General features: G+C 67.8%; 35 protein-coding genes and 2 pseudogenes (1 of these 37 running past the window's edge). 13 read left to right on the plus strand and 24 right to left on the minus strand.

What is annotated here, in order from left to right; all coding sequences use genetic code 11:
* Positions 1 to 366 carry the beginning of an alpha/beta hydrolase family protein gene (locus IEY60_RS28045; protein ID WP_229740186.1) on the minus strand. It extends 636 nt beyond the left edge of the window, so only the first 366 of its 1,002 coding nucleotides appear in the window; its start codon is at positions 364 to 366; its stop codon lies off the left edge, out of view.
* A 339-nt stretch (positions 367 to 705) separates the two neighbouring features.
* Here IEY60_RS28045 and IEY60_RS28050 point away from each other — a divergent pair, with 339 nt between their 5' ends.
* Together IEY60_RS28050 and IEY60_RS28055 are read left to right on the plus strand one after the other, a co-directional pair.
* Entirely contained in the window at positions 706 to 1,266 is a 561-nt protein-coding gene (locus IEY60_RS28050; RefSeq protein ID WP_189033497.1) for a GNAT family N-acetyltransferase, read from the plus strand.
* Between the two features lie 257 nt (positions 1,267 to 1,523).
* Positions 1,524 to 1,822, plus strand: a pseudogene (locus IEY60_RS28055) (TetR/AcrR family transcriptional regulator); the annotation flags it as partial.
* 767 nt (positions 1,823 to 2,589) lie between these two features.
* Here the strand turns inward: IEY60_RS28055 and IEY60_RS28060 are convergent.
* Positions 2,590 to 3,150 (minus strand): hypothetical protein, encoded by a 561-nt coding sequence (locus tag IEY60_RS28060; RefSeq protein ID WP_189033498.1) that lies wholly within the window; start codon positions 3,148 to 3,150, stop codon positions 2,590 to 2,592.
* Positions 3,151 to 3,446: 296 nt separating this feature from the next.
* Between IEY60_RS28060 and IEY60_RS28065 the strand changes: the two genes are divergently transcribed.
* The 3 genes from IEY60_RS28065 to IEY60_RS28075 are packed head-to-tail and all read left to right on the plus strand — an operon-like array spanning position 3,447 to position 5,538.
* Positions 3,447 to 4,811: an LGFP repeat-containing protein gene (locus IEY60_RS28065; protein WP_229740187.1), complete on the plus strand. Its 1,365-nt coding sequence runs from the start codon at positions 3,447 to 3,449 to the stop codon at positions 4,809 to 4,811.
* 56 nt (positions 4,812 to 4,867) lie between these two features.
* Complete coding sequence (locus tag IEY60_RS28070; protein WP_189033499.1) at positions 4,868 to 5,233, plus strand: hypothetical protein; 366 nt, start codon at positions 4,868 to 4,870, stop codon at positions 5,231 to 5,233.
* 47 nt (positions 5,234 to 5,280) lie between these two features.
* Positions 5,281 to 5,538, plus strand: a complete 258-nt coding sequence (locus IEY60_RS28075) for a transposase (RefSeq protein WP_189033500.1) — start codon at positions 5,281 to 5,283, stop codon at positions 5,536 to 5,538.
* 7 nt (positions 5,539 to 5,545) lie between these two features.
* On the opposite strand, the gene IEY60_RS28080 is transcribed toward IEY60_RS28075, so the two are convergent.
* From IEY60_RS28080 to IEY60_RS28110, 7 genes are all read right to left on the minus strand, one after another.
* Complete coding sequence (locus IEY60_RS28080; RefSeq protein ID WP_189033501.1) at positions 5,546 to 6,601, minus strand: tetratricopeptide repeat protein; 1,056 nt, start codon at positions 6,599 to 6,601, stop codon at positions 5,546 to 5,548.
* 12 nt (positions 6,602 to 6,613) lie between these two features.
* A complete protein-coding gene (locus IEY60_RS28085; RefSeq protein WP_189033502.1) occupies positions 6,614 to 7,255 on the minus strand; it encodes a hypothetical protein in 642 nt (213 codons plus the stop codon).
* Between the two features lie 518 nt (positions 7,256 to 7,773).
* A complete protein-coding gene (locus IEY60_RS28090; RefSeq protein ID WP_189033503.1) occupies positions 7,774 to 8,664 on the minus strand; it encodes an ADP-ribosylglycohydrolase family protein in 891 nt (296 codons plus the stop codon).
* A gap of 141 nt (positions 8,665 to 8,805) precedes the next feature.
* A complete protein-coding gene (locus IEY60_RS28095; RefSeq protein WP_189033504.1) occupies positions 8,806 to 9,105 on the minus strand; it encodes a hypothetical protein in 300 nt (99 codons plus the stop codon).
* Between the two features lie 6 nt (positions 9,106 to 9,111).
* Positions 9,112 to 10,482, minus strand: coding sequence for an ADP-ribosyltransferase family protein (locus IEY60_RS28100; RefSeq protein WP_189033505.1), 1,371 nt, complete (start codon positions 10,480 to 10,482; stop codon positions 9,112 to 9,114).
* Positions 10,483 to 10,601: 119 nt separating this feature from the next.
* Positions 10,602 to 10,922 (minus strand): WXG100 family type VII secretion target, encoded by a 321-nt coding sequence (locus IEY60_RS28105; protein ID WP_189033506.1) that lies wholly within the window; start codon positions 10,920 to 10,922, stop codon positions 10,602 to 10,604.
* Positions 10,923 to 10,960: 38 nt separating this feature from the next.
* The gene (locus tag IEY60_RS28110; RefSeq protein ID WP_189033507.1) at positions 10,961 to 11,287 is read right to left on the minus strand and encodes a WXG100 family type VII secretion target; all 327 of its coding nucleotides are present in this window, start codon (positions 11,285 to 11,287) and stop codon (positions 10,961 to 10,963) included.
* 888 nt (positions 11,288 to 12,175) lie between these two features.
* On the opposite strand from IEY60_RS28110, the gene IEY60_RS28115 reads away from it, so the two are divergent.
* Positions 12,176 to 12,832: a hypothetical protein gene (locus IEY60_RS28115; protein ID WP_229740188.1), complete on the plus strand. Its 657-nt coding sequence runs from the start codon at positions 12,176 to 12,178 to the stop codon at positions 12,830 to 12,832.
* A 206-nt stretch (positions 12,833 to 13,038) separates the two neighbouring features.
* Positions 13,039 to 14,100 (plus strand): transposase family protein, encoded by a 1,062-nt coding sequence (locus IEY60_RS36590; protein ID WP_189033508.1) that lies wholly within the window; start codon positions 13,039 to 13,041, stop codon positions 14,098 to 14,100.
* On the opposite strand, the gene IEY60_RS28125 is transcribed toward IEY60_RS36590, so the two are convergent.
* The 3 genes from IEY60_RS28125 to IEY60_RS28135 form a co-directional block, all read right to left on the minus strand.
* On the minus strand, positions 14,043 to 14,261 hold the full coding sequence (locus IEY60_RS28125) for a hypothetical protein (protein WP_189033547.1): 219 nt from the start codon (positions 14,259 to 14,261) through the stop codon (positions 14,043 to 14,045). The genes IEY60_RS36590 and IEY60_RS28125 overlap by 58 nt on opposite strands.
* Positions 14,262 to 14,443: 182 nt before the next feature.
* Positions 14,444 to 14,797 (minus strand): hypothetical protein, encoded by a 354-nt coding sequence (locus IEY60_RS28130; RefSeq protein WP_189033509.1) that lies wholly within the window; start codon positions 14,795 to 14,797, stop codon positions 14,444 to 14,446.
* A gap of 21 nt (positions 14,798 to 14,818) precedes the next feature.
* Entirely contained in the window at positions 14,819 to 15,316 is a 498-nt protein-coding gene (locus tag IEY60_RS28135; RefSeq protein ID WP_189033510.1) for a TetR/AcrR family transcriptional regulator, read from the minus strand.
* A 182-nt stretch (positions 15,317 to 15,498) separates the two neighbouring features.
* Here IEY60_RS28135 and IEY60_RS28140 point away from each other — a divergent pair, with 182 nt between their 5' ends.
* Complete coding sequence (locus IEY60_RS28140) at positions 15,499 to 15,861, plus strand: VOC family protein (protein WP_189033511.1); 363 nt, start codon at positions 15,499 to 15,501, stop codon at positions 15,859 to 15,861.
* An 89-nt stretch (positions 15,862 to 15,950) separates the two neighbouring features.
* On the opposite strand, the gene IEY60_RS28145 is transcribed toward IEY60_RS28140, so the two are convergent.
* From IEY60_RS28145 to eccA, 9 genes and pseudogenes are all read right to left on the minus strand, one after another.
* Complete coding sequence (locus IEY60_RS28145) at positions 15,951 to 16,982, minus strand: AMP-binding protein (RefSeq protein WP_189033512.1); 1,032 nt, start codon at positions 16,980 to 16,982, stop codon at positions 15,951 to 15,953.
* Positions 16,982 to 18,214 carry a thiolase family protein gene (locus IEY60_RS28150; RefSeq protein WP_189033513.1) on the minus strand — a complete coding sequence of 411 codons (1,233 nt, stop codon included), beginning with the start codon at positions 18,212 to 18,214 and terminating at the stop codon, positions 16,982 to 16,984. Before IEY60_RS28150 ends, IEY60_RS28145 begins: the two co-directional genes overlap by 1 nt.
* Positions 18,215 to 18,222: 8 nt before the next feature.
* Positions 18,223 to 19,158 (minus strand): MBL fold metallo-hydrolase, encoded by a 936-nt coding sequence (locus tag IEY60_RS28155; RefSeq protein WP_189033514.1) that lies wholly within the window; start codon positions 19,156 to 19,158, stop codon positions 18,223 to 18,225.
* A gap of 26 nt (positions 19,159 to 19,184) precedes the next feature.
* Positions 19,185 to 20,165, minus strand: a complete 981-nt coding sequence (locus IEY60_RS28160) for a fumarylacetoacetate hydrolase family protein (RefSeq protein WP_189033515.1) — start codon at positions 20,163 to 20,165, stop codon at positions 19,185 to 19,187.
* A gap of 90 nt (positions 20,166 to 20,255) precedes the next feature.
* Positions 20,256 to 20,564, minus strand: a complete 309-nt coding sequence (locus tag IEY60_RS36000) for a cyclase family protein (RefSeq protein WP_229740189.1) — start codon at positions 20,562 to 20,564, stop codon at positions 20,256 to 20,258.
* Between the two features lie 129 nt (positions 20,565 to 20,693).
* Positions 20,694 to 21,623 carry a LysR family transcriptional regulator gene (locus IEY60_RS28170; RefSeq protein WP_229740190.1) on the minus strand — a complete coding sequence of 310 codons (930 nt, stop codon included), beginning with the start codon at positions 21,621 to 21,623 and terminating at the stop codon, positions 20,694 to 20,696.
* A gap of 198 nt (positions 21,624 to 21,821) precedes the next feature.
* A pseudogene (locus IEY60_RS28175) lies at positions 21,822 to 23,070 on the minus strand (IS3 family transposase); the annotation flags it as partial.
* Between the two features lie 364 nt (positions 23,071 to 23,434).
* Positions 23,435 to 24,268 carry a glutamate ABC transporter substrate-binding protein gene (locus IEY60_RS28180; RefSeq protein ID WP_189033516.1) on the minus strand — a complete coding sequence of 278 codons (834 nt, stop codon included), beginning with the start codon at positions 24,266 to 24,268 and terminating at the stop codon, positions 23,435 to 23,437.
* A 28-nt stretch (positions 24,269 to 24,296) separates the two neighbouring features.
* Positions 24,297 to 26,114, minus strand: coding sequence for a type VII secretion AAA-ATPase EccA (gene eccA, locus IEY60_RS28185; RefSeq protein ID WP_189033517.1), 1,818 nt, complete (start codon positions 26,112 to 26,114; stop codon positions 24,297 to 24,299).
* 200 nt (positions 26,115 to 26,314) lie between these two features.
* Here eccA and eccD point away from each other — a divergent pair, with 200 nt between their 5' ends.
* The 5 genes from eccD to IEY60_RS28210 are packed head-to-tail and all read left to right on the plus strand — an operon-like array spanning position 26,315 to position 34,659.
* Complete coding sequence (gene eccD, locus IEY60_RS28190; RefSeq protein ID WP_189033545.1) at positions 26,315 to 27,769, plus strand: type VII secretion integral membrane protein EccD; 1,455 nt, start codon at positions 26,315 to 26,317, stop codon at positions 27,767 to 27,769.
* Positions 27,762 to 29,159 (plus strand): type VII secretion-associated serine protease mycosin, encoded by a 1,398-nt coding sequence (gene mycP, locus IEY60_RS28195; protein WP_229740191.1) that lies wholly within the window; start codon positions 27,762 to 27,764, stop codon positions 29,157 to 29,159. Before eccD ends, mycP begins: the two co-directional genes overlap by 8 nt.
* 15 nt (positions 29,160 to 29,174) lie before the next feature.
* Complete coding sequence (gene eccCa, locus IEY60_RS28200) at positions 29,175 to 33,227, plus strand: type VII secretion protein EccCa (RefSeq protein WP_189033518.1); 4,053 nt, start codon at positions 29,175 to 29,177, stop codon at positions 33,225 to 33,227.
* A gap of 14 nt (positions 33,228 to 33,241) precedes the next feature.
* On the plus strand, positions 33,242 to 33,562 hold the full coding sequence (locus tag IEY60_RS28205) for a hypothetical protein (RefSeq protein WP_189033519.1): 321 nt from the start codon (positions 33,242 to 33,244) through the stop codon (positions 33,560 to 33,562).
* Positions 33,559 to 34,659: a hypothetical protein gene (locus tag IEY60_RS28210; protein ID WP_189033520.1), complete on the plus strand. Its 1,101-nt coding sequence runs from the start codon at positions 33,559 to 33,561 to the stop codon at positions 34,657 to 34,659. The genes IEY60_RS28205 and IEY60_RS28210 overlap by 4 nt, the downstream gene beginning before the upstream one ends.
* A 22-nt stretch (positions 34,660 to 34,681) precedes the next feature.
* Here IEY60_RS28210 and IEY60_RS28215 read toward each other — a convergent pair whose 3' ends face one another.
* The 3 genes from IEY60_RS28215 to IEY60_RS28225 all read right to left on the minus strand — a co-directional run bounded on the left by IEY60_RS28215 (position 34,682) and on the right by IEY60_RS28225 (position 56,936).
* Positions 34,682 to 35,065: a hypothetical protein gene (locus IEY60_RS28215; protein ID WP_189033521.1), complete on the minus strand. Its 384-nt coding sequence runs from the start codon at positions 35,063 to 35,065 to the stop codon at positions 34,682 to 34,684.
* Between the two features lie 90 nt (positions 35,066 to 35,155).
* Positions 35,156 to 37,360 carry a WXG100-like domain-containing protein gene (locus tag IEY60_RS28220; protein ID WP_189033522.1) on the minus strand — a complete coding sequence of 735 codons (2,205 nt, stop codon included), beginning with the start codon at positions 37,358 to 37,360 and terminating at the stop codon, positions 35,156 to 35,158.
* Between the two features lie 4 nt (positions 37,361 to 37,364).
* The gene (locus IEY60_RS28225) at positions 37,365 to 56,936 is read right to left on the minus strand and encodes a C2 family cysteine protease (protein ID WP_229740192.1); all 19,572 of its coding nucleotides are present in this window, start codon (positions 56,934 to 56,936) and stop codon (positions 37,365 to 37,367) included.
* Between the last annotated feature and the right edge of the window lie 91 nt (positions 56,937 to 57,027).

Raw genomic sequence — 57,027 nt, forward strand, 5'->3', positions numbered from 1 at the left:
CGCCCACGCAATCGCCGCCTCGGCCTCGGCCGCTCGATCGTGCATGCTCTGATCGAGCCAGTTCCCCGGCGCCCCATCGATTCCCGGCTTGTTCCAGGACAACGACGCGTACCCGGCTTTGGCGAACGACTCCCAGATCGGTTCGTAGAACGAGTCTCGGGTGGCATCGGCAGGCCCGTCCCCATGCACGAATACAACCAGACCGTAAGGCCCTTTCCCGTGCTCGGGCAGTGCCAAGGTCGCCTTCAGAGGCTGGGCCAACCCGGAAATCGTCAATTCCTCCTGCCGGATGGCGAAGTCGTTCGCGTAGATCACCCACCCGCCCACACCCACCACCAACGCCAGCACACAGCCGACCGCGATCAACGAACGACGTAACCCCCGACGGGGTCTGCCTGCAGCGCCCCTGGCCGAAGACCCGGCGGGGGAAGACAATGTATCACTTGACCTATTCATATAGCTAACGTATCAGAAGCGATAGTTTTACAGTCGTACGTATCTGGTCGGCGATCGAGGGTGGTTCAGCTGACCGATGGGGCATCCGGGTGCGACTTGGGAAGCTGGCACTCGCTTCGCCGCAGTTCCGAGACATGTGCGCGAAGCATGCTCGACACAGGGCGGGCTCGACAGTGCGCAGCCGACGCCGAGAGGATAGTCACATATAACTATCGTGCCTCGACCGTTCGTTATAGATATGGTCGAATGATGTCAGCATTCCAGAGCACTCAGTTGTCACAGAACAACTCCCGATCAGCAGCAGCTGCATGCACACCGCAGCGCCCGCTGGCCGAAGGAGGACAAAAGATCACCCTGCGCCGTATCACCGCACGCACCGTCGCCGACATATGCGACCTGAGCGAAACCCTCACAACCGAACAGCGGGCGATGGTCGCCGACAACGCGATCTCGATCGCCGACGCGCACTTTTCCGAAAGCGCCTGGTTCCGCGCTATCTACGTCGGCGAGGACCCGGCCGGATTCATCATGCTGCACAACGGCTACGACTACGAGGACGGGCTCGAATGCCATGGCGTGTTCCTCTGGCGCCTGATGGTGGCAGGACCGTACCAGGGCTCAGGAGTCGGCCGCGGAGCGATTGAAATGATCGTCGAGAGTCTCAAAGCCCGTGGAATCAGCGAACTCTATGCCGGCTGTGGCCAAGGCCCCTCCAGTCCGGCGCCGTTCTACGAGAAGCTCGGCTTCGTGCCCACCGGTGTCTTCTACGGCGACGACGACGATGAAATCGAAATCGTACTCCGCTGGTAGTCCGCCCTGAGCTCCATCGATGACCCGATCTCACTGGCGCGCGGCATGGACGTTGCCGACCTTCGGTCAGTCGAGCATCCAAGGAGTTGACCACCTTCAGCCGACCCACAGTCACTCATCGGCAAGGGCATACGCCGGCCGCGTTCGGATCGCCCGACACGCCAGCTGATGACCGTCAGATTTCGCTGATGGAAGCAGGCCTCGCCCGTGGCTTCTTCGGCAAAGTTCACCGAGCGGGTTTCCGGAAGGATCAGCCAATGCCGTCACCGACTACCGTCGAGCTGCTGTCGGGGACCCCCAGCAGCGCCCGAAACGCGGCCCCAAGCCCGCGCTCACGCTGGAGGGGATCGTCGCCGAGGCCATCGCGGTCGCCGACGCCGAAGGCCTGGCCAAGCTCTCCATGCAGCGCCTGGCCGAACGCCTCGGTTTCACCAACATGTCGCTGTACCGGTACGTGCCGGGCAAGGAGCAGCTGACCGCGCTCATGTTCGACACCGCCGTCGGTGCGCCCTCGAAACCCGCTACGCCGGTGCGGGAGTCGGCCGAGCCGTGGCGAGAAAGCCGCACCGACACCGAATCGCCGCTGCGCGTGACGAATGCGGTCGACGCGCTGGATCTGCCCAAGCCCATCCGAGTCGGAAAGGAATTCCGTTGGGACATCGACGCACTCGAAACATCCCTGGCAAACCTGGACGACCAACTACAGGAGCACGACGATGAGACGGGGTAGAGCGCCGCGGCCTCTCGAGGTGCTGGACCAGACGCAGCGACTTCGAAGGGTCGTACCTTGTCGTCGATGACCGTCGTGCCGGAGGTGACGACGGTGCTCCATTCGATCCGTACTCGCCACTTCACGTGCTCATTGGTGCGTACCCCACACGATGAAGACTTCGTAGTCCTGGTGCTGATCTGATAGGGGAACTTGATCGGCTCGGCGCGCTCGCTCGGGAGTCGTTCAGCACCGTCGGAGGTTTCGAGGGGCGGGGTAGGTGAATGCGATCGCCGAGACCTCCTGATCCCCAGGCGAAGTTGTCGCCGCGGGCTGCGCGCCAGCGCGGGGAGCACTGAGACCTCGAGCACTTGCTCGACGCTGAGCTGGGCTCATCCCGCTCGCGCGGGGAGCACTCTTCCACCAGTACCCGCCGAACCTGGGCTTCGGGCTCATCCCCGCTCGCGCGGGGAGCACACTGACTCACCTGCAGGTTTGCACGCCAAACACCCGATTTACATTCACTTTCCACCGACCACCACCAGCCTCCAACATAGTTCAGCCCTTCCTCCACCCCTCTGTAGATCCCGCAGCCGCCAGCCACCTACATCTCGTCAGGTTTCACTGGTCTGTCGGATGCTGCGAGGGCTCAGAACGTCCATCGCCCGCAGACGAAGGCCAAGCCTTTGAGCCAGGACCCAGCGGATCCTGGCGTGAGAGTGCTTTGGAATTGCACACCAGTGAAGCTTCCATGATCCTCTTCGCGACATCGAGCGGCAAAGTTGCCTAGCCGACTCGGTGTTGATCGTGATCCGGTCGACGTGGTCCACCTGCGCCAGCTGCCCGCGTTCGGTCAGAACTGCATGGCTGTAGCGCAGCTTCGACGACACGGCCCAGCAGCGCATCGCCACGACGGCGGTGTAGGTGCCGGGCTTCTCGCCGATCGAGCTGACGATGGCCTTGCCCCGGTCGAACAGCTTGCGGGGCCGCCCCAGGATCAGCTGAAGAGCGGCCAGTGGAGCGAACTTCTCGGCGGCCTCTCGGATGAGGTCCTCGGCTTGTCGTGCGCCGGCGGCTCTCTCGGCGGCCGCGGCGTTCTCGGCCTGATCCTGCCGGGTCATGCGTTGGCGGTTCTTGTCGATCGCGTCGTCGAGACTCCCCGTGTCCGACAGCATATCCGGGCTCGGCAGCGGGCTGTATCGCGGGAATGGGTGTGCGGGGACAGTAGCCGATGAAGTCGAAACATGTTGCGTCTGTTCATCGAACTCGACTCGGCCTCGTAACGATCAGCAGCGCGGGCGGTTTCGGCACGCGACGCCTAGGCATGGCATGAATTCGAATGTATGTTCGAATGAGCGGCCTCGACGAGGGAGGCCGCCCTCCTTGGTTCATCACCGGGGAGACGCAGCGTGATGAAGGAGTAAGCAAGCTATGGCATGTCAGACCTTCCCACCGTCACCGTTCCAGGTCTGTGGCGCGATTCTCGACAAGTACCTACAGACCCGGGGGACCGAACGGATTCCTGCTGTTCCCGAAGTCCGATGAGCTCACCAACCCCGACGGGTTCGGCCGGCGCTCGGAGTTCCTCGGCGGCAACATCTACTGGTCGCCGAATACCGGCGCGCATCCGGTCGCGCACGAATTCCTCACCAAGTGGGGCGAATACGGCTACGAGGGAGGCTTCATCGGCTACCCGCTGACCGATGAGATCGTCCTATCGGACGGCATCGGCCGTCGCCAGGAGTTCCAGGGCGCCTGGATCTACTGGCACGCCATGACAGGAGCCCACAACATCCAGGGCGCGATCCGTGACAAATGGCTCGAATCCGGCGGCGAACGCGGCCCACTCGGCTACCCCAGCACCGACGAAGTCGTCGCCCCCGACGGCAACGGGCGGTTCAACCGGTTCGAACGCGGCATGGTCTACTGGTCGCCCTCGACCGGCGCGCACGCTGTGAGTGGCCGCATTCTGGCGCTGTGGTCGGCCGCGGGCTACGAGAGCAGCCACTACGGATACCCGACCAGCGACGCCACCCCCGGTGCCGAGCCGGGTTCGCTGATCCAACAGTTCGAGCACGGCTCGATCTATGTGCTCAACGACTACCTGCGCGCACTGCTCGTCCCGGCGCAGGGATTCGCCGGCTACGACACCGGCCTGCACCCGGCCTACTGCCCCGACCCGCTGAACTCGCCCCCGACGTGCCCGGTGGACCTGTCCGACTACAACACCGTCGGCGACCCGGACGGCACGCTGATCCCGGCGAATCTACAGAAGGCGGGAGTGGTCTCGGCCTATTTCGCCGCCAACGGCCGCCCGACGGCGCACGCGTTGTGGGAGCACTACTACGACCACGACGAAGCGGGCCAGGACTACGCGCTCGGAACGACGCTGCTCGATTCCTGGACCGCTGAGGACCGCACCGACTACGCGGGGCTGCGACCACCGGCGGAATGGGTCAACGCGAACAAGGAGGAGGCGATCACCGCGGCGATCAACGAGACCGCCCGCACCGGTCAGCCGGCCAAGGTCATCATCTCGACTCCGTGGCATGTGACCGCGGGGATCAGCAACGATCAGGTGCAGTCGATCGGCCGCTACAGCCTGTGCTCGACCACTGCGGTGATCGCCCAGCCCGCCAATCCGGGTCAGAACCCGATCGAGTTGCGTCAGCAGACCCATATCTACGACGTCTACGACTATGCCGCCGGTGACGACTACGGCAATCCCGCCCAGCAGGCGGTCCTGGTCGGCGTCGAAGGCGAGAAGCTCGGCGTCGCCAAACCGTTCCTGGTGTTGGGTTCGTCGTCGGTGCATTCCTGGTCCGGTATCCGCTGAGGATCCGTGCATTGCCCGCCGCGCGCCGACGGCGGGCAATGCCGCACAATGAGCTCATGTCCACCATCGCCCCATCGACCCAGACACGACGCCACAGTGCTGGCTGGGGTGTCGGCGCCGGACTGTTTTTCTCGGTGGTGGTGTTCGTCCCGGCGGTCTTCGTGGTCCGGCAGTGGCTCGACCTTGCCGAGGTTTCGGCCACCCCGTCGCATCTGCGTGCTCGGCCGGTCGAGGTGCCCGCCTCGTACTGGGTCACCTGGTTCGTGGCAGTGGTGGTGTTGCTCGCGCCGGCCGTGGCCTTGGCGGGGTGGTTTGTCATGCGACGGGTCGCGGTGGGGTACGTGGTCACCGCTGGGTTGGTAGCTGTAGCTCTGGCGGCGTTGACGATCGGGTTCGAGCTGGGCGGATTCGCGCCTTCCTGACCCAGAGCGGCTTGGTGCCGCGCACGGGCCCGGACAGAGAACGTGTTGTGCGTGCTGGTCAGGCACCAGCCGCGGGTCGAGTTGGTGTTTCTGCCGACTATTCGTCCTGGTTGAACCGGATTGAGTGCGAGTTTGCGGCGTTGCGTTACTTCGCGCTCAACGGCACCGACCACCGCACCCACGCAACACAGGATGCCGCGATCGGCGACTACATCCGCTGGCGCAATCACCACGCCCGACCGATCCGAGACTTCGCTGTCGGCTCGAAGATCCAGGGGCCGGACTATCTAACCAACGTTGCCTGACGCGGCACTAGCTCGGACTGCTGAACCACTGTGGTACCGGACCTCCAGTCAGCCGCTCAAGTTCCTCCGCCACCGTCTGCCGGTCAAGCACCAATGCTTGTCGCATCGCGTGTGCGGCAGAATCATACAGATCGTGACGCCCGTACTCATGGGCGATACGCATGGTCTGAAGTAGCGGTTCAACGCCGCCAATTAGATTGCCGACCAACGTTGCGAATATTCCATAGTTTAACAAGCTCTCTGCCAAATCTTGATCGAATTTCTTGTGATCTAATTCGGCGAGCCGAACGTATGACTCGATAGCCCGGCCGGTCAGCGCGACCGCTTCATTCCAATGACCCTCGGTCGCCAGTTGGACTCCCCTATTGTGCAGTGTGGCGGCCTGTCGCGGCACCTTGTCGACGTACAGTTGGCAGCTGGTGTCGTGAGGGTAGCGCTCGGTGATGGCCCTCCACCCATCCAAGACCTCGGTCGGCATTTCGGCGGCAGAGCAGTATTTCATGTAGTCGTGCAGGTAGACACGGTAATTCGGCTCGATGGCGATAACCCGCGCCATCAGGTCTGCCGCTAATTCCGGGCGACCCATGGAGTTGAGGACTGATGCGCAGTTGAACAGTGCGACGGTGTGGTCCGGCTGCGTCTCGAGAACCCGCGAGAACATGTCGACGGCCTCAGACCATTCACCTGCCACCATGAGTCGCTCCGCAGATATGAGGTCCTGACTCGGCGCGGGTTCATACGGGCCTATGTAGTCCTGCACGTACGCGACCCCTCCCGGCAGATCGACCTCCATGAGACTGGGCACCACCCCTTGCCCCTCCATTAAGTCGTCGAGAGCCTTGACAGCCAGTTCACGACCCAACTCCCGCCGGCCCGAGTCGGCGTCACGATAGATCGCGAGCACATGCAGGTGCAGACCCGATCTGACGTTGCGCAGCACATGGACGAACTTTGAATAACCCGCGCCGAGCTGGGGACCAATCCGATAGAGACAGCCGCGGATAGTTGTCCCCTTCCCCTCGTACTCCTCGGGATCGTGCTCGCGCACATCAAGCATCTCCACGACACACCGCGCCTACAGCGCCGCTCCGGGCGACAAATCAGCGCCCGACAGCTGGAGGTAGAGCGGAGTTCCGACGACGTCCGTTCCTTGTACACCAAGTAGCGCGAAGACGGTGGACATCCTCATTTGCAGCTGGCCGCCGAAGAAGCGGTAGTTGCCCGAATGCAGCAGGAAGGTTCCGTCCGGCTCAGGCCCTTCGCTAAAGAAGCGCAGCGAGCAATCCAAGAGCAGGTTGCGGCTGCCAAACGACGACCGAAGTGTCACAATGTCCGCCGACGTGGGGTTCTCAACCGGTCTTTCAATCCGGAAGAGGCCATCGTAAAAGTAGTAAGTCCCGCTCTGTCCCGAAGAGATCGCTTCTCTGATATCGGGCACGTCGCCGTGGTCCACAGCAATGGTCAACAATACGTCCCTGAGCTTCTCGACATAGGCAATCTTCACCTTGCGTTCCCGTTGGATCACGTTCTTCCGCCCGTAAGTTAGGCCACCGTTGAACAGGCTCACAATATGGCCGAGGGACAAACCCATGCGGAGATCTCGAACACCCGACTGTTCGGAGATCACCTGCTCGGTAACATCGCTACTGCGCACCGGATCGAACTGCCCGTGCAGGCTGTCTACCTTGGTTCGCGAGATGTAGCAGATGTAGTCCACGCATCCTCCGGTCACCGATGACGGCCTGCTGATCCTTACGTGCTCGTATGACTCAACCAGATTCTGCGCGGTTGGCCCAGCTACTTCAAGTACGTCGCGGTCATAGGAACGGTTCACATTTGATGTCATTCCTCGAACGCGGTGAACGATGCCGCGGGGCCACCGACCCTCGCCCAAGAGGTGCCGGTCCCCGAGTGCGCACCGCACCTGCCACCCTGTGTCCTGACTGTTTGAGCGCGCCAACGTTCACGAGACAGACCCCGCCGTTCTACCAGATTGCGGTCAGGTCGTATGTTTCCAGGATCGTTTGCAGGGCCCGGGTTGATGACGGGGCAGGAGTTCACCGTAGGCGCGCCCTCTTCGGAGCTGGCGGCCTAGACGGTTTCTGCCCGGCGACGTGCCGGTTCCAGGTCTCGCGTGGCTCGTTGCTGGCCGGTTCCCGATAGAGAGGTATAGCCGGGACCCAGGACGAGCTGGGGGCGCCCCGATCGCGACTGCGTAGCCGTGGGCGACCGGCGCTACCGGTCGCTCACACCGAGCCAGGCGGGTAGTGGTTCCCGGGCGGCGAGCCAGGCCCGCGGTATCCCAGTGGGGGTGCCGACGCCGGTGTAGGCTGCGACGATTCCTCCGGCGATGGCGCAGGTGGTGTCGATGTCACCGTCGGCTTCAATGCACGTGGCGATAGCTGCTTGATAGTCGTTCAGTTGTGTTGCGGCCACCCACAATGCGAACGGCACCGTGTCTTGGGCTCGTACCCGGGATCCGTTACCCAGTTCGTGTACGACCTCGGCTAGGGGGGCGCTGAGCATGGCACGAGCGTGACCGATGCCGCGCGTTGTGTCGCTGGTTTCGAGATGGTCCAGCACGATGGTGAGGAATTGTGTGGGCGTGGGTTGGACTCGTGCTCGGCGCCCGTAAGCGGCCTGTCCGGCGGCAACTGCCACCGCGACCGCGCCGATCACTCCCTCGGGGTGCGCATGGGTGATCTGTGCTGACCGGACGGCTTCGGTGATAGCTCTGTGGGGATTGTCGGCGTAGTAGGCCCCCAGTGGTGCGACCCGCATTGCGGCACCGTTTCCGCAGGAGCCCTGGCCTCCGAACGCCGCTGCCGCGGTATCTCGCCAGTGGCTCCCCCCGCGGATGCGTCGAAGCGAGGTGACAGTGGCATGCCCGTAATCGCGTTCGGGCGAGAACCGGCGCGCGAAGCCCGCGGCCAGCCGGTCCTGATCGATTTGCCGGTGACGGTGAAGTTCGGCGACCACACTGCAGGCCATCTCGGTGTCGTCGGTCCAGTCCCACGGTCCCGGCGGCGGCGTACCCGACCGAAGATTGGCAAGCGAGCGGCCCATGATGAAGAACTGTGCGCCTAGCGCATCGCCCACCGACAGTCCGTCGAGCGAATCGCGCATCAGGGTTCCGCGACCGATGCCACGGGCTGATCGGCGCCTCCATCTGTTCACAGTCGCGACGACCTTCCCGATCCGGGTGCACAGGCCGACCTGAACTGCACCGCTGTGGACCCTGACCGCAGAGGTCGGGAGACGCTGTTGTCAGTGGTTGATAGGATTGCCGATGGGGTCGAATACTCGCCGCCCGTCGGGGTCGAGCCAGTATCCGTCGCTGTCGCGACGGTAGACCAGCGCACCGTTCTCGTCGCGCCACTCCCGTCCATCGTGGGAAACCTTCCAACCTTCCTGGTCGGTGCCGGACAGGCCGTCGTCTTTGACATGGGTGACGTTCCGTGGGGCCGTGGGGTCCAAAGCGCGGCGGCGCACCTGGGCACGCGCTTCCTCGAACGCGGCCAGCTGCCGCGCTGCACGTTCGTACTCTTCGTCGTGGGCGGTCGTCATGACCGGTTACCTCTCAACCATCTGGATCACGACCCGCCCCGTCGCAGGGTCGTAGAACTTGTTGTGCACCATGAATTGACTGTTCGACGGGAACAGTACTTCATCGTCGGTGCCGAACGGCATGCCCGTGTCGGGGTCGGAGTAGGTACGTCCGTTCTTGGACACAATCTGCATCTCCACGTTTCGGTTTCCGGCGAAAACGTCGGAGACACCGTCAGGTTTGTTCGACGTGGACATGAACCCGGAGTCCGCCCACGGCTGACCCGGTTCGAGTTCGGCGAGACGTTCCGGGGTCATGTTGACGTGCCGCACAACGGGGCCTTCGTGTTTGGGTAGCTTTTCCAGCGCCTCGTTGAGGTTGTCGATCTGGCGTTGTTGTTCCGGGGTCGGAGTCTCACCGCGGCGCAATATCCCGCTGAGGTCGGTGCCGTACTGATCGGACGGCCCACGCGCCAGGATCTCGCGATCGTTCGGGTCCAGCACATCGGGGGCGAGTCCGTGCCGACGTGGCGGACCATTGTTGGCGCGCATGTCGAGGATGCGCTGCATCTCCTGCTTGTGCGTGGACCAGTCGGGCACCTTGTTGAATCTGCGTGCCAACCCAGTGTTTTTGAACACCGAGATCAGGGGGCGGATCTTCGGGCCATACCTTGCCACGATGTGGGCCACACGACCCGCAAGGATTGCCGCACCGCCGACGGCGGCGACACCGAATGTCACGAACGACGCGGCGATGGAGATGGTCGCGGTGACTGTTATCTCCAACGCGATGTCTTTGGCCATGTCCTGAAGGAACTGTTCGATGGCCTCGCGCATGGTCACCAACGCGCTGCGATGTTCCTCGGTGCTCGCGCCGACCTCGGCGAACCCGGACACGACATCATCTGCGGCCGCTTTGATCGCCCGGATGTCTTCGTCGATGGAGTCGTACTCCTCGGCGGTGATCTCAGCGAACAGGCCAGCAATCCGATGGAGCTCGGCAACGAACCCGGACACCGCCTCATTGGTTGAGAGGTTCTTCCACAGGTTGGCGGCGTTGGCGAGTTTTCCGCTATCGCCATCGGGCACGGTGATACCGACCTCAGAGGCCAGACCGATCGCCTCTGACAACCCGCTGCCGGGCCCACCGGCCGAGGGCAGCGGCACCCGGCACACAGCCATCAGTTCGGTCGGCATCTGCGGGCGCGGTGGAAGAGAGGCACCGAACTCCGTGGTGGCGAAGTAGTCACCGAGTTCATGGTTGTAGCCCAGCTCCATGAGCACTCGACCGTAGGCGTCGGCGGCCGTGGCGACTTGGCGGACCGAGTCGATCAGCTCATTGGCTTTGGTGTCGTACTCCGCGGCCCATGTGGTGGCCTCCTCGTAGGAGCCGCACATGCTGCCGCAGTCGGCCAGCGCAGCCCACTGGGCGTCGATGGCAGTCCACCACGATTCGGCCGCAGCGCACAGTGCCTTTCCTGCGGTGTAGTAGGTGTCGGTATCGACATCGACGAGAGTCACGCCTGGGTCCCGCCAGGGCTCTGGCCGCCGGCGCGGCCGAGCAGGGTCCTGTTCGCAACGATGGTCGCGGTGTAGGAGTCGTGGGCGGCGCGGGCCGCAGCCCGCATCTTTTCGATTCCATCTGCTGCAGTGCGCGCTGAGGTGAGCCACTGGACGTGCGCGGTGTCGTAGGCATCCGAAGCCGCCCCGCTCCAGTCCGCCCGCATCGTGTTCACACGCTCATCGATCTCGTCCAACGACTCTTCGAGGAAGGTCTTCAACGCATTGATCTGGGCCACAGCGTCATCCAGATCGGTCAGGTTTACCCGGTAACGCAAGCTCTCTCCTATCGGTGTGGCAGGTGTGTGAGCAGAGGTCACAGATTGAGCGTGAACTCTGCCGGCAGATCCCCGGCCCACTCACGGTCCTGTTCGGACAGAGTCACACCGGTCACCCCCAACGCCTCGGCCATATCGGTCAATGCCTCCAGAACACCGGCCACGCCCGCGCATACCTCGCTCCACCCGGTCCGAAACGACTCGGAGGCCGGGCCCTGCCACTGCTCCAAGAGCGCTTCCACGTCGGCATCAGCGGCGCGAACGCCGGTCAGCAGCGATTGTGCGGTCTGCTGGATGTAGAGGCCCGCATTCTGAACGTGCTCAGGTGTGATCGAGAATGTCCCGCTCGGATCCTGGGACGTCACCTACTTCTCCCTCCTGTTCAGCGGCCCGGTGCAGTGACCGTAGCTGAACCCGCACACGCGAGTCGCACCGGAATCCACCCACTGCGCCACCTGGCAGCGCGAGAACACCACCAGCTATCGCTGCGAGTCACATGTGTCGGGCGGACTCGCACGCGCGGGCGTTCGGAAACCCGTTCGGAAACAGATAACCTCAGACGCGGTGGTCGAACACGGTTCCCGAACGGGCGGAAGGGTTTCATAGCACCGGTCGGATCCGGCCGCCGTTCTCCGCGATCAACCGTTCCGCGGCCGCCGAAATCGCCTGGACCGCAACACACGGCACCGGCGTGATCGTCTACTCGCCGCTGCAGATCCCGCAGCCACCAACCAACTACATCTCGTCAGGTTCACTGGTCTGTCGGGACTGCTGCACGAGTAGGTGACATCTGATCTGTGGTGCCGACAGGCACTGCTGGAAGGATGTACCCGTGCCCTACAGCAGACGCGCCGCGAAGCGTCAGGACCCTCCAACCGGTGACATCAGTTTCACCGATACCAACGGATCTCGACTGCGCTGCACGATGTCACCGTTGACCGATGATCGACGTCGAATTTCGGTTCTGCCCAACTTTCCGTGATCAGGTCTGGAGCCGCGGCCCCAGTGCGAATTGCCCACCGCCGCAGCCCAATGGCTGCGAGCGAAGGTCCTTGCCACGTAATCGATCCGAGCCAGATTTCGGACAGTCGACCAACGAGCGCCCAGCGGCATGTCCGTACGTTTAGGCTTACGGTCATGGAAGCCGGTCGCGGCGATCACGTCCAGGAAGCAGTGATAGCCCTTCGGTGACACGCCTGCTCGGTCCGATATCGGGATGACAGGCGCCAACAGGCCAGGCAGACTGTGCGCCCGTGGACGAACCGGGTGAACGTGACTGGCAGGTGCTACTACTGGGTGGCGCGTCCGGTTCCGGTAAGAGCCAGCTCAGTTACCCGCTGGCCCGGCATTACCGCGTGCCGCTGGTCGAGGTGGACGACCTGGTTCTCGCGGTGCAGGCGATGACCACGCCGGCCCAGCAGCCGATGCTGCACTACTGGGACACCCATCCCGATCCCGCCAGCATTCCGGTTCCACGGGTCGTGGAGTTGCAGATCGCGGTTGCCGAGGCTTTACGGCCAGCGTTGGAGGCCGTGATCGGCAACCATCTGGAATCCGACACCCCGGTGATCATCGAGGGTGATTACCTACTCCCCGCACTGGCCGCACAGGCCTCGTTCGCCGGACAGGAGGTCGCCGGGCGAGTCCGCGCGGTGTTCCTGCACGAGCCCGACCCTGATCAGCTGGCCGTGAACTATCTGAGTCGGGAACCGGACGAGGGGCAGCAGCGCATCCGGGCGGAAGTCAGTGCCCGCTATGGTGATTGGCTGGCCGCGACCGCCGAAGCGCACGGGATTCCAGTGATCGCCCCGCGACCGTGGACCACTGCGCTGAGTCGGCTGAGCGCAATGGTCGACCATCCGACGGCTGCCCTCAGGCCGGGGGGCCGTCCACATCGAAGGACATCCTGAAATCGGCATTATCGTGCGCCGCCGGAAGGGCACGAGCGGATCCAAATGCGGACCGCTGCTTGAGGTTTGATCATGGTTCGGGTGCTCTGATCTTGGTTTGGTGGCCGTTCTGTTCCCGCACCTGGCAGGTGTGGCCGTTGAGGAAGTCGCAGAGACCAGCGGGGTGGCGTATCCGGGCATCCGCGCAGGCAGCGACTGCGGCCTGGGTGTGCTACGGGCACGCCGCGACCAGGGTGCACAGCCGGTACGGACGCTACCTGGCGCACGTGCCGTTGGGCGGACGTCGACCGGTGCTCCGGTTACGGGTGAGGCGCTGGTTCTGCGATAAACCATCCTGCGGGGTAGAGACTTTTGCGGAGCAGATCGAGGGACTGACGGTGCGGCACGGGCGCCGAACGCCACTGCTGCGAGCGATGCTGGAGGATATCGCGGTCGCGTTGGCAGGTCGGGCAGGTACGCGACTGGCCACCGCGCTGCATGCCTCGGCAAGCCGGTCTACTGTGCTGCGGCTGCTTGCTGCGTTGCCCGATCCCGCAGCGCAAACCCCTCGGGTGTTGGGAGTGGACGACTTCGCGTTGCTACGCGGCCCGAACTACGGCACCGTGCTGCGCACAGTGCAGCGCTACACCCACGCCGCAACCTGGCAGGAGCTGGTCGATGGCAAATGGAAAGGTCCGCGTCCCAGCAAACTCGACCCGTTCAAACCCTACCTAGTCAGCGCTGGGAATCCGGCTGTTCCAACGCCTTACAGCTCCACCGTGAGATCGCAGAACTCGGCTACCCCGGCAGCTACGCACTGGTGCGCGCCTACCTGGAACAGCGCCGCACCAGGCCGGGCCCCATCGCAGCACCGCCACCGACCGTCCGACGTGGGCATATTCAGCTCATCCCAACCCTGCCCAACGGTCTGGCCAGCGGTCAGGACCATGCCCTTTTTGATCTCGTCGCGTACTACCGCAGGAACTCCGAGGCGCTGGGCAATCGTGTGCGCGAGGTTGGTCTTGCCGCTCCCCGCCGGTCCACTCACCACTACCAGCGCTGGTAGCTGCGAATCATCGGCCCCTGAGACGCCCTCCCCCATGGGATGGTTCCCTTCCTCATCGTCCCTCGTCGTCATCGGCGGCGGCCAGCCCCATCCGAACGGGTCAGCGCCGCTCATGATCTCCCACGCCCAACTGGCTGATTCACGCAGGCCATGGTCGCACTCTCGCTACTGGGATGTACCGGCAACAATCAGCCGCCGAACCACAACAGGAGAACGGGTATAGAACCAGAGCTTGTCCTGGAACGCGGCTTCGGCGACCGCGCTGACTCCGCTGCGGGCGAGCACGATCAGCAAGTCGAAGAACGCGTCGAGGACGGGGATGTTGAGGTCGTCGACTCGACATCGGCCACGGTGCGTCCGTAGACGCGGCGATGCTTCACACACCCGCACCGGGCGTCGCAGGCCGGTGACCGCGTCGCCCGGATCGTGGCCACATGCAGGCGTCCGGGTGGCCCCGGTTCGTTTCGCTACGCGGCTGACTCACCGAATCTACTCGCCGCGGTGGTCGGGCCATGCGCACCCGAGCCGCTCGTGGTGGCCACCTCGGCGTGAACTTGGGCAGATCTTCAGTGCGCACAAGCCTTTTCGATCAGCGCGACCACTTCGGCGGGGTTGTCGACCTCGACGACCAGCCGTGCGTAGCGCTCGTCGGCCAGCTCTATGACCACGGCCTTGTCCGGGTCGCGGAGATCCCAGAACACTCGTTCCCCGTCGATGTGGAAGGTCCCCGCGGTGATGACACGGGGCAGGTACGTGCCGGGCGCGCGGATACCCTTGCGTTCCTTGATGATTCCCGGATCGATGGTCGCGCCGCGGACGTTCGCCAACGGGATGACCAGGCGGCTCTTCAATGCCCACAGCTTGTCCAGGCCTTCGATGCGGACCATCAGATCCATGCCGTCGATGCTGACCTCGGCCATGTCGTACTCCTTCGTTCGTGCTTACTGATCGGCCTGTGTGCGTTTGGTGAACTCGCCCGCGATGCGGGCTACATCCTCACCGGCGCGGGCGCGAATGCGAAGTCCTAGTAGCGTCGCTGTCGACAACGTTCCGTCACCCAGGGCCGCGGTGACCGCATCGACTTCAGCGAATGCGCCCGCGACCTCGGCGGCGACTTCCGGGTCGGCCGCGCCCTGCTCGATTGCCGCCATCAACAGCAGGTCGAGACTGCCGATCCCCTCGGAAATCACTGCGGTGTAGAGGATTTCCAGGGGATCACCGGAGGCGGCGATCGCGTACAGGTTCCGTTTCCGCGTGGCTCGCAGCGCCCGCAGATACAGCCCGCGCTTGCTACCGAACGTGCGATACAGGCTGTGGCGGTGCACGCCGAGATGCCCTACGAGGTCGTCGATCGACACCGCGTCGAACCCGCGCCGGGCGAACAGTTCCGCCGCGGACTCCACGACAGCAGCCTCATCGAATGTCCTCGGTCGCGCCATGCCGCCACACTACCAAGTTTGGGAACATTCAGTCAAGAACGATCGTTTCCAAACTTGAGTGCGCTTGATACCACCGCTCACCCCAAATAAGGAGTGGAGCCGGGCCACGACAGTGCGGTTGGATGACAGCCTGCGGCGGGCCGCCGCGTGGTCCGCGAAACTGGATGACTGAGGAGTGGACGATGCCGATCGCCGTGCTGCGAGGCGTGACTCTGGACTGCGCCGATCCCCGGGCTCTGGCCCGGTTTTACCGAGAGCTGACAGGCATGCGGCTCGGCTGTGAAGCTGACGAGTTCGTCGCCCTGACCGATGGTTCCGGTTGCGACCTGGGCTTCCAACGGGTCACCGGATACCGGGCCCCGCGGTGGCCCGGTCAGGACGCGCCGCAGCAGTTGCACCTGGACCTCAGGGTCGAGGACCTCGACACGGCCGAGAAGTTGGCGCTGGGGTTCGGCGCGGTCAGGCCGGACCACCAGCCGGACGGCAACCGGTGGCGAGTGCTGCTGGATCCGGCCGGTCACCCGTTCTGCCTGGCCGTCGGCTGACAGCAGGAGGATCTCGCCACCGCAACCCGTCGAGTGGTGTCGAAATTCGCGGATACCAACACCTTCCGCGCTGGGACCGGTGTCGAAATTCACCGATCAACGGTGTCGTGGTTCACGGATGGAACCAGCCGCAGCACCCGCGCCCAAATCCAGCATGTTGTCCTCTGCCAATGAAGTTGGCCCTTGCCATGCAACATGGCCCATGTGAAGCTTCTCGCCACTACAGTTGGCCCATCGTAGGTGAGATCTGTTGACTGGAGCGGTGATTGGAGTCGGTGCGGCTGCTGGCCTCGGTGGCTCCCGAGGTCGCGGGGTTCGACCTGGAGTACTGTCCGCCGAGCGGGTCCCGGACGCGTGATTCGTTGATGAGTAGCTGGTCGGTGCCGTTCGAGCGGTGCCTCGACGACTGACGCGGGATCCGCTCGCGGAATGATCACCACGGTGCCGCCGCGCGCCGTGGTCGGGAGGGTGATGATGCCCGCCGAGTGCGTGAGGGGCGCCGCCGCCAGATTGACGATCGACTCGGCGTGGCCGTATTCGAACGCCATCAGCAGATGCGCGCACGTGTTGGCAAGCGTGCGATGCGTGTTCATGACGCCCTTCGGCAGCCCCGTGGTGCCGCCGGTGGGAGAGATCATCACGACGTCGTCCATTGAGTACGGGACGTCCGGTCGGGTGACCGGCCGGCCATGGATCCACGTGGCGAGCGACGGGTACGAGCCGCCCTGATCGGAGTCGATGCAGACCATCAGGGCCAGGTCGGGCACCGTCGCGCACAGTTCCTCGGCCTCGGCACGCATCGAACTGTGGAAGAAGAGGGCTTCGCAGTCGAACTGCCGGATCAGCCCCGCCAACGTGCTGGTCGGCTCGCCCGGGTGCAGCGGCACCCAGGCCCGGCCGGCACGCCATATGCCGAGGACGCACATCCACGCCACGGGATCGTTCGGGGAGAGCACGGCCGCGTGTCCTGTCGACGTCACTTCGGTGTCGAGGAGCGCCGATGCGATCTGGCAGGTGAGTTCGCCCGCCTCCTGATAGGTCCACGAGCGCTCGCCCATGACGAACGCCGTGCCAGAGGCATTCTGGTCCCACCCGCGGTCGAAGAAGTCGATGATCGCCATCAGACCGCCTCGAGTACGGTCACCACTGCGACGGCTTCCTCACCTGTCGAGAACGGGCTGAACCCGCCGCCGTTCTCGGCGAGCGCGATCCGTGCGCCCTCCACCTGACGGCCGCCTGCCTCGCCACGCAACTGCGTGACCAGCTCGAAGATCTGACCAAGACCGGTCGCGGCGAGGGGATGCCCCTTCGATTCGAGGCCGCCGGAGGTGTTGATCGGGATGCGTCCCCCGATCGAGGTGACTCCCGACTCGGCGGCCGCGCCGCCGCCTCCCAACTCGACGAACCCGAGGAGCTCGCTGATGAACAGTTCGCCGAAGGCGGTCGCGTCGTGGACCTCGGCAACGGAAAAGTCGCTCGGCGAGATGCCCGCGTGCTCGTAGGCACGCTCGCCTGCAAGCTTCGTGACGTGCTTCGAGTAGTCGGTCATCTCGCGCTCCACACTGGTGCCGACGACGGACGCGAGCACGCGGACCTGCCGCTTCGACCCCACCCGCGCGGCCACCTCTGCGTTGCAGACGATCACGGCTGAGGCGCCGTCGGTGAGGGGCGAGCACATCGGAACGGTCAGCGGGAAACTCAGCGCGCGTGCCGCGAGGATCTCGTCGACGCTCATGTCCTTGCGGAAGTGCGAGAGCGGATTGTCGACCGAATGCCGGTGGTTATTCGCCGACACCGCCGCGAGCTGGCGCTGCGTGGTGCCGAACCGGTCCATGTGGGCTCGGGCCATCGCCGCGTAGATGTCCATGAAGATGCTGCGCTGCCCCGCCTCACTGGCGTCGATGGCGCCGCCGAGTTCGTCGAGCGTCCGCTGCAGTGCGGCGGGGTCGGAGAGATCGTAGGCTCCGTCGAAGACGCTCATCGTCTTCGCGCGGTCACCGGTGTTCATCTTCTCCGCGCCGACCGCCAGCGCGACGGCCGACTCCCCGGCCCGCACGCTCGTGACCGCCAGACTCAGCGCCGACGACCCGCTCGCGCACGCGTTCTCGACGTTGAAGACGGGGATCCGCTCGAGTCCCACTCCACGCAGCGCGATCTCGCCGGCGATCATGGCCTGGCCCTCCAGCGGACCCTGTGTGGTGTTGCCGAAGTAGGCGCTGTCGACGTCGGCGGGATCGATCCCGGCGTCGGCGAGCGCCTCACGTACCGCCCGAGTGGTCAGGCTCGGGACGGTCTCGGACGGATGCACTCCGAACGGGGTCATGCCGACCCCGATGATGAAGACGTCGTTCATGTTTCGAGTCATTCCTGCGTGCTCACGGGTCCGAGGGACGCCGAGGGGGAATCGGTGGGATGGCGGTGCACGGACTCCACCATCCGTTCGGCGCCGACCACCTGGAGGATGTCTCCCGCGGCCTCGAGCAGTCCGGCCGGCATGTCGCCGCGACCGACGAACGAATGGCTCGCGAGGATCGCCGGGATGTCGAAGATCGGGCTCTCGGCGATGATGTCCTTCGCGCTCAGGCCTGCGCCGGCGCGTTCCCGGACCTTGTCGAGGGTCGCCAGCAGCATGGTGCGCCACGTGTGCAGGTCGTCGCGTCGCATCGGATCCATGTGCCCCTGGACGTACCAGTCGACGTCGAGCGTCTCGAGCAGCGCGAGAGTGGTGAGCCAGGCGACGGGATCACCGGACTGGATGGCCGGCGTCATGCCGAGGTCGGCGATGAAGGCCACCCGGTCGTCGACTGCGTGCACCACCGTCGAGCCCATGGTGTGGCCGGGCGCCTCGAAGATGACGAACCGCTTGCCGCCGAGCTCGAGGTTGAGGCGGCCGCGGTAGGTGAGCGTCGGGTAGGCCATCGTGTAGTTCTCGACGATCGCCGGATCGACGTCACGGTACTCGCCCCAGGTGCGTAGCGCCTCGCGGGCCATCTCGTCGGTGTCCATCACACCGCGCGTCGTCTCCGAGGAGATCAGGACCTCGGGCTCGAGGTAAGGCGCGGAGATGGTGTGGTCGGAGTGGTGTTCGCAGTACACCTGGTAGCGCAGCGGGCCCTTGCTGTCGATGAACTCCTTCCACGGTGCGCAGATGTTGACGGACATCGGGCCGTCGATGGCGATGCAGCCTTCGTCCGTGACGATCAGGCCGCTGTACGGGTACGTGCCGAAAACGTAGACGTCGTCGGAGAGCTGAAGGAGACGAGGGTCGCCGTCGAGGGCGAGGCGGGACGTGGTCATGGTGTGTGCTCGCTTCTTCGGTGGGATCAGAGTTCGGGGACGACGTAGTGCGAGAGGACGCCGATGCGCTCGATCTCCAGTTCGACGAACGCCGGCCGCGGCAGGCGCTTGCCGAGTTCGAAACTGGAGCCGTCCGGGACCGTTCCGGTGCCCCACACCTCGCCTGCGACGATCTCGTGGCCCCTGCTGAGCGAGACGACAGCGTCGTCGAAGCCATGGAGCATCTCCGACGTCGAGCCCTGGCCCCACACCCGTCCGTTGACGCGGACGGTCATCTCGAGATCTCGAAAGTCCGGGATCTCGTCCTTGGTGACGACGCACGGTCCGAAGCTGTTGCCGTTCAGGAAGTCCTTCGAGTCGCCGTGGACCGAGCCGCTGCCCGCGATGTTGCGGGCCTGGACGTCGCGCAGGGTCCAGTCGTTGTAGACGGCGTAGCCGAAGATGTGGTCGCCGGCGACGCTCGGGTCGATGTCGCTGCCGGACCTGCCGATCACCGCGCACAGCTCGAGTTCGTAGTCCAGCCAGTCACTTCGGCCCGGCCAGGTCAGGACGCTGCCGGGCGCGGAGACGGTCTCGGCGTCGCGTTCGGCCGCCGACGGCGGAGCGGTGGGCTCGTAGAGCGGCGACACGAGAGGGTCGACCGCCGCCATGATCTCGGCGACAGTTCGCGGGTCGTCGGTGTTCGCGGCGATCCACTGCGCCGTCTTCGCCACGCTCGGACGGAGGTGGTTGACGATCAGCGAGACGTCGCGCAGGCGGCGGGGACGGAAGGGGGCCAGGAGGCTGACGGTGCGCTTCTCGACGAGGTGTGCCTCGTCGAGCGTGGTGTAGGCGGCCCACGCCTTGTCGAGTGCGGCCTGCCCGCCGTCGATCAGCGACAGCATGGAGGCGAAGTCGGGATCATCAGGGAAGCGACCCGTCAGGTCTGTGTAGCTGTGGTTGTCGCGGTTGTCGATGCCGAGCCGCGGGGTGGGGTCGCCGGGGGTACGGAAGGTGACGAATTTCATCGGTTCATCTCTCGAAAGTGGTTCGGTGTAAGTACGATTCGATCGAAACGGCGGCGGGTACCGTGGGCGCCGTCGACCGAGGAATGCGACCTACTCGTCGAAGATCGCGACGGCCCGGGTGAAACCGGCAGATGCTCCGCGGATCTTGTACGGGAAGCAACTGATGGTGAATCCCGTCGGCGGAAGCGACTCGAGGCTGTGCAACCTCTCGAGATGGCAGTACCCGATGTCGCGGCCCACCTTGCGGCCCTCCCAGATTCGGCTCGAATCGTGGTCTTCGGCGAAACTGGCGGCGGCGTAGGCGACCGCGACGCGGACGTGGCCGGCGGAGGGCTCGGGGGCGTCGGCGAGTCGGTAGTTCTCGACGGACCCGAACTCGTCGAGCTGGATTGCGCGCATGAAGCGACTCCCTGATCTTCGTTGGCCGAATGCTTCCGTCCGCGCTGGTCAGATGCGCGAACGCCGATCAACCTCGAAGCTAGTGCGCCGCATCACGCAGGTGTTATCGATTCATATCGATAGTCAGTATCACTGCTGTTGATGGTTGAGTGCCTCGGCGGCATCGCGCATGCGCTGTCGCAGCCACCGATGCGAAGGGTTGTCGTCATGGCGGGCCGACCAGAACATCGTCTCCGTCAACGGGGCGAACGTCATCGGTGGCTCGACGAGCCGAATGCGAGCCTGCGGGGCGAGGCAGTGCGCGAGGCGCTCCGAGATCACGGTGAAGAAGGGAGTGTCGCGGAGTAACAGCGCCGCCGCGGAGAAGCTCTGCGTCGAGACGTCGACGGGGCGGTCCATGCCCATCGCCCGCATCTGGAGTCGCGCGACCGTCTGCACCGCGTGGCCCTCGTACCCCAGGTAGGGCAGGGTGAGGAACTCCTCGGCGCTGAGTGCGTCCCCGACCTCGGTGTTCTCCGAATCGACCGCGCAGACCAACCGATCGGCGAACAGGTCTTCACTGTTCAGCGGAACACCGGACTGCTGGAGTTCCCGTGGCGCGATCAGCAGGTCGAATCGGCCCCGCCGCAGGAACTCCGCGTAGTCCTCGGTCACGGGGCGGACATGGATGCTGACGGCGGGCGCTTCGCGTCTCAGATACGCAAGGAGCGGTCGCAGGAACACCAGCAGGACGTAGTCGCTGGCGACGATCGTGAAGGTCCGATGTTCGCGGGTCGGATCGAACGCGCGACGCTGCCCCAGGGCGTTCTCCATCAGCGCGAGCGACTGCTGGATCGGGCCGATCAGTGATTCGGCCACCGGAGTCGGCACCAGGGTGCGTCCCTCCCGGACCAGCAGGGGATCGTCGAACAGCTTGCGCAGACGCGCAAGGGATGCGCTCATCGCGGGCTGGCCCACCTGCATCCGCTCGGCGGCACGCGTCACACTGCGCTCCGACATCAGGGCGTCGAACGCGACCATCAGGTTCAGGTCGACGCTCTGTAGATCCCGGGAGGTCACGACGGGACTCCTGCGTTCGGGGGACAGGTTCTCCACATGGTAGAACCTGCCTGCTGCCCTCTCCCGTGGGCGACGCTACGAGTCCTCCTTCTCTACCGTCTGGTTCTCGGTCGTGGTACGTCGAGATACTCCCCGCCCCAACGCTTCACATCCCACTACCCAGCAGCTTCTTCTGGACCTTCCCCATCGCGGGCGGGCAGCCTCAATTTCCGCCGGTGGGATGTCACCGCAGTACCTGTAGAGGCGGCGGTGGTTGAACCACTCGACCCATTCGGCGGTGGCGAATTCCACGTGATCGACAGTGCGCCACGGGCCGCGCTGTTTGATCAACTCGGTCTTGTAGAGACCGTTGATCGTCTCGGCGAGCGCGTTGTCGTAGCTCGATCCGACCGCGCCGACACTCGGCTGGCGAACCCCTGCCGAGGCCCTCGAAGCTCATCTACACTCGCTCGAACTGGATTGTGTTGCGACGACTGCTTGAATCTGAGTTGCGATCCCCTATCTGTGTGGTGGACAACATCTTTCACGTTCCATCCGTCGCGTTCGCGGGTCAAGATGGCATGCTCGATCGCATCCAGAACCAACGTCGTCGTCATCGACGTGGACGTGCGCCAGCCCAGGATTCTTTGCGCGTAGGCATCGATCACGAACGCCACATACACCCAGCCAGACCACGTCGACACATAGGTGATGTCGGCAACCCACAAACGGTTCGGCGCGGACGGCGAGAACCGGCGTTGCACCAGATCAGCCGGCCGATCCGCGGCCGGGTCTGCGATCGTGGTGGTTTGATACTGCCGCGCCGAACGCCTTGCAACCCGAGTTCGCGCATCAATCGTTCTACGGTGCATCGGGCCACCTGGTGGCCTTCTCGGTTCAATGCCAGCCACACCTTCCGCGCGCCGTAGACACCGAAATTCTCCCGATGGACCCGCGCGACCTGTGACTTCAACAGCTGGTCACGCTGCTCCCTCTTGTCCGGACGTGCATGCGGTGTTCGTAATAGGTTGAAGGAGAGAGGTTTACGCCGAGCTCGGCGAGCGCGGCGCAGATCGACTCGACTCCCCAGCGCAAGCCCCCGTCTTCGCGGTGGCCCTGGTGTTCGGTGACGAACCTGCAGATCAGCGTTGCGGCCGGTCGATCTCGGCCGCGAAGAAAGCCGACGCTGCCTTCAGGATCGCGTTAGCACGCTTGAGTTCCGCATTCTCGCGCCGCAACCGCTTCAGCTCCGCGGACTCTTCACTGGTCGACCCCGGACGAACACCGAGATCGACCTGGTCCTGCCGGACCCATTGCGCAGCGTCTCGGCGGTGCCGATACCCAGCAGTTCGGCCACCGCGCCGATCGCGGCCCATTCCGACTCGTACTGGTCCCGGACCTCGGCAACCATCCGCACGGCCCGCTCACGCAACTCCGGCGGGTACTTCCTCGAACTCACAGACTTCATCCTTCCTCAAGAGATGAAGTCTCCCGACCCGCCGGGGCGATTCAGTCCGATGGGCTGCCGAGGAAGCGGTATTGCAGCACGTGCCATTACACCTGGTGCACGCCATCGGGACAGGATGGGACCTCGGCCCCCGGCTGGTCGAGTTGGGCCTGCACCACCAGTCCTACTCGACCAAACCTGTCAGGAGCTCCTGTTCGCCAATGCCTCGAGTTCAGCCGCCTTGTCGATCTGCGCCTGAAGCCTCGCTGCCAGGTTTCGCGTTGCGATGGCCAGCGGGATACGACGTGCCTTCGACGGCTTCGTCGTGGTTGGTCCACCACTTGTTCCATTCCCGGCTTGCCGCAGCACCCCGATCCACCGCTGGTCAGTAGTGGTCGACGAGGGGTGGCTGTGGGACGACGAAACCGGTGCCCGCGAAGGACTTCTCCTGGGCGGCCTGCCAGGAGCCGTCGAGGATCATCGCTTCGATGGCGTCGTTGATGGTGCGGCGTAGTTCGGTGTCGCCCTTTTTCAGGCCGATGCCATATTTCTCGGTGGTGAAGGTCTTGTTCACCAGTTTGAACCGGCCTGGCGACTGGGCCGCGTAACCGGCGAGGATCACGTTGTCGGTGGTGACCGCGTCGACCGCGCCTGTGCGCAGTGCCTCCACGCACAGCGAGTACGAGTCGTAGGTCTGGACCCGCGTCTGCGGGAAGTTCCGCTCGATGTACAGCGCCGGGGTGGAGCCCGTCACCGAGCACACCCGCTTGCCTGCGAACAGGGAATGCGGGCCGGTGATGTCGGTATCGGCAGCCTGAACGAGCAGGTCCTGACCTGCCACGTAGTAGGGGCCTGCGAAATCGACCCGGTCCTTGCGCTTGTCGTTGATCGAGTAGGTGGCGACGACGAAGTCGACCTGCCCGCTCTCGATCATGCTCTCGCGCTGGGCCGATGGCGTTTCCTTGAAGGTGATGCGCTCCGGGCGCACACCGAGCTTGTCCGCGACATACTTGGCGACATCGACGTCGAAACCGCGGTAGATGCCGTCGGCGACACGCAGGCCGAGACCTGGCTGGTCGAACTTGATGCCGATGGTCAGCGTGCCGCCCCTGGCGTTCTCCAGTGCCGATTTCTGCTCGGCACCGCCACAGGCCGCGGTCGCAGCCACCATCAGTACCGTCGCGCAGATTCCCAGGCGCATCGCACGATTGATCTTCACGGGCTCTCTCCTCGAGCTGTCCGGCGACTCAGCTCAGCGTGGCGAGCACCATTTCCAGTGCCTTGCGCATGTCGTCGGCTTCGATGCGCATCAAGGTCACTTCGTCGAGCGACCGCGGGTCGAGCGACTCGTCCATGGCCAGGCGGTATTCCCGTTCCTCCTCGGCCGTTTCGATCACATTGCGGATGAAGCGGCCGTTGCCGGCGAGATCGACACCGCGGCGCGGCAGGCCACTCTGGTCGGTGCGCTCGGCCGCGTACAGCTCGGCGCACGCGGCGCGCAGAATGTCGACGGCGTCCTCCGAGACCGAGGAGTCGCGTTTGCGGGCGATGAATCTGCCGATGTCGCAGAGCTCTTCGGGCGAGTACGAGTCGAATTTCACGCGTTTGGCGAACCGGGAGGCGAGGCCGTCGTTGCTGGCGAGGAACCGGTCGATCTCGCCGTCGTAGCCGGCGATGATCACCACCAGCCGGTCGCGGTCGTTCTCCATCCGCGCGAGCAGGGTGTCCACCGCTTCCCGGCCGAACGCGTCACCACCGGACAGGCCCGCCTGGATCAGCGTGTACGCCTCGTCGACGAACAGCACGCCGTCCATCGCCGAGTCGATCAGCGCGTTCGTCTTGATCGCCGTCGAACCGAGGTGCTGGCCGACGAAATCGGACCGTTTGGCCTCCACCACCTTGTCGGTCTTGAGCAACCCGAGACCGCAGTAGATCTTGGCGACCACACGGGCGATGGTGGTCTTGCCGGTACCGGGCGGGCCGGTGAACGCGAGATGCTGCCCGCGCGGCACGCTGTTGAGACCCTTTTCGGCCCGGATCTTGGCCATGGTCGCCGACGATTGCAGCTTGTCGACCTGCACTTTGACCGCGGCCAAACCGATCTGGGCATCCAGTTCGGCGCGCGCCGACGCCAGCACCTGTTCGGCCCGGTCCTGATGTTCCTGCTCGGCCGCCTCGGCCAGCGACGGCGCGGTCTCGGGATCCCAACGGCTGGTGCGGGATTCGATCTGTTCACGGGTGGTGACCACGATCCGGAACGTCGGGTCGCTCATCGCCCGCGAGTTCGCGGCGAAACCGGGCACCTGGCTGTACACGGTCTCGAACAGGGCGCGGGCCTCGTCCTCGTTGCCCTGTTCGCGCAGGGCCAGGCCGCGGCAGTACATCGCCGCGGTGCGTGCCGCCGGAATCGGGCCGCGCTCTGCCTGTTCGAGCCTGCGCGTCGCCTCACCGAACAGGCCGAGGTGCGCGCAGGCGGTGCCGACCATGACGTGGGCGCCCACAGCCATGAACTGGTCCTGCCATTCGGCCGAGCCCGCCAGCACCGCCATCACATCGGGCCACAGCTGCGCGGTGAAATACAGGACGCCACGGGCGTAGGCGCAGACCCGGTCGTCGAGGGCGCGGTCGGGGTCGTCGGTGAGCTTGGCGCGGCGCTCGTCCAGCTCGTCAAGGATCTGCTCGGCCTCGTCGAACTGCTTGTCCTCCAGCAGGCGCATGGCCCGCGCGAGCCAGATCTCGGTGAGACCGGCGACCGGATAGTCGATGTACTGGCCGATCTGGAAACGGCCAGCCAGCTGGCGCGGCGGCAACCCGAGCCGACGCTGCTCGCGCATCAGCGAGGTGGTCGAGGTGCGGTGCAGCTGCCGGAGCACCTCCTCGGTCGCCTCGCCCGCGGCGAGGCGACCCAGCCACGCGTCACACATGTCCGGGTCCAGCTCGGTGGCCCGGCGGAAGGCCACCTTGGCGTACTCGAGGTTCTTGGTGGCCTGCTGGCCGTCGACCATCAAACCCAACGACAGTACGCCCGCGTCGAACACCTGTTGTGCTTGCCGAATCGCTGACATGCCGCGCAACGTAACCGAGCCGCGCCACGATGACTCGGCGACCGCGGTGGCGCGTACCCGGCATTCACTGTCGCTTAACCGTGCGACGCGGCCCGCGTCACGGAATCCCAGGTCGCGGCCCCTCCAGGGTTACAGCAAGGGAAACTCGCCCGCGCGCACCGAGCCGAGGTCACGGTGCCGTTGTTAGTTTCCCGAAGGTGATGGAGTCCACGGCGATCGAGCCGCAGCTGTGCCGGATTTCGGTGATCGGTGACAACACCCAGATGGATGTGGTGTTGCCCGCCACCGTCCCGATCGCGAATATCACGCCAGACCTGGTGGAGCTCATCGCTTCGCGCAATCCCGACCTGTCCGAACACGAGGACAACGGGCCACTCGCGGCCCGGCACTGGACCCTGTCCCGGCTCGGCCAGACCTCGATCGACCCGGATCGCACACTGGCCGAGGCCGAGGTGTTCGACGGCGATCTGCTGGTGCTGCGCGCGGTGGACTCGGTCGAATCACCGCCCCTGTTCGACGATGTGATCGACGCGGTCGCCCGGCTCACCGACGATTCCTTTCGCGGGTGGACCGGCGAGTCGGCGGGGCGCGCAGGCATGGCGGGCGCGATCGCGGCCGTGGCCGGTTCCTGTGCGCTGCTGCTGTATGCGGCGGCGCTCGGCTGGGGCATCGTGGCCGGGGCGGCCGGTGCCGGCATCGGTGCGGTGATCCTCGGCGGCAGCGCGCTGGTGGTGCGCAAATACGAGGCGGGGGCCGCGGCCACCGTCCTCGCGCTGTGCGGTTTGCTGCTGATGGGAACGAGCGCAGCGGCTTTCGTGCCGGGGGTGCCCGGCGCGCCGCATGTGCTGCTCGGCTGTGCCACCACGCTGTTGCTCGCCGTGATCGCCGCGCGGACGGTACCCGTTCGCCCGACGATGTTCACCGCCGTGATGACGGTCGCGACGTTCGGCGTCGCCACGACGGGCGTGGTGACGATCTGGGACGCGGCACCCGCCAAGGTCGCGGCCGGGGTGATCGTGTTCGCGCTGCTCGCCATCACGCTGGCCCCGCGGATCGCGGTGGCGTCCGCGCGGCTCCCGGTGCCCCCGGTGCCGACGGCGGGTGGGGCGATCGATCCGCGCGACCACGAGCCACGCCCGACCATCGAAGGCGTCGGTGCGATCGGCGCCACGGCCATTCCGTCGGCGGCCGGGCTCGGCGAACGGTCGAGAACGGCCAACGACTACCAGTCCGGGATGATCTTCGGCATCGTCGGCGTCGCCGTGCTCGCGACGATCATGGTCGTCGCGGCGGCGACCGAGCACCGCTGGCAGTGCGCGCTGCTGGCCGGTGCGGTCGGTGTCGTGCTCGCCCGGCGCGGACGGGCGTTCGCCGATCTGACCCAGGCGGCGGTGCTGGTGGCCGGTGGCTGCACGGCGCTGATCGTGGGGTGCGTGCTGTGGGGTCTGCGGATACCGGAGCTGGCGCTGCCCGCCGCGGGCGTGCTGCTGGTGGTCGCGGGGCTGGCGATGGTCATCGGGGTGGCAGGCCCGAACATGGAGGTGTCGCCGGTCGTGCAGCGGGCGGGCGAGATCGTCGAATACGTCCTCATCTGTGTGATCGGCCCGCTCGTGTTCTGGATCATCGACATCTACGCCATGGCCCGCAATGCGTGAGTTCCCGGCCCTGCGGTCGGTTGTCGTCGCCACCGTGACCATGGCACTGGTGGCCGGGCCTGCCGGTGCCGCGCTCGGGGTGCCGCCGCCGGTGGTCGATCCGGGCGCACTGAACACGACAGCGCCGGTGGCGCCGCCGGAACCGGCCGAGCAGCGACTGCTGTGCTCGCAACCGATCTGGAGCGGGCCGGCGCCGACCGGCATCCCCGCCGTCCAGAAGATGCTCGGTCTCGCCGATGCCTGGCGGTTCAGCCGGGGCGAGGGCCAGACGGTCGCGGTGATCGACACCGGCGTCACCGCGCATCCGCGGCTGTCGGTCCGGCCCGGCGGCGACTACGTCGCCGATTCCGACGGCACCGCCGACTGCGACGGGCACGGCACGCTGGTCGCCGGCATCATCGCAGGGCGGCCTGCGCCCGACGGCAGCGACGGGTTCTCCGGCGTCGCGCCCGCAGCGGAGATCCTCACCGTGCGCCAGACCAGCCTGGCCTACGAAGCGAAGAACCGCAGCCGCGCCGGGGACGATCCGGGCGGCATGTCGGCGGGCGGCTACGGCACCGTCGACAGCCTCGCCGACGCGGTGGTGCACGCGGTCGACAGCGGCGCGACGGTCATCAACATCTCCGCGGTGTCGTGCAGGCCGGCGGGCACCGACGCCGTCGACCGCGCGCTCGGCGCGTCGCTGCAGTACGCCTTCGAACGCAATGTCGTCGTGGTGGTGGCGGCGGGCAATGTGCAACAGCAGGGTGCGTGCAAGGAACAGAACGGCACCGCAGGCTGGAACGCGGTGGGCACGGTCGCGACACCCGCCTGGTTCGCGCCCTATGTGCTGTCGGTGGCCTCGATCGAACCCGACGGTTCGCCCTCACCGTTCACGCTGTACGGACCGTGGGTCTCGGTAGCCGCGCCGGGCAGCAATCTGATGTCGCTGGACAGCAAGCCGGGCGGCACCGGATTGGTCAACGGCACCCCGCAGGCCGACGGGCAGGTGGCTCCGGTGAACGGCACCAGCTTCGCCAGCGCCTACGTCGCCGGTCTGGCCGCGCTGGTGCGCGCCCGGTTTCCCGACCTGTCGGCCCGGCAGGTGATGGAACGCATCACCCGCACCGCCCACGGCCCCGGCAGTGGGCGCGACTCCCGGATCGGCGCGGGCCTGATCGACCCGCTCGCCGCCCTCACCGCCGTCGTGCCGCCCGCCGCGGCACAGGATCCGGCCCACGGCGTCGCGATCGCGGGGCCGACGCCGCCGCCGTACGTCAGTCCGTGGCCGCGACGGGTCGGGCTCGCCGGCGCCGTCGGCACGCTGACGCTGCTGGCGATCGTGCTCGTCCTGTCCATTCCGTTCCGGCGCGAACAGCGCATTCCTCTCGTCCTGCCGGGCGACGACTAATCGAAGGAATTGCCCATGGGCACACAGGGATTCATCCGGCTCGCCCGGATCGCGCCGCCTCGCTCACCGGGCGGCGAGGTGATTCTCAACGCGCCGCCGGAGATCACCGCACCGGTGCCTGCGCCGCTGTGGCAGCGGTTGCTGCCGGTGGTGATGGTGGTCGCGATGGTCGGCATGATCGCGCTCATGGTCACCATGGGCGGGCGGTCCATGCTCACCAACCCGATGACGATGATGTTCCCGATGATGATGCTGATGTCGATGGTCGGCATGTTCGCGGGCCGCTCCGGCGGCGGCGGGAAGAAGGCCGCCGAGCTCAATGAGGAACGCAAGGACTACTTCCGCTACCTCGACCAGCTGCGCCGCGATGTCCGCACCACCGGCCTCGCCCAGCGCGAGGCCCTGTTCTGGAGCCATCCGCATCCGATCGACCTGCACGCGCTGATCGGCACCCGCCGGATGTGGGAGCGCAGGGCGGGCGACTCCGACTTCGGGCACGTCCGGATCGGCGTCGGCAGCCATCGCCTCGCCACCAAACTCGCCCGGCCGGAAACGGTTCCGCTCGAAGACCTCGAACCGGTGGCGACGGTGGCGCTGCGCCGCTTCGTGCGCACCCATTCGGTCGTGCACGGCCTGCCCACCGCCATCTCCCTGCGCGCGTTCCCCGCCGTGAACATCGAAGGCCCGCGCGAACACGGCCGCGCCCTTGCCCGGTCGATGGTGATGGAACTGGCGACCTTCCACGGCCCGGACAGCCTGATCATCGCCATCGTCACCGCCGACCCCGACGGCGTGGCCTGGGGCTGGACCAAATGGCTACCGCACCTGCAACATCCGCGCGACACCGACCGGATCGGTTCGATGCGGATGCTCTACGAATCGCTGTCGGAACTCGAGACCGCCCTGGCGGAGGACCTGCTCGAACGCGGACGCTTCCTGCGCAACGCCCCGGCCACCGCGGGCCGCGTGCACCTGGTCGTTGTCATCGATGACGGCTATGTGAGCGGTTCCGAGCGCACCATCAGCGACGCGGGCCTTGACTCGGTGACCGTCCTCGATCTCACCGCGCCGCTGACCGGTCTCGCGGTGCGCCGCGGTCTGCAACTGGTGGTCGAGGAGGAGATCATCGGTGCGCGCACCGGCGGCGCGGTGGAGAACTTCGCCGGACCCGACCGGGTCGGCCTCGAGGTGGCCGCCACCTTCGGGCGCGCCATGGCGCGCTACCGGATCGCCACCAGCGCCCAGATCGTCGACCTGGGCGAGGACGTCACCACCGATCCCGGCCTGATGGCGATGCTCGGTGTCGCGGACGCGGCGACCATCGACGCCGATGTGGTGTGGCGGCCCCGCTCGGCGCGCGAGCGCCTGCGGGTGCCGATCGGTGTCACCCCCGACGGCACCCGCGTCGAGATCGATATCAAGGAATCCGCCGAGAACGGTATGGGACCGCACGGGTTGTGCATCGGCGCAACGGGTTCGGGCAAGTCCGAGTTCCTGCGCACCCTGGTGTTGTCGATGGTGACGACCCACTCGCCCGACCTGCTCAACCTGGTGCTGGTCGACTTCAAGGGCGGCGCGACGTTCCTCGGCCTCGATCCGCTCCCTCACGTGTCCGCGGTGATCACCAACCTCGAGGAAGAACTCTCGATGGTGGACCGCATGCGCGACGCGCTGGCGGGTGAGCTGACCCGGCGGCAGGAATTGCTGCGGTCGGCGGGCAACTTCGCCAATGTCACCGAATACGAGAAGGCCCGCGCCAACGGCGCGCCACTGGATCCGCTGCCCGCGCTGTTCATCATCGTGGACGAATTCTCCGAATTGCTCTCGCAGAAACCGGACTTCGCGGAGCTGTTCGTGATGATCGGGCGCCTCGGCCGGTCGCTGCGGGTGCATCTGCTGCTGGCGTCGCAGCGGCTGGAGGAGAACCGGCTGCGCGGCCTCGATTCGCACCTGTCGTATCGGATCGGGCTGCGCACGTTCTCGGCGGGCGAGTCCCGGCAGGTGCTCGGCATCACCGACGCCTACCATCTGCCCGCGCAGCCCGGCGCGGGCTATTTGAAGAGCGACTCGTCGGATCCGTTGCGGTTCAATGCCACGTACGTCTCCGGCCCCTATGTCCCGCCGGTCGCGGGCCGGGCGGTCGGCCCGGCGGCGGCCGCCGCGGGGCGCGTCGACCTGTTCACCGCCGCCGTCGTCGAACGCACCGAGCCGGTGGCCGCCGCGGCCACCGCCGAACCGATTCCGGTGGAGCTGCCCGATCTGAGCGAACTCCTCGGCGAGACCGCGGCGGCGCCCGCCGATCCCGAACGGTCGCTGCTTGCCGTGGTGGTCGACCGGCTGACCGGGCACGGTAGGCCCGCCCACCAGGTATGGCTGCCGCCGCTGGATGTGTCCCCCACCGTGGATATGCTGCTGCCCGACGATGATTGGCGTTCCGAGGCCAACCGCACCACCACGCTGTGGCTGCCGATCGGCATCATCGACAAGCCTTACGAGCAGAAGCGCGACGTGCTCTCGATCGACCTGTCCGGCGGCCAGGGCAATGTCGCGGTCGTCGGCGGACCTCAATCGGGCAAGTCGACCGCGCTGCGCACGATCATCCTCTCGGCGGCGGCCATCCACACTCCCGAGCAAGTGCAGTTCTACTGCCTCGATTTCGGTGGCGGCACGCTGGCAGCGCTCACCGGTCTGCCGCATGTCGGGTCCGCTGCGGGCCGGCTGGAAACCGATCGGGTGCGCCGCACCATCGCCGAACTCACCGTGCTGCTGCGCCAACGCGAGGCGCGCTTCCTCGAACTCGGCGTGGAGAACATCCGCGATTTCCGGCGGCAGAAGGCCGAGATCGCGCAGCTGCCCGCCGAGGAGCGGGCCGCGCATCCGCTCTCGGCCGACCTGTTCGGCGATGTGTTCCTGGTGATCGACGGGTGGGCGGCCTTCCGCGAGGATTTCGACCTCATCGAGGGTCATGTGCTCGCGCTCGCCGCGCGCGGCCTGTCCTACGGCATCCACCTCATGCTCGGCGCGAACCGTTGGGCCGAGATCCGGCCCAACGTCAAGGATCAGATCGGCACCAGGATCGAGCTGCGCCTGGGTGATCCGTCGGATTCGGAGATGGATCGCCGTGCGGCGGTGCATGTTCCGGTCAACCGGCCCGGCCGGGGCATGACCCCCGACAAACTCCACATGCTGCTGGCCCTGCCCCGCCTCGACGCCGACGTGGACCCGGAGACACTGGCCGACGGCATCGCCGCCGCGAAAGCCGGTCTCGCCGAGCTCTATCCCGGCCGCCGCGCGCCCACGGTGCGGATGCTGCCCGACCTGATCGACCGCGAGCAGGTGCTGGCCACCGCGCGGGAGATGGACATGCGCATCGACAGCAAGCGGGTGGTGATCGGCCTGAGCGAGTCGGAGCTGGCGCCGGTGGTGCTCGACTTCGAGGAGTCGCCGCACCTGCTGGTGTTCGCCGACGTGGGTTGCGGCAAGACCACGCTGCTGCGCAATATCGCGCAGGGCATCGTGGAGAACTCGCACCCGAACGAGGCGCGGGTGATCATCGTCGACTACCGCCGCACCATGCTCGGCGCGGTCGAGGGCCCGCACCTGGCCGGCTATTCCACCTCGGCGCAGACCTCGGTGCCCACCTTGAAGGAGGTCGCGGGTTTCGTGTCGCAGCGGCTGCCCGGCGCCGACATCACGCCCGCGCAGCTGCGGGAACGCAGCTGGTGGACCGGTCCCGAGGTGTATGTCATCGTCGACGACTACGACATGGTGGCCGCCAACAACCCGCTGCTGCCACTGATGGAGCTGCTGCCGCAGGCCCGCGACATCGGCCTGCACGTGATCATCGCCCGGCGCTCCGGCGGCGCGGCCCGCGCACTGTACGACCAGGTGCTCGGCCCGATGAAGGACATGTCGGTGGACGGCATCCTGATGAGCACGCCGAAGGACGAGGGCATCCTGCTCAGCGATGTGCGCCCGGCCCAGTACCCGCCCGGCCGCGGTCTGCTGGTCTCGCGCACACGGGGGCGCGACCTCGTCCAGATCTGTCATCTACCGCCGGTCGGTTGAGAGGAACAGTGTCCGTGAACAAGCAGACCATGCCGCGCGATCCCGTCCGGCATCAGCGCCAGGTCAGGGCCGAGCCCGCGTGGATCGTCGCCGAGCACACCGGGGGCACCCTCGTGGTCGCGGTCGGCAACGTGTGTATCGTGAGCTCAGGTCGCTGCCTGGTGGCGCCGGACGACCTCGCGGTGATCCGCGTGGATTCGGTCCTGATACAACCGGGGTTCGAACCCCGCGACACTCCGGCTCCGGGCGACCTTCTCGGCGCCGGGCACCTGGCCGAACTCCGCAGGAACGCCGACCGGTGGCGGGCCGAGGCGTCCTGGGGATTCGAGCAGTGAGCGAGCAGGCGCCCGACCCGGCGGATCAGCTGGTCGACGCCCTCGCCGCGGCGGGTCCGGACGGGTGGCGGCGATTCGAAGCGGTCTTCGCGCTCACGGTGATCGGCGGTGTCGCGTTCGTCGTGTATGCCGACGAGACCGATCGCCCGTTCCGCGTCGACCCGGCGCCCGCGGTGCTCGAGCTGGCCAAGAAGTTGCGCGAAGACTCCGCCGGGCACGGTGACGGTCCGTGGTGGCGCATGATCGTGCGCGGCGATCTCGGGGGCGACCGCGAGATCGAATACGACTACGGGCACGAGCCGTTTCCCGAGGATCAGCTGCTGGTCCCCGAGGCGTATCTGATCGATCTCGAGGCCCATCCTCGCGACCGGGTGCCGGTCTGGCTGGCCGCGTATGTCTTCCACAACGATCGGCAGTCGCGCAGCCCCAAGGTCGCCGCCGCAGGCACCGTCACCGATCGGGCGGCCGGTCGCACCGCGATCCCCGCACCCGGCGAGTTCCCCGCGCTGCCACTGATGCTGGCCCGCTGGGCGGTGATCGCCGCCGCGTTCGTGGCGGTCGGTTCCGAGCGCGGACCGCGCATCATGCCCGCCCTCGGCATTTTCGAAGGTGCGGCCAGGAGCGGGTCCACCCTGCACGTGCTGCCGGGTGGGCGCGCGGTGCTGTCCGGCGGGGTATGGGACGCACCGGAATTGGACGCCGCTTACAACCGCCGCGCGCCCTTCCCCGAGGTCTACGCCGGGGCGCCCGAGTGGGTGACCGATCAGGTGCTGAACTCGCGGGCACGCCGGGGACTGCTGTCGTTCTGCTACTGGTGGGACAACGATCGGTGGTATCGCGGCGACTCCCCCACCGCGGCTCAGGTCAGCAGTGCCGTTCCCGGCGTGTGGTCGGCCTCGGATGTCGTCGACGTCCTCTGTGCGGCCGCGATATCCGATCCGCTGCCGCGTCATCGCGTGGCGGCGGCGGATCTGGTGGCCGCGGCGGAGGCGGGCACCGTCACCCGTGGCATCGTGGCGGCCTTCTTCGACGAACCGGCCCACGATCTCGCCGGGGCGCTGTGCGAGCTGTCGATGACAGGCCTGGTCGTCTCCTAGCGGCGGTGATCCAGGCCGCCGATCAGGCGAAGCCGGCGCTCGCCTCGTCCTCGGATCGGCGCACATCGCCTGCCGCGCGGCCCATTCCGGTCGCGAATTCGGACAGGGTGTGGGCCAGATCGAAGCCGCCCTGGAGCAGGCCGACGCCGAGCTTCACGTAGCCTGCGTCGCCCTCGGCGAACTGCTTGCCGTAGGAATCGGTCCCCCACGGCGGCGTGCCGTCGCTGCGTGCGGTGACCTTGCTCGCCTCATTGCCGTTGTCCTGCACCGAGATCGGATCACCCAGTGTCGTCAGTGTATCGGCGAGCACACGCACCGCTCCCCCGATGGCGTCGGCCACGCTGTCCATCACCACGGCGGCGGAGTGCAGGTCGGTCGTCGAATCGACGGCGATCACGTTCGCCACGGTGGCTCCCCTCGTCACACGGCGTATCGGAGCAAGACTGCCCGTGACAGGCGACCGGTATCGGGATGGTGGTGAGCCGGAGCCGAAACACTAGGCAAACTGAGGGTTTTCAGCGTCCTGAATGATGTCCGGCTCCTCGGGCTCCTCCGGTTCCTCCGGTTCCTCCGGTTCCTCGGGCTCTTCCGGCTCCTCGGGCTCTTCCTCCGGTTCGTCGGGCGCTGCCGAGTCCGGCGGCGATCCCCACACAGCGGGGTCGGGCGGCAGCGGCGCGACATAGTCTTCGATCGTCGGCTGCTCGTACTTCTCGAGCTTGGATCGAGTCTTGGCCCGCAGATCGGTGGCCTTCGGCTGGTAATGGTCCGTCCCCGGCCCGCCGGTCCCGTACTCCTTGCCGAGCTGCTCACTGCGCAGCAGGGCCCGCTGCCACCAGCTGTGCTCGTCCCCGAGCGGACGGATGACCGGTGTGGCCTCGGTGTCGGACTTGTGGTCGACAGCCTCGGGATCGACGCGGACCATGCGCAGGTCGTCGGCGCGGGCCTGCGCATGATCGGCCTTGCGCTGGGCGTCGTCGGCGCGCGCCTGGAATTCGTCGGCCCGGCGCTGGTGCGCGTCGGCTCGCGTGCGTGTGGAGGTGTGTGTCTCCTCCGCGCCGGTGTGCGCGGCACGCGCCAGAGTCAGCTCCTGTTCGGCCCGCTCGACCTGCTGCGGATCGGGATCGTCGGTCGCCCGCAGTTCCGCCATCCTGTCCTCGGCGGTGCGCAACTGTCCCCTGGTCTGTTCGGCACGCGTCCGCGCCTCCTCGGCCGCGTTGTCCTCGGTCATCGCCCGCCGCTGCTGCATATCCGCGCGCCGCTGCACGGCGTCGGCAGCGTTCTGCGCGCGATCGGCGTTCGCCTGGGAGGTCTGCGCCCTGTCCTGCATGTCGGCGGCCCGATCCGCCATGCGGCTGCCCCACTGCGGTTGCCGGTCGACCGACTCCTGCCCGTCGGGTGTGCCGAGCGCCCGTGCCCGTGCGTGGTTCTCGACGTGCTCCGAAGGCGCGGCACGCAATTCGGGTTGGGCTTGGCGAACCTGCCGGTAGTAGTCGCGCAGGTTCGCCGCGTCCGCCCGGTCCAGCGCGCGCAGGCTGCGCTGGTGTCGCGGGGTCGCTTCCTCCGACGCGTCCACCGTCGGCCGGGCCACCCGCGCGGGCCGCGGAATCGGGGAATCGGTCGCCGATCCGCCCGCGGCCGCGACCTGGCTCGCCGGAACGTACACATTCCCTTCGGCATCGAGCTGGAAATGCCGGAGGAACCCGGTCCGCGCCGACCCCCGTGGCACCCGGTTCAGGTGGAACAGCCCACGGGCGCCACCGGCCATCCCGCCGCGGAATCCGCCACCGGCCGCACCGAGGCCGAACCCGCTCGCGGTGAACGAACCCTGCCAGTCACCACTGTTCATCGCGGTGGCCATCGATCCGCCGACGGTGCCGACCGCACCGGCGAACGCGCCGATCGCCGCGCCGCGGCCCACGTCGCCCGCGCGACCGAGCCGGTTGGTGACCCTGCCGATGGAGGCGTCGAACCCGATGCCGCCCCAGTGCGCCGAGGCCCGGCCGAACAGCCCGCTGGCGAAGGACGCGCCGAAGGAGACCAGGGTCTGGTTGCCGTCGAAGTGGCGGCGTGTCCCCGCCGCCAGCTGCCCGCCCTGGATGGTCACGTCCACCAGCACCGATTGCACACCCGACACCGCGCCTTTCACGGCGTAGGTGGCCAGGTTCTTGACCACCAGCTTGGTCCACGCCTGCTGCCCGACGCTGCCGAACGCCCGCAGAATCACCTGCTCGATCCGGGTGATCACCAGGTCCTCGATCCGCCGCAGGGTGGACCTGGTCCCGGCCACCGCCGCCGCCTCGACCGCGGGCGCGGTCGGCGGAAACATCCACGCCCACAGGATCTCCAGCGCGAGCAGCACGAACGAGACGATCATCATCAGCTTCGCCGCCTGCACCGTAGTGCCGAAATCGAAAGCGGCATCACCGAGTTCGTCGAACGCGGCGGCCAGGGACGCCACCGAGCTGTCCCCGTCGAGCAGGTCGTCGAACAGTGCCGCGATGGTCTCGGCGCCCGCTCCCTCGCGGTACGCGCCGGACGCCTTGTCCCTGACCTGTTCCAACGGGCCGACCTGCGCGGCAATCGCTTTCGCCGCGTCGTTCCACGCTTCGCCGATGGCGAAGAGCAGGTCCTCGTTCCCTTCGGGCAGGTCGACACCGACCAGCCAGCCCAGCCATTTCAGATCGTGCGGAATATCGATCATCGGTTCACAGGTTCAGAAAGTCCGGCGATTCCGCAGGCGGGTGCTGATGTTCGGTCACCTGGCCGGTCACGGGATCCCACGAAAGCTCCATCTTGCAGTCCTGGCACTGTGCGGGGTCGAGCGGGGCGGCCGACCGGATCTGCGACGAGTGGATGTGGCCCAGCACGATCCCCTCGATGTCGCCGGTGTAGGCGAACCATTCGCCGCCACCGAATTTGACGGACTTCGGCGCTTCCGCGCTGCCGATGTAGTCCTCGGGATCGATGACGTCGAGCGGGGACAGCTCGAGTTCGAACAGGTAGATCGACTCCCCGTCGCGCAGCTGCCCGGCCATCTCCGGCGTCGCGGCCACCGACTTCGCCACCCGCTGATCCAGCGTGACCGACTGGAAGGCATCGGCGTCCTTGAGCCGCTCGAGGTCGCGGCTGCGCGCCTCGCTGTACGCGGGACGGGCGACCTTGTAGATCTCCGACCGCTGTGCCGGCGGGAGCTTGTCGAACGCTGTCACCGACAGCGCGTCCGCTTCGCCCAGCAGGCCGAGCTGCCTCGCCGCAGCCGTCAGATACGGCTCCAGAAGGTCGAACTCCGCGGTGCGCAGCTCTCCCGCGCGCTGGGTGACCAGGGTCTGATTGATGCGCGAGGCCCCCTGCTGTTCCTTCGTCGCGGCGGTTTTGTAGCTGGCGACCGGTTTCAGGGTGCCCCATGGCCGCATCGTCGATGTTCGTGAGAAGGGCCGGACATGGTTCGTGATCGCTTGGCTCAGTGGCGCATCGAAGATTTCACGGGGATCGAGCACACCCGGCCGACCGGCGCGGATCGCATCTTCGAGACCGGGGGCGGCGGTGGCCGCCCGCCAGGCGCGGCTGCTGAGACCGGTCTCGGCCTCGATCTGCTCGGCCGCTTCCTGCGTCAGCTTCAGCGCACGGTAGTACGTCGTTGTCCCCAGCGATTCCGAGAAGGCGTGCCGCATGTCGAACACGGATTCCTCGGTCCACTTCCGCGCTCGCACGAACTCCAGGAACGCGGGCCGGTACGTCTCCGAGACGACACCCGGATCGATCAGCAGTTGCCGGAAGTCACGGGTGGGGCCGAACTTCTGGTTGAGGCTGTCGAGGTCACCCAGAATCGCCGCGGCCTTGTCGCCGTAGCGCCGCCCGGCGTACTCGTCGTGATCGGTGATCCCGGTCGCGGCGTTCGCCAGCCAGGCACGACGATTCGGCTCCGAACTGTTGCGAAGAACCTCGAGCGCCCAGAGCGCTAAATCGTGCTGCGGCCTGCTGGGCGAGGTGAGCTCCCCCGTGGCGGAATCGAGGGACACCGTCGACTCGAATGCCTGTGCCAGTTCGTCTCCCGACTGCGACGTTCCGTACCCTTCCGCGGTCGGAACGGCCGTGTCCCAGCCGTACGCCGACCGCGCGCCCATCCCGACCGACGACAAACTCTCGAACTGGTTGAGGTACTGCAGGGGCACCTCGATGCCGTCGGCGAACCGGTGTTCGGGCAGCCACCAGAACGGGTCGATCAGGCGCACCGCGGTGACCTTCCCCGCCGCGTCGGTGACGACACCGGCGACCACGTGCGCGTGCTGATGCGTCAGGTCGGTGAAGGGGTGCCGTCGGCCCACCTCGAGCCGCCGGGTGGACAGGACCACGGTGTCGCCGCGGTCGAGCAGGTGCTTGATCCGATCCCCCGCCCATTGCGCGACCGGTGAACCGACCATCGGCGTCCCGGATTCCCACCGCCGCATCACCTCGAACAGCGGCGCCAACTGCTCGCCGAGCGGATCGGTCTCGACGAACCCCCACGATGCCTTCAGGAATTCGGCGAATCCGGCCGATGTTCGAGCGTCCTGGCGCGACAGCCAGTTCCAGAACGCGGCCGAGGCGTCCTCCTCGGACAGTCCGAGGGTGTCGATCCGTTCCATTTCCGCGGCCACGCGGTCCCACGTTGACAGGTCCGCCCAGCTGTTCATCCACGCCTGCCACTCGGACTCCAGGCTCAGCACCTCTTTCGCGAGCGTCGCATCGCCGAGGATGTCGGTCACCAGATCCACGCCGAGCGACATCGGATGCGCGAAACCCATGTCGTCCACGGCACGCTTGGACAGGGTGCGGCCCGAGCTGCCGGTGAGGACCGTCGGCCACAGCGCCGCGCCGGTGACGCCGGGCAGGCCGCCCTCGATCCCGGCGTATCCCTCGTGCTTACCGGTGTAGATCGCCCAGGCCTTCTCGATCACCGCGGGCCACAGCGGGTGACCGGCCTCGTGCGCCGCGTACGCCATGTCCGTGCCGACGGCGTAGAACCGGTCGTCCACCTCGATCCAGACCTCACGGCGGACCGGGTCGTCGAACGCCGAGGCGCGGGGCGCCGGACGCCCGCTCTCGTCGACGACCTCCTCGGTGAACCGCACTTTCCAGCCGCCGCCGTCGCGCGGCTGGATCATCGCCTGCACCCATATCGGATGTTTGGCGGCCAGGCCGATCAGGTCGGCCATCAGATAGCAGGTGCCGATGTCGCCCTGCTTCACATCGGTCGCGGCCGGAAGTCCACCGGCGCCGAACAGCGGGCCGGTCACCCGAATCAGTGCCGGTACGGTCACACCGGCGTCCACGAGCACCGACCGATCGACCGCGTGCCAGGTCGACACCTCGGTCCCGACGGCCTCCGCATACACCAGGACTCGGTCCGGTGTGCCCGTGTCCAGCCGCACCGCGACCCGCGACCCGGCCTCCAGTGGCACCAGCACCCCGTTCGACTCGAACTCCAGATCGGTGCGGATCTTGACGAGCGCGGCGGGCAGGAGGTCCTGGCTGTCCGCCTCGTACCGATGCGCCAGGATCGAGTCGGCGGCCGTCAACGGGACGTCCCGATCGGACAGGTCGTTCTGCGGCGACAGGACGGTGCGGTCCGCGCCGGTTCCCGCGAGGTCGAGCGCGCGATCGCCGACCACGACGCGGGCGTGCACCGGCCAGTATGCCGGGGTCGCGACCGCGTCCCAGCCGTGTGCGAACCGGGTGCCCGGCCCGGCGGAACTCAGCAGCAGGAACTGGTTGAGATGGCGCACCGACACGATGCGCGACGACACGACGCCGTTCGGGACGTCGATCCAATCGGTCGAGTCACGCAACTCCAAGGCGATCGCGCGACCGTTCTCGGTCACCACTCTCGTCACCGCGAGGCCGTGCCCGGCCAGCAATCCGGAGTGGGGGTGGACGTTTCCGCTCCGCACGAGGCGAGTGCCGACGGTGACGTTGTCGCCGCGCGCGAGCAGCGCGCTGATCCGATCGGCGACCCACTGGGTGAGCACCGAGGACTCGTCGAGTGGTTGGCCGGACTCCCACCGCGCCATTTCGGTGTGCAGCACCTCGAGCGCGGGAGCCAGCGCCGCGTACCGGTCGGCACGGAGCGTTTCGCGCAGGAAGGTCCGGAACCCCGCCGAGGTGTGCGCGTTGGTGCCATCGAGCCACTGGCGATACCGCGGTTCGTTCGGATCGATCGCGGAGTTCGTTCCGTGCAGCGAGTGCCACACGCTCCTGGCCCGGTCCCAGTTGGTGTGGTCGGCCCATTTGTTCATCCACTCGCGCCACGCGGGTTCCAGGTCGAGGATCTCCGCGGCCAGCTCGAGCGCGTCGCGGTGCGCGTTCTCGTCCGGCACACCGGGTACCACGATCAGCTCGGCGAGCGCGTCCTGTCCCAGGGTGAGCGGGTGGGCGAAATAGTGGTCGTCCATGGCGCGCGAGGGGACCAGCCTGCCGTGCCTGCCGGTCACGGTCGGCGGCTCGAACGCGGCGGCGGTGGCGGCGGCGCTGCCGCCTTCGATACCGACATAGCCGCGGTGGTCGCCGCCGCGGTACTTGGCCCACGCCTTCTCGATCACCATCGCCCACAGCGGCATCCCCGATTTACGTTGCGCGTAGGGACGTTCGGCGTCGTAGACATAGAAGTTCCGGTCGACCGAGATCCACACTTCCCGCCGGTGCAGGTCGTCGACCTGCTCGGTGAACCGCACATCGAACGTGCCGTCGTGCATATCCATGATCATGTCGTGGATCCAGTTCGGATGCTGCTGGGCGAGACCGATCAAATCCGCCATCAGGTAGCAGGTTCCGAACATCCCCTGCTCGACGTCGAGCACCGAGGGCAGCCGGTCGGGGTCGAACAGGAGATTGTCCATCCGGACGACCTGCGGCACTTCGACTCCGCGTCCGGTCACCGCGTCCTTGTCGAACTGGTGCCACTGCGGCGTGGAGTTCTGTTCCGAAGCGGCCCAGAGCCATACGTGGTTGTCGTGCACCCTCAAGGGGACTCGCGCCTTGCCCGGCAAGCGCACCCGGTGACCGCTGTAGGCGTCGAGCGAGAAGCCTTGGCGCGGAATGTCGGTCGCGGCCGATGGCAGCGCGAACTCCGATGCGGGCGGCGCGGTGGCGACGACCGGGGCGATCGGCGCCACGACAGTCGGTCGGGTGGACCGCCGAATGGGCGGAGCCACCGGCTGATTCGTCGACAGTTCGACGACCGACATCGTCGACGGCGCCTGGCTGGGGCGGGTCGCGCGGTTCGGGACCGGCGGCGCCCCCTGGTCCGCACCGAAGCCGATGCGCTGGGTGGGCAGGTAGTCGTGGCCGTGCGCTCCCCAGCTGCCCGGTCCGGCGGACGAGAGCATGAGGAAGGCGTTGAGATGGGTCTGGGTCACGGTGATGAACGCGGCCGGGTCGTACATGCTCCGACCCGGATCGACAACGACGACGCCGGTGACATGTCCGGTCGCCGCATCGGTTTCCACACCGAGCACGGTGTAGGCGTGGCCGCTCAGCAAGCCGAGGTTGCCTGGCGCGTCCTGGTCGAGATCACCCCTGGTGCCGAGGACGACCGCGTCGCCGTGATCGACGAGGTAGCCGATGCGGTCGAGTGCCCACTGGGTGAGCGCCGTTCCCGTCGGCTGGGGACGGCCGGATTCCCAGTCCCGCATGGCGTCCCACAGCGCGGTCGCCCGCAGCAGCCGATCGAAGCTCGTGGGGTCCATCGTGGACCGGAGGAAGGCCCGGAAGCCCTCGGCCACATAGGGATTGTGTTCCGGACCCGCCTGGGTCTGGTTCTTGATGCGATCGCGCCATGCCTGCTCCAGCTGGAGGACGTCGCGGGCGAGCGCCGAGCTGCCGACCAGGGCGGCCAGCGCGTCCTGCCCCATCGTCATCGGGTGGGCGTACCCGAGATCATCGGTCGCCCGGAGTCGTGATGGCCGTCCGATCGAGTTCCACGCGTGCATCGGAGCCAGGATCGCCGCAGTGGCCGCCGCGGTGCCGCCGCTGATACCGGCGTAACCCCGATCGCCGCCGACATAGATCGCCAGCGCCTTCTCGATCACGACCGCCCACAGCGGCCGCCCCGGCTCGTGGACGCCGTAGGCCAGGCGCTGGTCCGCGCCGGATCCGACCGCGTAGAACCGCCGGTCGACCGGGATCCAGATGTACCCGGTGGGTCCACTGAACCGCACCGCGAAGCCGCCGTCGCGTTCCTCGACCATCTGCTGGATCCAGTCCGGGTGGGTGGTGGTGAGGCTGCGGAGCAGACTCTGCAGATAGCAGGTGCCGAGCCCGATCTGCCCGGTCTCGTGCGCGTACGGCAGCCCGTCCTGCCCGAACAGGTCACCGAGGACCCGGACGACGTGCGGCACTGCCAAGCCCGCGGTGGCGAGGTCCGCTTCCGCAACCAGCTGCCACTGCGCCTGCCGCTCGTGCTTGATCCACACGTGGTCGGGGTAGCTCGTGGTGCGGCGGGCGGCGATGCGGGTACCCGCGGCGAGGTGCAGCGGTCCGGTCGCGGTCGGCAGGGTGACTCCGGTGGGCGGTACCAGGATGTCGGCGGCGGGCAGCTGACCGTCGGCGCCGGGCTCGTCGAGGGTCGTCGGTGTCACCGCCGCCGGATAGGTCTGTGGTGCGGCGGGATTCAGCTCGGGTCCGATCGGCACGCCGTGGGCGTTCTCGATGATCGGCAGCGTGAAGCGTTTGCCGAGTTCGGTGTTCGAGTACACGTACCCCTGGTCCGCCAGCTCCTGCCGGGTCAGCTGGATCGTGATGCCGCGACCCGCGTCGTAGAGCGTCAGTTGTGCGTCGGGGTCGTTCTCCGCGGCATCGGTCCACACGATCAGCAGCTGCGCCCGCTCCCATTCCGTCTGGTCATCGGTCGTGGTCGTGGTCGGCTCGGGCGCCGCGGGCGCGCCGTCGGTGACCGTGCTCAGCCACATCGCCACCCGACTGTCGCGTTCGGCGTCGACGTCTGCCGCGGGGATCCAGCTTCCGGCGTCGGTGTCGTACTCCCGGTCGTACAGGCTGAGCTGCACATCGTGCTGGTCCTCGGCTTTGCGCACCGCGGCAACGGCTTCCAGCAGCAGCAGCGGCCAGATCGGGTCGGTGGCCGTGCCGGTGAAGTCCATGGTGGTGAAGCGGTCGACCCGGACCCAGCGGGGACGCCCACGCACCATCAGCAGCACCCCGAAATCCCGATCCAAGGAGGTGAACATCGAGACGAGGCGCTTCCGGTGGGTGGTGACGAGGTCCCGAAGTTGCTCCAGCACCGCGGAATCGGGGGCGAGATCGATGTGTGCCAAGTCGTCGATCGATGGACCGGTGGTGGCGAACACCCGGTGGGCGAGTCGACGCAGCGGGCGCAGACCGAGCCGGTCGGCTTGGTCAGCGGCCACCGACACCGGGGCGGCGGCGCCGCGGTACAGCAGCACCCGGTCCGGTGCCGCGGGGTCCTGCTCGACGCGAACGAGTTCGTCGACCGCCAGCGTGATCGGACCGGTCGACGTCGGCAAGGTCAGTTCCCGCGCGAACCGCCCGTTGGCCGCGTCCAGGCGGTAGCCGTCGCTGTGCAGGGCGCGGCCGGTTACCCAGCCGGTCCCGTCCGCCCCGGTGACAAAGTAGGACCGCTCACCGTTGTCGTCGACGCGTACACGCGTCGACAGAGCGCGGTGCCGCAGGATTCCCCCCGGCAACGGTCGCAGCGTGGTCCCCGCCTCCGTGGTGATGGTGGGCAGATCGCGCGGCCACACGCGGGAACCCTTGGTCTGCAACGCCGTCTCGACCAGCTGACTCGTCGCGCCGTCGGGGGCGATCGGGAGCGGTCGACGCGCCGCGGTGCCGAGCGGCGCGGCCGCCTGCTCCGACGTCGGCCTGCTGCCCCGCCAGTCCTGCTCGATCCAGCCCGGTTCGCTCGGGGTGCGCCCGGAGCCGATGTAACGCAGGTGTCGGAAGTCCTCGGCCACCAGCATTCTCGGCATGACCGGCCCGGCACTGCCGGGCTGCCCGCGCATCAGGTACAGCAGCGCGCTGCCGTTGTGCTGCGACATGTCGAACCCGTACTCGCCGTTCGCGTCGGCCAGCACGGTGAGCACGCCCGCCCGCACCTCGATCCACGCCGAGGCGGCGGCCCGGCCCGCGCCGAGCAGCGACGCGGGGGTGATCGTCTTGCCGTCGAATTCGCCCGACGGGACGGCCCACATGTTGCCGCGCTCGTCCATCACCAGGATGGCGCGCCGGTTCATCGGCGACGACGTCAGGTGAGTCGGCTGCTGGTGGCCACCATTCAGGTTCGCCGACCACCGGGTGTCGAAGAGGCTGCCGTCGGATCGGTACAGCAGGCCGTCGGGTCCGACGACGAGGCGACGCTTCTCGTGCAGGCCGATGTCGACCGGCGGGGCGGTCACCTCGGGCAGCGGCGCGACACCGGCGAGCACGATCTCGTCGGCGGCGGTCCGGCGCTCGGGCACCGGGACGGAAGTACCGGCGAAGACGGGCCGACCGGAGGCGGGAGTGACGCCCGATTCCGGTCCGTGCTGCTGCGCGGCGAGTTCCGTGCCGTAGTCGGGCACTGCCCGCAGTGATTCCATCGCGCGCGCGAGTTCCGTCGCCTGCGCCGCCGTGGTGTCCTCGGTCGGCGCGGCGAAGACGTCGTCCTGCTCCGCGAGCAGGGTGTCGAGTCCGGTCAACGACACCACCCGACCGTGCTGCGGTGCCATTTCGATGTGGCCGAGCAGGAATTCGGTCACCTGATGGTCGCTGATCAATCCGTCGATCCCGCGCGCGTCGAGCACGACCGGTCGGCCGTCGAAATCGAGCACCCCGACCTGTCCCGCAGGACCACTGTGTAGAACGAACAGATGCCGCGTGCCCGTGCCGAGCAGCATGATCTCCGCCCGACGGGCAGGCCGCCACTGCGCCACCGCCCCGGAGAAATCGGACCAGTCCCCGTCGAACCACTGATCGATAGCGTTCTCCCACAGCGGCGCATCGTGGTCCGCGGATACGCGCGCGGAACTCGCCGGAATCGGTGGCAGCTCCTTGTCGAACCAGGGTGCCACGGTATGCGGGGCCTTCGGGGTGCGCGGAACTCCGGCCAGGACCGCGAGCAGCCGTCGCACGGCGGCGCCGACCACGCGGCGCGTCCCCTGACGCTGTGGTGTCCCGCTCGGGTGCACCTGCCCCCTGCCCGACGGCTGCGCGGACACCGTCGCGAGGTTGTAGTGGCCCCCGGCCACCTCCCGCCGGAGCAGGTAGTGCCGTGCACTGGATCCGGTGGCCGCGTGCGTCTCGACGATGTTCCCTGCGTCGTCCATCACCGCCAGGTCGATGCCGTACCGCCGGGCGGCGGCCACGACCAGGAAGTCGGCGGCATCATTGGCGTACGTCCCGTCCCGCCGCAACGCGGTGACATCGTCGAGGAACTTCTGTGCGCGAGATACCCCCTCCTCGACGGCGACGAAGTGCTCGAATTCGGCGCGCCGGTCGAGCAGATAGTCGACGAGATCCGCGCGGATGGTCGCGTGATCCTGGCCGATGATGGCGGAAACGGCACGGAAGAAGCAGTTTCCGTCGGCCGCGATGGTGGTGACGCGCGCGTCGGCGGGCAGCTGCCGAAGCTGGTCACCGGTGGGGGCGAAGTCGATCGCCGCGGTGTCGATGCCGAGGATCTCCGCGAATCGTGTTCGCTCGTACGCCTTCCGCACGAGATGCGGCCACACCGGGCGACCGTCCTCGACCACCGGCCGACCATCGGCATCCGGATGCAGCAGGCGGTCCACTTCCACCAGCACCGGACCGGTGCTGTCGGCGATCATGATCCGGTAGCGGCTCGCCGTGGCCCGGTCCTCGGTGTCGGCCATCGCGAACATGTCCACGATCGCGCCCGGATCCCGTCGCGCCAGCTCCCGCAGCTGCTCGGTGAACTCCTTGTCGCCCAACAACTCCGGGACGTCCTCGGCTGCGGGCCCCTCCGGCCCCCACAGTGGGTCATCGATCGGCTGTGCCGGGTACAGCCCGAACGCGGCGGCGTGTTCGGCCGACATCAGCCACGCGTCACCGCCGGTGACCGGCTTGACCTCCACCAGCGCCGGATCATCGGCCCGCCGCACCGCGTAGCGCTGACCGTCCACCAGTCCGCGATCGCGAAGAATTCCGCCCTCCGGCACCCGCACGCGCGGCGGTGTCGGCACGGCCACCAGGGTTTCCCGGTCGATCACCGCGTCCACCGGCGCGACGAACGCGGGCCGCACCCACTCGTCGAGCAAGCCGGTGAACGACACCACCCGCCTGGTCACGTCGTACTGCGGGGCCAGCTCGATGCGGCCGACCCGGAATTCGGTCAGCCGGTGGTCGCTGATCAGCCCGCCGATGCCACGCTCGTCCAGCGCGACCGGCCTGCCCTGGAAATCCAGCGCCTCGATCCGGCCCGCCCGGCCGCGGTGCAGCACGAACAGCTGCTGCGCCGAGGTACCGAGCAGCATGATGTCGGCCGGATCCGCGGGCCGCCACTCGGTGACCGCAGCGGTCTGCACGGTCCACGCGCCGTCGAACCACTGCTCCACCGCGACCGCCCATTCCGGCGCGATCGGGGCAGGCTCGAGCACTTCACTCGTCGGCCGGGCCGCGGCGTTCACGCTCTGATCGGGCCGTGCGCCGGACGCGAACATGGTGCCCGCACCGGTCGAGCTGAGCGTGCGGAACAGGTTCAGTTCGCCGAGCGGAACCTGGAGGACCGTACCGGGGCGGCGGGGATCAACCACTTCGACGAAGGTGTCCGTTCCGGACCGCAGGACGCGGCGCACCGAGTAGCCGTGGCTCGAAACGACCGGTGCCGTCGGGTGATACGTGCGTGCGATGTTCGACCTGGTGCCGAGAGAGACGGTATCGCCCCGCGACAGTAGGAACTCGATGCGCGCGGCCAGCCACTGCGCCACCGTGGTGTCGGCCAGCCTGGTGTTCGCGAACCAGGCGGACAGGTGCTGTTCGACGGCGCCGCTCGCGGCCCGCCACTGCTTGCCGAGGCGGGTGACGAAGCCGACCCGATTGTCGTCGTTGGTCCAGGCCGACAGTGCCTCCAGCACCGCGTCGACCGTGCCGTTGTCGCCCAGCCGCGCGATCAGGTCCGCGCGGGTGATCGCCGACAGCGGCACCGACGCCAGCTCGGGGCTGTCCAGCGCCGCGCGGACGCGCTTCAGCTCGGCTTTCACGTGGTTCAGCGCCAGTGTCTTGAAGGCGGCGCCGAGATCGTCCTGCGCGAGCTGCGCGGTGCGGAATTCGTGCTCCCAGTCCTGCATCATCCGCACGAATCCCGCACTGCCCGCGATGTCGATCATGGTGTCGTAGTCGACCAGGAACGGCATGCGCGTCAAGCTGAGACGTTCGCTCGCGGAAGGCTGGCTGCGGCCCGCGGTCCCCGGCAGCACCGGCGGACGCAGCGTCGCCCCGGCAGCGGCCGAATTGCCACCGTGGATGCCCTGGTAGCCGGCCGCGCCGCCGCGCAGGATCGCGAAGGCCTTTTCGACCAGTGCGGGCCAGAACGGCTGATCCGGGTTCTGTACCGCGTAGATCATCGTGCCGTCGGTGCCGCGATGGTAGAAGGTGTCGTCGACCCGGACCCACACCCAGGCGTGCGTCTGTTCGTCGTAGAAGCGCACGTCGTACATGCCGTCGAGGTCCTCGACCGGCTTGATCATGTCGGTGATCAAGCCGGGGTGGTCGGTGGCCATCCCGATCAGCGGGGCGATCAGATAGCAGTCACCGAGGCGGCCCTGCTTGGCGTCGCCCGGCTGTGGCAGTCCCGTCGGGCCGTACAGCGGCCCGCGCGCGCGTTCGGCCTTGACGTCGAGTCGCGTGGGTTCCACCGCGTACCAACCGAATTCCGGTCCCGCGTGCACCGCCATCGAGTAGCGGGGCTCGCCGGAATGCGGCCGCGCCCGGAATGCCTTGCCGGGCAGTTCGACAACGGCGCCCGCGGCATCGACGACCCAGCCCAGACTGTGCGGGCTCGGCGGGATAATGGGCCGCAACAGCTCCTGACCATCCGCGCGATTGAGCCGACGGCCGGGCACGAAGGCGCCGGCGACCATCTCGGGCGTCAGGACGGCGGTGCGGCCGTCCGGAAGCTGTATTCGGACATGGCCGTCCGCTTCCCGAGCGAGCACGGGCAGCGACCTCGCCGTGCGGATGGCGACCAGACGCTGTTCGCTGTCGCTGACCAGCAGCGTTCCCGGCACGGCCGCGATGTGTGCCGTGGTGACCGGCATCGGCCATTCCATGCCGGCGGGCGCGCTCTCGGCCGAGCCATCCGGTACCGGAATCGCCGCCCGCTCGAAGGCCGCGCTCTCCACCTCCGGAGTGTCGAACAGCGCGGCCAGTTCGCCCTCGTCGAGCAGATCGGCGATCGGATGCGGCGGACCCACCGTGACCGGACCACTCACGGGCAGTGGCGCGCCGAGCAGGGGCGTGCTGGTGCCGGGCAGCTCCTCGACCAGTGCCGGGTGAACCACCGTCTCCGTATCTTGCTGTGCTGGTTCGTCTTCGAGTCCGGCGGCGACGTCGTCCTCGTCGACACCCTCCGGTGCGAAAAGCCCGTCGTTGACCAGAGCCGCGGCCCAGTTACCGATCGACCGGGAATTCTTCAGTTCGTCGATCGCCGCCGCGTCCCCGATGGTCCTGGCCGCCAGGTGCGCCGCGAGCACGGCGTACGGCCAGATCGGGGTGGTGGCGAGATCGGTCACCGCGGGATCGGCTGGGACGACCGTCGAGCGGTCCACCCGAACCCATTGCCGCTCACCGGATACCAGTACGGCCACGTCCACGTGGCTCAGGTTCCCGTCGCGGTCGAGGACCGGGCGCAGCATCGTCGTGATGGCCGCCGGGTCGGCGACGAGCTCGCGCAACTGCCGGACGGCTGCCCAATCCGGCAGGCCCGCAAGGTCTTCGACGACCGGACCGCGAGCACCGTAGAGTTCACCGCCGAGCTGCTGGGGCAGGCGGATACCGACCCGGTGCGCCTCGGCCGTCGCGATCGTGTACGTCTCCTTGCCTGCGCGTACCGAGATGTAGTCCGGCAGTTGCGGATGCGGTTCGGCCACCACGGTCTGATGCTCGAACAGCACGATGTCGCCCGCGTCCAGCGTCTGGACGGTCACCGCGCGCGCATACCACCCGTTCGCCGCGTCCCAGCGATATCCCTTCTCGGCCAGTGCGGCGACAGGGACGCGCAGGGGGCCGTTCGGTCCGGACAGCGCGACGTGCCCGGCCTGCTCGTCCACGGTTCCGGCGACCAGCAGGATTCCGCCCTCGAACGGTGGCCACACCCGCGTCCCCGCACCGAACCGCTGGACCAGCGGCGGGAATTCGAAGGCAAGCCGGGAACCGGGCGAGGTCAGCACCGGTATCCCCGCGTCCACCGGGCCGCTCGACGGCCGCGGCAGCGCCATCTCGACGTCCGCCGCGAACTGCGCCGGCGGAAACTGCGGTGCGACCGCGGTCACCGGCTGGGTGGAGCCCGGATTCCTCGGCGCCGGTTCATCATCGGACGGTGCGTGGAACGCCTGCGTCAACAGGGAGGGCGCAGCGCGCGGGGCGGTGTGCACCGGCACCCCGATCCCCGTTTCGTAGGCGCGCACCGCGCCGACCGCCTCCAGGACCAGCAGCGGCCACGACGGCGTCGCGTCGGACATCGCGGCCTGGATCACCGTGGATCGGTCCACCCGCACCCAGCGCGGTTGCCCGGCCACGGTCAGCAGCACATCGATGCCGATAACATTGCTGTTGCCGACGAGCACCCGGCCGCCCTGGCCCAGCACGTTGCCGTGCTTGTCGACGTGGTTCGGGAAGATCGCGGTGGCGATCCCGTCGACCGTCCTGAGTGCGCCGCCGTCGACGACGACGTAGCGGACCATGTTCAGGATGTTCACCGGATTCGTCGCGCGCGCACGCAACTCCGCGACCTCGGGCCAGTCCTGCAGCCCGGCGAGGTCGTCGACCGTTGGCCCGCGTCGGCCGAAGATCGGCCGGTCCAGTCGGCGCGCCCGCCGCAACCCGGCGGCCGCCGCCTGGTCCTCGGCGACCCACAGCGGCTCGCCCTCGTTGCGGAGCAGGATCTGGCCCGGCCGGGTCTGCGGCGACGGGTCGACCACGACGGGCAGCTGCGAGACCAGCACCTGCGCACCGGAAGGCAGCGTCAGCGCACCGGAGACCCGTGTGCCGCCGGGCCGGACGAGCCCGAACTGCGCGGCCACCCGCTCATCGATCCAGTGGCGCCGATCGCCGACGTGCAGCAGCACGTGGCCGGGGAACGGCCGCGGGTCGACGACGACCCGCTGATGCTCGAACACCAACTCCCCGTTGGGCAGTGGGATCGCTCTGGCCAGCCACTCGTGCACCGGGTCCCAGTGGTAGCCGTGCGCGGCGAGCGTCGCCATCGGCACATCGACGGTCCCGCTCAGACCGGTGACCCGTGCCGTGTCGGTGCCGTCGGGGCGCAGGAACCTCGCCTGGAGCGACAGGACGCCGCCGTCGAACGGTTCGACGACCGATCCATCCGCCGCCACCAGTGGCGCGTACCCGTACACGACCCTGGTCCCCAGCCCGATCGGTGCGAGCACCGGCCCGATCGGCGTCCCGTTGTGCGGGCCGAGCGGATTCGACGCGGCCACCGCCGCGGGCAGCGCGGCGTGGTCGACAACGGCATCGAGGACAAAATTGGGCGGCGTGATCTGCTCGATCGGGAGGGGCGCGAACAGTTCCTGGTCGTCGTAGGCGGCGAGGTCGGTGTCGTCGTCGATGTCGTCCCGCGTGGCCTCGTAGGCCTCGAGCACGAAGGCGGGCCAGGTCGGATGACCGGCCCAGGTCCCGTCCCGCGCCGGCCCCGGCAGCGCGGTCACACCGTTGACCCGCACCCACTGCGGCCTGCCCTGCACCAGCAGGTGGACCGTGGCTGTCGTGCCGTCGTCGTCGACGCGGATCAGCTCGCGCAGCCGGTTCGGTTCCTCGGCCGCCACCTGCCGCAACTGGTTCACCGCAGGCGAATCCGGCAGGTGCGTCAGGTGATCGGCCAGCGGACCGACCGCATCGGGCCACGGCGCACCACGGAGTCGGCTGAAGGCGGGCAATCCGAGGCGGGCCAGTTCGACGCGATCGACCGTCACCAGGTCGCCGTCGACATCGAGGCGTTCCAGCTGGACGGCGCCACTGCCGATCGGTGTCGGCAGGACCCGTTCGTACCCGAACACGACCTCGGTGCGGGTCGCACCCGGCCGCCGGATCGGATAGCTGCGGACGTACTCCACCGGGGCGTCCGAGGTCGTCGTCCCCGCCGGGACCAGCGGAATCGGTCCGGCGTCATCGGTTTCGATGCTTTCGGTGAAGTCGAAGTGCACGACCGACTGCCAGGAGGCGTCCTGGTTTTCGAGCACGCGGGCGGCGGCCAGCGCCTCGAGGAACAGCGCACCCCAGACCGGCGTGTTCGCCTGCTCGGTCGGTGGGAGCGCCGTCGAGCGCTGCACCCGGATCCAGGTCGGTGTCCCCGACACGGGGAGCAGAACGTCCAATCCGACGGCGCGGGTGGCGGATTCGGACTTCTCGACGACCGGGCGCAGCAGGCGCTCGAGCGCCGCCGGGTCGGCGGCCAGGTTCCGCAGGTGCCGCACCACCGGCCACTGCGGCAGGTGCCGCAAGTCCTCGACGAGCGGGCGCCCGGTCGGACCGAACAGCGGACCATCGAGGTCACGCGCGGCGAGCAGGCCGAGCGGTGTCGCCGCCACCTCGGCGATCGGCGCCCTGGCGAAGTCGGTGAAATCCGCGGACGGCACGACGATCTGCGACCCGTACCGGTCGACGATAGCTGTCACCAGCTGGTGCGGAACCGGGAAGCCGAATTCGTCGAGGTACTGGTCCAACGGCGCGAGTTCCTCGGCCCGGTACTCCGGCGGTGTGAGGTCGTCGGCCGGGTACTGCGGCGGCGCAGGGGCGGCCGTGCGCAGAGGCCGGTCGGCCTGGTCATAGACGGAGAGCACGAGGAACTGGTTGAAATAGTGTGCGGGGACAGTGGTTTCGCGCCCGGTGTCATCGGTCAGCAGTACCGCGGTGACCCGGTTGGTGTCGTCGAGGAAGACTTTCGACACCTCGTAACGGTAGTCGCCGAGCAGCCCGCTTTCGGTGGGACTGTTGGGCCAGGCCGGCCGGGTGCTCACGATCAGCGCGCGGCTGTGTTCGAACAGCTGGTGCAGCCGCGAGCCGACCGAGTCCCGCAGGGCGGAAAGGCTGACCGGCGCATCGGTGTCCCACTCCGACATCGCGTCGAGCAGTCGCGGCCACGACGAGTCGTACATCGCCTGGTGCTCGGTGCCGACGAATTGCTCCTCCAGGAATGCGCGGAAGCCGGCGGTGGTGGAGACGTCGTTGACGCGCATCCAGTGCGCGAACTCCTCCCGGGTCAGATTCGCGGTCAGCGCGTCGAACAGTGCGGGCCAGCGCGCCGATACGGCCTCGCCGTAGGACAGCAGGCGGGTACGCAGTTGCCGCAGTGGCTGTCGTAGCACCGGCTGCTCAGCCGTCGAGATGGCCAGCTCCACTTCGAAGCGATGCTGGTCGGCGATGTCGCCGCCTTGTTGCAGCCAGGCGAGGACGACGTCGACGGAGTTTTCCGGGGCGCGAGCCGCGGCCCGTGCGGCCCGCACGGCTTCCCACACAGCGAAGTCGGGCACCACCGTCTGCCGGCGCTCCCAGTCGTGCCGAAGGCCCGAGATCACCTCGGCCGCGTCGGCATTGCCGAGCGCTGCCGCGAGCGCGGACTCGCTCAGGTTCATCGGGTGCTCGTCGACACGGTGCACGGCGCCCCGAGTAGGTCGCCACGAGCCCGCGGGCGTCCATTCGCCCGCCGGACGTAGCGCGTTGACCACGCTGTACCGGTTACCGCGCAGGGCGCCCTGGATATGCGGCCCGGACTCCTCCGTACTCAGCAGCGTCTGCCAAGCCTTCTCGACCACGAGCGGCCACAGCGGTCGATCCGGTCGGTGCGCGCCGTAGGCCATCGCGCCGTCGTAGGCGGGGAACTGGCGGTCCACGGCGACGCGGATCGCACGGCCGTCGGGGCCGGTGAACCGCACCTCGTACGCGCCGTCGAGGCGCTCGCGGACCATGCGGCGCACCCAGCCGGGACGTTCGCGGGCCAGCTCACGCAGCTGGGCGGACAGATGCTGGTCGCCGGCATGCCGACGATCGTTGTCCCGCAGCACATCCTGCTCACCGGGGACACCGGTGAACAGGCGGCGCGTGACCGGCATCGAGACCAGCACGGGCACGGGAAGGCCGGGGTCGGCGGCGGGGAGCCCGTGGAGTGCGCGGTTGACCGGTTGGTCGATGCGGCGGGTGGGCCGGTCGTGGATCTCGCCCGGATTCGTGTGCCACCGATGGTCGTGGACTTCGAGCGTGTGCGGCGGCGGGGCCGCGCCGCCGCGCTCGAGCACGGTCCTGACGCCGTGGAATCGCGACACCGCCGAAGCCAGCCGCTGCTTGCCGTCCGCCGACGTGTCCTTCGCCCAATTCAGCGCGGATGCGGTCGATTCGGGCCCGAACGCCCCGTCGTGCGCCATCCAGACGACGACGGCCGTACTCGCGGCGAGACTGTCGTGTTCGGCGGCGGTGTACAGGTCTATCCCGGTCCGCAGGCCCCGCCACTGCTGCGGCAGCCCTGCCGGTCGCTGGCTGGGCACATGCCACGCCACCGTCTCGGCCCGGTCGGCGTCGCCGTAGCTGAGGATCATCGAGCCCGCACCGTCGAACGCCTGTGGCCGGCAACTCAGCAGGTACACCGGCGGCGCGGCGATGCCGGAGAGCTCGGCGCCGCGGCGCGCGTATTCCTCGGCCTGGGCGAGTCCCCGGATCGCCTGCGACACAAACAGGTGCAGCTTGCGCTCACCGGCGGTGAGTTGGCGATCACTCCGGACACGGGCGAGCCGGTCCAGTTCCGCGGTCAGGTAGCCACGGTTCATCTCGTCGCGGACGGCGGCCGGGATGCCCGCCAGGTCGCGCAGCATGTGATGCTTGGTGGTCAGGCGGTATCGCGCGTCCTGCGGCAGTTCGGCGAAACGCAGCTCGTTCCACCACCGCTCGCCGTGCGCGGTCCACCATTCCAGGGTCTTCTCGGCGCGCTGGACCGAACTCGGCAGGAGGCCGAATCCGGGCAGCGCGGGCGGGGCGGTGAACTGCGTGGTCGCCCCCGCCGCGGGTCGGCGCCGGAACGGGTTGGACACACCGAGCAGATCCCCCGCGGGTGTCCGCGCGGCCACCGTGGACGACGACGCTGCGGTGACGTTCGCGGCGCCGAAGGCGAACAGCGTGCCCGCGCCCGCGGCGCTGATCGTGGTGAACTGGTTGAGTTCGTCGATCGGGACCCCGATTTCGCGGTCGTGTTGCGGGTCGCGGATCACCACGCGCGTGGTCGCGCCGGATCGGTCCACCCGGACCACCGAGTAGGCGTGTTTGGCGGTCAGCACGCTGCTCGGATGGTAGGTGGCAGTGTCGAAGGCGGCCTTGGTACCCAGGCTGACGGTGTCGCCGCGCCGGACCAGATGGTCGATGCGGTCGGCCATCCACTGCGCGACGGTCGTGTCGGACAGCTTGGTGTCCGATTTCCAGGCGTCGAGATGCTGTTCGAGTGCCCGCCGCGGGCCCTGCCACTGCTCGGTCAGGAACGCGCTGAAGCTGTTGTGGCCCAGCGCATCGTCGGCGGCGTCCCAGCCGGCCAGCACCTCGAGCACCGCATCGGCCAGCCCGTCGCCGCCGAGGATCTCCGCGACCGCGGCGCGGTCCAGGTCGGCCAGCTCCGATGGACGCACCTGTGCCCGGCGCAGCCGGTCGCCCGCGCGGGTCGCGGCTGTCTTGACTTCCTTGTCGAGGAACACCAGGAATTTGTCCCTGGTCTGGGCCCCCGTGCCGCGGCCGAGCGCGGCGAACCGGGACTCGGCGTCGAGGACCATCCGCGCGAAGCCCGACCGGCCGAGCAGTTCGGCGAGGGTGTCGCGGTCGAGCTGGAACGGATCGGCGAACATCGGCTCGTCGACCGCGCGGGTCGGTTGGGCGCGTCCGGTCTTGGGTCCGGGCAGCGTCGGCGGCCGCAGCATCGCGGCGGTCTTTCCCGGCATCCCGAGGTCGAGCCCGTGGTACCCGTGCTCGCCGCCGTGGAACACCGCCCACGCCTTTTCGATCACCGCCGCCCACAGCGGCTGGTCGGCACCGTGCACCGCGTAGGTCATGGTCCCGTCGGCGTTCACATAGAAGGTGTCGTCGACGGTCACCCACACCCAGTCCGCGGTCTCGGGGTCGTAGAACCGGACCCGGTACACCGGCTGACCGTCGACGACGGCCGGGGCGATCATGTCGGTGATCAGGCTCGGCGTGTTCGAGGCCATGCCGAGCAGGTTCGCGAACAGGTAGCAGTCCGCGGCCGAGCCCTGCAACACATCGGCGGGCCGGGGCACGTCGACATCGCTCGGGTACAGCGGACCCTGCGCCCGGCGCGACCGGGCGCTGCTGCGGTCGGCGTCGACCCGCAACCAGCCCACCGCCGGTCCACCGAAAACCTCCATGCGGGAACGGCTTTCGTCGGCATTGCGATATGGCCGGACGAACATCGGCCCATCGGGCATGACCTGCGCGTTGCTGTCGGCGTCGAAGGCGACGATGCCCGACACCTTCGGCACGAGCTGGAGCGACCCGGCGGCCGAACGGACCTGGTCGAACGCCGCCGCGATCAGTGTGTTCGGCAGCAGCACCCGACCGGCGCCCGGCACGTCGACCTCGCGGAACGAGGCATCGACGTTGTCGTCGACATCCAGGTGCTGCCCCGGCGCCACCGGCACCAGGTGCCCGGTGACATCGCTGACCAGCAACCCCGGATTGTCGATCTCGGTGACGGTGACCGGCATGACCGGTTTCGTCGCCGCGGGCGGTTCGGGCAGGGCGAGGCCGGAACCGTGCACGGCCGCATCGAATTCCGATTGCGCGGACCGATGGTCGTTGTGCTCCGCGTTCCCGCTGACGGGAGCGAGGACCGCCGGGCTGGTGACGGCCGGATCGATCGGGGCCAGGGTCGCCGAGGTGGTCGACATCGGGAGCCGGACGCTGTCCGCCAGCTGCTTGGCGGCATTGCGCGCCTGCAGATCCGGCACCGCGTCGTGCAGGACGTTCTCCGCCGCCTCCCGCTCGAGCAGGGCCGCATGGCGAGCGCGGGCCGCCGCCTCCTCGGCTGCTTGCGCCGCCTCCAACGCGGCGTGCGTCTCGCGCACCGCCCCGGCGGCGTCGCGGGCAACCTGCGCCGCATCGCGGGCGGCCTGGGCGGCCCGGTCGGCGGCCGCC

This window comes from Nocardia rhizosphaerihabitans, from assembly GCF_014646295.1.
GTDB classification, from domain to species: domain Bacteria; phylum Actinomycetota; class Actinomycetes; order Mycobacteriales; family Mycobacteriaceae; genus Nocardia; species Nocardia rhizosphaerihabitans.

Coding starts and splice junctions, on each gene's coding strand:
- IEY60_RS28140 (WP_189033511.1), top strand. CDS start 15,499: ATGCCGATCGCCGTGCTGCGAGGCGTGACTCTGGACTGCGCCGATCCC.
- IEY60_RS28220 (WP_189033522.1), bottom strand. CDS start 37,360: ATGATCGATATTCCGCACGATCTGAAATGGCTGGGCTGGCTGGTCGGT.
- eccD (WP_189033545.1), top strand. CDS start 26,315: ATGGAGTCCACGGCGATCGAGCCGCAGCTGTGCCGGATTTCGGTGATC.
- IEY60_RS28060 (WP_189033498.1), bottom strand. CDS start 3,150: ATGCTGTCGGACACGGGGAGTCTCGACGACGCGATCGACAAGAACCGC.
- IEY60_RS28090 (WP_189033503.1), bottom strand. CDS start 8,664: ATGCGCGATTCGCTCGACGGACTGTCGGTGGGCGATGCGCTAGGCGCA.
- IEY60_RS28135 (WP_189033510.1), bottom strand. CDS start 15,316: ATGGCGCGACCGAGGACATTCGATGAGGCTGCTGTCGTGGAGTCCGCG.
- IEY60_RS28050 (WP_189033497.1), top strand. CDS start 706: ATGTCAGCATTCCAGAGCACTCAGTTGTCACAGAACAACTCCCGATCA.
- IEY60_RS28095 (WP_189033504.1), bottom strand. CDS start 9,105: ATGACGACCGCCCACGACGAAGAGTACGAACGTGCAGCGCGGCAGCTG.
- IEY60_RS28150 (WP_189033513.1), bottom strand. CDS start 18,214: ATGAACGACGTCTTCATCATCGGGGTCGGCATGACCCCGTTCGGAGTG.
- IEY60_RS28130 (WP_189033509.1), bottom strand. CDS start 14,797: ATGGCCGAGGTCAGCATCGACGGCATGGATCTGATGGTCCGCATCGAA.
- eccA (WP_189033517.1), bottom strand. CDS start 26,114: ATGTCAGCGATTCGGCAAGCACAACAGGTGTTCGACGCGGGCGTACTG.
- IEY60_RS28160 (WP_189033515.1), bottom strand. CDS start 20,165: ATGAAATTCGTCACCTTCCGTACCCCCGGCGACCCCACCCCGCGGCTC.
- eccCa (WP_189033518.1), top strand. CDS start 29,175: ATGGGCACACAGGGATTCATCCGGCTCGCCCGGATCGCGCCGCCTCGC.
- IEY60_RS28100 (WP_189033505.1), bottom strand. CDS start 10,482: ATGTGCGGCTCCTACGAGGAGGCCACCACATGGGCCGCGGAGTACGAC.
- mycP (WP_229740191.1), top strand. CDS start 27,762: ATGCGTGAGTTCCCGGCCCTGCGGTCGGTTGTCGTCGCCACCGTGACC.
- IEY60_RS28145 (WP_189033512.1), bottom strand. CDS start 16,982: ATGGCGATCATCGACTTCTTCGACCGCGGGTGGGACCAGAATGCCTCT.
- IEY60_RS28070 (WP_189033499.1), top strand. CDS start 4,868: ATGTCCACCATCGCCCCATCGACCCAGACACGACGCCACAGTGCTGGC.
- IEY60_RS36000 (WP_229740189.1), bottom strand. CDS start 20,564: ATGCGCGCAATCCAGCTCGACGAGTTCGGGTCCGTCGAGAACTACCGA.
- IEY60_RS28155 (WP_189033514.1), bottom strand. CDS start 19,158: ATGACCACGTCCCGCCTCGCCCTCGACGGCGACCCTCGTCTCCTTCAG.